This is a genomic window from Pantoea brenneri, from assembly GCF_038594305.1.
Classification (GTDB): Bacteria; Pseudomonadota; Gammaproteobacteria; order Enterobacterales; family Enterobacteriaceae; genus Pantoea; species Pantoea brenneri.
Genome location: NZ_JBCGBG010000001.1, coordinates 1,384,102 through 1,441,772, shown reverse-complemented (window position 1 = coordinate 1,441,772; position 57,671 = coordinate 1,384,102). Strand labels below are relative to the sequence as shown.

The following is a 57,671-nucleotide window of genomic DNA, read 5'->3' as shown; positions in this document are numbered from 1 at the left end:
GGGTTTCATCGCCAGCGCGCGGTCAATCGCATGCAGCAGCGGCAGGGAATAGCCTGCCGGCTGACGCTCGGCCAGCGGCTGGTAATTATCTTCAATGCAGCGCACCACGCTGACCGGCGGCGGGTTGCCGGTGATCAGGCTATGCAGCACGGCACCCAGGGCGTAGATATCGGTCCACGGACCCTGTTCGACCTCACCCTCTTCGCTGTACTGCTCAATCGGCGCAAAGCCCGGCTTGAGCATGATTTCGGTTTCATCGGAGAGATTGCCGATCTCCTTACGCGCAGAGCCGAAATCCAGCAGCACCGGCAGCTGGTTTTCCTGAATCTGAATATTATCCAGCGAGATATCGCGATGCAGATAACCGGCCTGATGAATGGTACTGATGGCTCCCAGCAGCGGCGGCAGCAGACGACGGATCCAGGCTTCGGAAATCGACTCCGGGCTGGTGATCTGCCACTCTTTCAGCGTCATGCCGCTGTAGTAGAGCGTACCCATATAGGCGGTGCCGTTCTGCTCCCAGAAGCGCAGCACGTGCAGCAGGCCCGGATGGTTAAAGCGGGCCAGCAGCCGCGCTTCCTGAATAAAACTATTCAGGCCGGCGTTAAACAGTTTCTGGAAGCGTTCGCCACGCAGTTCCAGCGTCAAGTCCGCCGCGCGTACCGCCAGCGAAACCGGCATGTACTCTTTGATGGCGATAGTGCGTTCCAGCTGGTGATCCCATGCGCGATAGACAATGCCGAAACCGCCACCGCCAATCACTTCCTTGATCTCAAACTCGTTGAAGCGGTATCCGTCCGGCAGGGCATTCGGAACCGTTTTCTGATTATCATTTGCCGACATAGTGAACTCTCTGAACACGGCCTGCTCGCCAGGCTGCGCGGTAATTAATTGATGTTACGCCAGGCACCAATGGCAGGATCAACCAGATCCGCGTGCAGGGTGTCGATGAGTAACACATTCACTTTTTGCTGTGGCATGAAATGCGGCGCCCATTGGCCGCGCAAAGTATCAACTCGCGATTTCACAGCGTCAGCATCCTGCTGCGCAGCATTCTTATCCATCTTAATCAACAGGGTTCCATTAAAACGCCAGACGTGTTGCTGGCTATCGAACGGCAGAACCAGCCAGCTATCGGCGGTATCAGCGCGGGTCACAATCATGCGCTGATTGTTCGCCGCAATGACTTCCAGTTTGCTGTCCGGGATGGTCAGGTTAGCGATCGGATAGCCCTGATAAAAGGTCACCGCCACCGGCGTCGGATGATCCGGTGTCGCCAGCGTCAGTTCACTTTTGCCTTCGGCCCAGCCGTCGGGTGAGCACTGCTGCTTGCTGACGTCCGGGATAAACATCGTCCGGGCATTCTCATCCCAGGCGGTACGAAAATGGCAGCCGCTCGGCAGATCAAAGTGCTGCAGCGGTGTGCTGTTGGCCGGGCGCGACAGATCCAGCGGCGCGGCGTTACTTTCGCTGGCGCTGGCCGTGGCGTCCGCCATCACAATCGGCCGCCAGTTCTGTAGCTTGCTGGCGCTGCCGCTGGCTAGTACGCCGCCGTCTTTGTCGGTCATCTGCCACGGCATGACATCCAGCAAACCACACTGGTTGGCGAGCAGGGTACCGACGCGCGGTAAAAAGGTGGTCAGCACCGCCGAATCCTTACTTTTTCCAGAGACAATGCGCAGCGGCAACGTCTCTTTGCACCAGTCGTCGGGCGCTTTGCTCACCACGTTATCGATGTAGACCTCCAGCGCCAGGCTGGGGGAATAGACCACACGATAATTTTCGGCCTGGGCGTAAAAGGCTATCAGTAAGGTGGCGATGCCGGGCAACCACAGTTTCATAAGGATCCTTGGAATCAAAAACGAGGCGGAAGAAAGCGCGCCGAATCAGCCAGTGAATAGAGCAATGTCGCTTCTTCCGGCTCACCAATCCAGACCGCCAGTGCGCTGAGATTATCTTTTTTCACGTTGCGGCTCACTGCCTGTTCCATCAGTGCCAGCCACTCTTCGCAGGCGTTCACCATGCGCAGCGCCTGCTCCATTTCACCGGTGGTCAGGTTGAGCCAGAATCCATCGGTACAGACCAGAAACGCGTCGCCATCTTCCAGCGCAATCTGGTGCGAAAAACTGACTGCACGCGGCGGTTCAGCGCCGAGCGCATTATAGAGTAAATTACTGTTAATGCCGGTATTTTCATAGCCCGCTTCTTTCAACTGCTGGGCCAGGCTGTGGTCGCGGGTGACCTCATGCAGCACCCCGCGCCGGAAGTGATAAACCCGGCTATCACCTGCGTGGGCCCACCATGCACGCTGTTTTTGACGGTCAATAAACAGCGCCGCAAGGGTGGTACTCATCCGTGCAAATTTCGGATTCTTTCCCTGTGCCTCATGCAGCGCAAAACGGCACTGTTCGATCGCCTGACGGGTAAAGTCGGGCGTAAAGTGTTCACAGTTCTCCAGCTGGCTCAGCAGACTGTCACGCACCAGCTGCGCCGCCATCTCGCCACCTGGCAGACCGGCGACGCCGTCACAGACCACGAAACAGGCCCGGCGATCGTCCAGCGCGGCACCGGTGCGGTCCTGATTATCATCGCGCAGGCCTTGCTGGCAGCGGCTGGCAAAAACGATTTTCATGCTTCATCTACCCGCGTCTGGGAATCTTTGTACTGATTAACCTCCATGTCATAGGCATGCAGGAACGCTTCGCCAAACAGGGTATGGAAATCATCTTCAATTTCGCCGGCGGTGCGCTGATAGTTGCGGGTAAAGTAATCCCACAGCGCCGCCTTTTTGGTGCTGGAGAACGGCAGCTTCGGCAGCACGCCGTCGGCGCGTGCCTGCTCTTCCAGTCGCGCCGGATTAAACGACTGCAGCATCGCTGCAATGATGGCGCGGATACCGGCAATCATCCCCAGCTGATGCGCCTGCAGATCAACCAGCGCATCGCGTACCGCCTGCTCAGGTGGCATAAAGCCGGGCATCTGGCTCTGATACATCTGCATCAGCACGGTTTTACCGGACGGCAGGATCTTAAAAGGGTTGTTGGCCTCATTCAGGATCATCGTCATGTCCGCTTTCACGCCGCGCTTGAGGATGGAGCGCGACGACAATAGCGCCACCGTACCCTGCGAAAACAGGCTAAGCATCCGACCGGTGATGCGCATCTGCTCTTCATCAATCGGCGTTGCGTGGCCGTTGCTCAGCCCCATCCCGTCCAGCAGCGCGGCGATCAGCTTGTCCTGATCCTGCGGCTGGGACGACAGGGCGCGGCGCGGCTCGTCCGCCTGAGGCTCAATCGCCAGCCGCGCATCATTATGGCGTTCGTGGCGCACCGGAGACGCATCGTTTACCAGCAGGCGGTCTTCAACCTCGTGCTCGTGGTGTTCATGAATGCCTAACGGATTGGCAGGCTGATCGCTGTTGCCGGCAAACAGCGCGAGGGGATCGTTCTGGTCGCTCTGACAGGCGGGATCGCGCACTTCCAGCGCATAATCGCCGATACGCAACGCGTCACCATGCTTTAGCAACACCTGCATGCCGCGACCGAGCGCGATGCCGTTATGCTCAACCGGCGTCACGCTGCCCTGATTGGTCAGGCGGCATTCGCCGTCATGCGACAGATGAACCAGCGCCTGCAGGCGCGAAATCGCGCGCGACTCATCTGGCAGCACCAGATCGTTATCCTGACTACGGCCAATGGTGCCGCCAGGCGGTTGAAACGCAACGGTTTTAACCGGAACATCCGTAGTGCATTGCACAATGGTAAATTGCATGAGTTATCCCAGATTGAACGGCAAACGCAACCGGCCTTACTCAAACATCGGTGGGTAAAGGCCATTACGTCCCGGCTGTGCACCTGCCGCCGGGTTAAACAGTAACGAAAACAGTTGTGCCGTGAGGTTGCCGCTGTGCTTGTGGGTGGCATGGGCAAAACCATCACTGCGGTTACTCCACCAGTAGCTCATATGCTGCTGGGGATCGAAGCGTTCAGCCACTTCACGCCAGCTCAGCGTGCAGGGCAAATCCTGATAACCGATCACCTCCATGATTTCGGAAGGCTGTCGGGCCGGCACCAGCAGCGGCGGCAGCGTCTGAATCTGCTGCTCCAGTTGCGCGCCGTTGAGCGGCGTCTGTACTGCCCGCAGCAGCGTCGCACCGAGATCCTGAAACCAGTCGCCTGAAATGGTCAACTGAGCCGGATGCCACTGGCTGAGCGGAAAACTGTGCAGCGCCAGCAGCGGCCAGGCACGGCCGACGCGGTCACAGGAGGGCAGTAAACAGCCCATCTGCACCTGCTGTCGGGTTGGGGTAATCGGCAGGACAAAATTCCATACCGGTGCGCGTAAAAAGTTCGCGGTTACCGCATCATCCTGCTGATGCCAGTGCATCAAACCCTGCTGGAACCAGTGATTCCAGGGGGTGATCTGTTGCTCGCTCAGCCGGTGATGCAGAAAGTCGCCGGTTGACGGCAGCTTGCCATACCAGCCGGGGGCAGTATAAGCAGCCATGTACACCTCACCATTACTCGCTATGCAGGGTCAATCGTTGTGCAGAGCGGGAGGGCGTCACCGCCAGCATAGGGCCGGACTGCCCTGCAATTTTCAGATTTTCCGCAAGCTTACGCATCATCAGCGCATTATCACGTGCATAGGGCGATGACTGAATTTGCTGATCCAGCAGCTGGCTCAGGTGCCAGTCGAGCTGCTGAAGATCGCGGGTGCTGACCGAGTCGGGCAGCGAGCGCTGCAGGTTTTGCAGCAGCCAGGCACGCAGAAATTCGCCATCGTAATTACGCGGTTGATACAGCATCTGATAGGCGCGCAGGGCATTGCGGCTGTACGCGTTATCATCGCCCGGGTCATTGCGCAGAATATTGGTGATCTGCTGGGCGACGCGCGGCAGCAGTAAAGACTTAAGCGCATTTTGATAAAGCGCCCAGGCCGCATCGCTGACCTGCGTCCCGCGATATAAGCCCACCCGCATAGTAAGCGGCGGATTATCGAGAGAAAAACGATCGGACAGCGGCAATTTCACCAGGCTATTGAGAAAGGGTAGCAGATCAAAAATATTATCAGCAGGCTGATGAATCACCTGCTGACTCTGCTCACGAATAGCCGGTACCCGCGCTTCAACCTGATGCAGATAGTGCTGATTCTGGTAATAACTGAGGCCCCACAGGCTTGACATAATCAGCAGGCCGCCAGCCAGCACGCCGTAACCGATCCAGTGAAACAGCTGATTGCGGTATTCCCAGCGCCGGTTGCTGCCGGCCAGGCCGCTCTCTTTAAAGATCAGATCGTTGAGCAGGTCGCGAATAAAAAAGCTCTGACCTTTGTTACCCGGAATCGGGCTGTTGCGGTTAACGCTGTCCCACGCGGCGATCGAATGATCACCGGCCTGGCGCAGCTGCAGTTTACGGCTCAGCTCGCCCATCACCCGGTCAAAAGGCAGACCTTCCTGGGTGCCGCTGGTGAAGAACAGGCCGCGCGGACTCCAGGCAACCGCATCCTGATGGTCAGAGAAGACGATATCGAGGTATTCATTCAGCAGCGGACGCAGCGAGGCAAACTCCTGCGGGAACAGGAAACATTCGGCGCGCTCATTAAGATCGCGCTCCTGAGTCATCTGGTCAGCCAGCTTCTGCTGTAACTCCAGCTCCAGCCGCTGAAACTGCTGGCCGAAATGGCGATGCCAGTCGCCTTTATGTGGCTTACCGAGGTCCCAGTTAAAGGTAAAGCCCCAGATAGCATCACGCTTCGCTTTGTCGACCGAGCCGAAATAGCTCATAAAACCTTTCAGCAAGTCGGTTTTGGTCACCATGACATAGACCGGAAAATGGATGCCGGTCTGCTGGTGCAGTTCCGCCATACGCTCACGCAGCGCGCTGGCCTGCGCAAACCGCGCCTCGGCGGAGTCACTCAGCAGATCGGCGATGCTAATGGTCATGATCACGCCGTTAATCGGCTGGCGGGTGCGGTAGCGTTTAAGCAGGTTGATGAAGCTGTGCCATTCAGCGGCGTCGCGCGCGCGCTGGCTCTCCTGCAGCGCGTAGCGGCCGGCGGTATCAATCAGCACCGCGCTGTCGGTGAACCACCAGTCGCAGTTGCGGGTGCCGCCCACGCCGCGAATCGCATTTTTGCCCAGCGTATCGGTCAGGGGAAAATTCAGTCCGGCATTCAACAGCGCCGTGGTTTTACCGGCTCCCGGCGCGCCCATCACCAGATACCACGGCAGCTGATAAAGGTAATTGGAATTAAAGCGCGACAGCAGACCACCGGAATGGCGGCGACCAAACTGGGTGCGCCTGAGCTGCATCGCCGCATCGCTGAAGCGCTGGTTGAGCAGTTCTTCGGTCACCTGACGTTCGGCGGGATCGTCGCTGCCTGCGGCCTGTAGCTGATTCAGTAACCGGCTATTAAACCAGGCACGATAGAGCGACGGCATCAGCTGGAACAGGACCCATAAAAAATAGAAGGCGCTGACGGTGAGCTGGCGCGGCAGGATCGGCTCCAGCGGTCGCGATTCGCCCCACGTCCAGAGCGGACCGAGCATCCACACCAGACAGCTCAGCGCCGTAACGCCGATAAAACTCCATAACAATCGATGTGTCAGAAGCAGTCGAACGGAAGCGCGCATTATTATTGTGCTCCTTGATGATTACTGAGCGTTTCGGGCGCGGCAAACAGGGTGATTTCAACGCGGCGGTTGCGGGTACGGTTTTCGCTACTGTCGTTCGGCAGCAGCGGGTCGCTGTCACCGCGGCCTTCAGAACGTACGGTATGGCCGTCGGCCAGCTGGACCTGCAACAACTGCGTCACCGCGCGGGCGCGGGCGAACGAGAATTCGTAGCTGGAGGCGAACCGGCTGTTATCAACCGGGTGATCGTCGGTAAACACCGACACCAGAATCGTGCCTTTGACATTTTTCATGGCGGTCGAGACGCGAGCCAGCAGGGCGCGCCCCACCGGGTTGATGACCGTGCCCTGTTCGGCGAACAGCTTATCCGCCGGGATAATAACTTTGCTGCCGAAGGCACCGTCACTGACTTCAAGCTGGCCTGCGGCAATCACATCATTCAGCCGCTGTCGCAGGTCGAGCAGCGCCTGAGGAGAAGAGGGACGACGACCGGCGGTTATCTGCGGCAGCGGCGTCTGATAGATAGCGCGCAGCAGCGGTTCGGCCGCATTGCCCAGCCGCCAGTTCAGGCCGCTGTAAATCAGGCAGCCGATCAGCGCCACCAGCATCGCGCAGGCCCACAGCGGGACCATCGGCCGCGCCAGGGTGCTGACCAGCGGATGCACTTCCACCAGCGGCGGTTGTGGCGTCTGACGCTGAGCACGCGTCTCTTCAATCAGCTTTTTCAGTCGCTTACGGATACCGTCGCACTGGGCGCGGCCCTGTTCACTACCGCGATAACGGCCTTCATAGCCGAGCAGCAGACAGTAATGCACCACCTCCAGTAACCAGAGGTGCTGTTGCGGGCTCTGTGAAATACGTGACAGCAGCTGAAAGAATTTTTCACCGCCCCAGCTTTCATTGTGAAAGGTCACCAGCATACCGTTGCCAGACCAGACGCCGCGCGTGCCCCAGGGCGTTTGCGCCGCCGCTTCATCCAGCGCGCTACAGACGCAGTAACGCGCGCCGATAATCATCTCAAACGGCAGGCCGGCCTGTTTACAACGCTGTTCGAACTGGCGGATCTCATCAATAAGCGACTGGCGTAAGCCCGCGGGGTCGTCATGGGTGGCTGACTGACGAATTTGCACCACCGCGTTCAGCAGTGGCGCTGCAGCCTGAAGTAATAGATTCTCATTGCCTGAGGGGGTGACCTCACGCGCAGGGGATTCCACAGTCATTAATTCGTGATCTTCCAGCCAATGGCAAATCCCTGAACCCGCAGCCCAGGACGGTGCTGCGGGCAATATGCGCCGGATTTCATGTTTAGTCTAAGATCCAGGTCGCGGTATCGTTAGTGCGGCACGCTTTACTGGCACCGCCAACGGCGACACAGACCTGTTTCGTCTTGCGAGGACGGGGGCGATCGCTCTGGACAGTGGCGTCATAGCGGCTGCTTTCCACACCCGCTTTTAGCGGAACGTAACCAATCATCGGGCCGTCAGCCTGATCGGCAATCGCCAGCCAGTGATTTTCCACATTGCCTAATACTTCAAACGGTTTACCCGTTTCGAGATAGCGAACCACTTTGCCGCCGTAATCGGGCGTCGTCATCACTGACGCGCCATACAACGCTCGCCAGGTCTGATTGACCGGTTCGAATTCGGTCGGCGCCGCAACGGCATGCCGATGAACCAGCTTGACGCCGTTGATTTCGCTGGTCACCAGCGTGTCATCAGTGACGGGCGGCGGCGGGGCCTTACAGCCTGCCAGGGTAAGGACCGCCAGCAGTGTTAACGCAAGACTCTTTTTCACCATGTTCCTCGTGATCTCATCAAAGTATCTGCATATTACCTGGCCCAACGCAGGAGGGCGCCGACAAGGGCGCCGCAGCAGGCCAAAGTTCTGACATTCAAAAAAAGGTCAGATTACATCAGGATAGTACTGCGTTCAGTCTACCTAAGACTTTTGAGAATTCAAACCATTGCACCGGCTGCCGATGCGTGATAGCAGGCGCTTTTCTGGCAAGCCAGGGCGCGGGAAAAGCGCCATGCTTTACGATAGTTAAAGCTAACTGCATTATCGCGACGGCAAACTGGTTGAGAACGTTGTCGCGCATTCTGCCACGCAAAGGATTCAATGGGAAACTATTAAGTTTTTCTAATCACTCATTGTCAGAAATTTTTATCCATTTGCCTTAAGAAACTCATCAAAATCGGAATTTCCGGGCGCGCCGGCCACGCTTTTTACTGTCAAAACGGCACGGCTTTTGCTTAATAATGGTTTTACGCCGATGAGAGGTGAACCATGAGGGACGCCCTGAGCTGGTTGCAGGCATCACGGGAAAGCGATATTGCCAGCCTGCAACGGCTACTGCAGACCGGACAACTGCTAACGGCGGTCAGTGAGCTGGTCCACCAACTGCAGCGGGAGCGCGGTGCCAGCAATATCTGGATCTGTTCCCACGGCCGGCTGTTCAGCGCTGAGCGGGTCGCCCGTCAGCAGGAGGTCAGCGCCTGCCTGCAGCAGGTTTATCAGGCGCTACCGCCAGCGGTAGCGCAACCGGGCTACAGCCGCTTCTGTCACCTGATCGCCGCCGCATTACAGGCGCTGAGTGAACTGCCCGCACTGCGACAGCAGATCGCGGAGGGGACGCTTAATCAGCCAGCGGCGATGGCGGCGTTTAACCAGGTGATACGCACCTTACTCAACCTGGTATTTGAAGCCGCTGACACCGCCAGCCATCCCGATATCTCCCGCGCCCTGATTGCGCTGTTCAGCTTTATGCAGGGCAAAGAGCTGGCCGGACAGGAGCGCGCCATTGGTTCCGCTGGCTTTGCGGCCGGGCAGTTCAGCACCGATCAGCGCAGCCAGATGGTCGCGCTGATTGCGGCCCAGGAGCAGAGTTTCACCACCTTTCACCAGTTTGCCGATGACCAAGCGCGTGCCCGATGGCAGCCGCTGGCGCAGGCCAGCCGGGATATCGAGCGGTTGCGGCGCATCGCCTGCACCGGCGGCAGCGGCGAAGCGTCCGGCGCGCTGCACTGGTTTTCACTGCTTTCCGCACGGCTCGATCAGATGAAACAGGTCGAAGACGGTCTCTCCGCCACGCTGATGCTGCGTTGCCGGACCGCGATTGAACTGGCCGAACAGCAGGCGGCACTGCCGTTGACCCCGGTGCAGGGAGAGAGCAGTTTTGCGCTCTATGTTTCGGGTGCCGACTGGCTGCCCGGCGCGGCCACGCTGGACAGCGACGGCCTGGCGCCGCAGCTTGGGCGCTCAGTACTGTCGCTGATTGGTGAACAGTCGCAGCGCTTGCAGCAACAAGCCGATGAACTGGCCGCCATGCGCGCTTCACTGGATGAGCGCCGGATCATTGAACAGGCCAAGCACTGGCTGATGCAGCAGCACGGTTTCAGCGAGCAGGCGGCCTGGCAGGCACTGCGTAAAAGCGCCATGAACCAGAACAAACGGGTACTGGAGATCGCGCAGGCGGTGCTGGCCGTCGCCGCGACCCTTAACACTTAACCCGAAAGCGTTAGCTGCACAACGCTTGTGCGCAGCCTGCGTCAGAGAAGTGCAAAAACGGTTACTTTTTCACCCGGAGCAGGGCGAAAACCCGGCGTTAAAGCGGTCAGTAATTCTGGCACGCTGCTTGCTTGCTAGTACAGACAGTGCGCATTGTTCCCGCCAACGGCGGTGGGGCCAGTGCTTTGGATAAAGGCGTCCATCCGCATGCTTCGGCATGTCGGAGGACGCCTTTTTTTATTCCTGTTCAGGGGCAATATGATGAGCAAAACGCCATTTTCCCTTTCACGACGTCAGTTACTGCTGTCCGGTGCCGCGCTGGGCGGGGCCTGGGTTATTCCGGGATTACGCAATGCCGTATGGGCGGCGGGCTCGGATGCGCCTGAGAAAAACACCGTGCGGGTCGGCTTTATTCCGCTCACCGACTGCGCACCCGTGGTGATGGCGTCGGTTAAAGGATTTGATAAAAAATATGGCCTGACGCTACAGGTCAGTAAAGAGGCGAGCTGGGCGGCGGTACGCGACAAACTGACCTCTGGCGAGCTGGATGCCGCGCACGTGTTGTACGGCATGATCTACGCCCTGCAACTCGGGGTGGCCGGTCCGCAGCACGACATGGCTAATCTGATGACGCTCAACCATAACGGCCAGGCGATCACTCTGTCGAACCAGCTAAAAGCCAGCGGCGTGACAGATGCGGCCAGCCTGAAAAAGGCGGTCGACAGCCAGGCCAAAGGCCACTTCACCTTCGCCCACACTTTTCCCACCAGCACCCACGCCATGTGGCTCTATTACTGGCTGGCCAATGCCGGCATCAACCCATTTGAGGAGGTACGCACTGTGGTTGTGCCACCGCCGCAGATGGTGATGAACATGAAGATAGGCAACATGAGCGGCTTCTGCGTCGGCGAGCCGTGGAACCAGCGCGCCATCAGCGACAACATCGGCTTTACCGCCGCCACCAGCCAGCAGATCTGGCCTGAGCATCCGGAAAAAATCCTCGGCACCCGCGCGCAGTGGGTCAACGAGAATCCTAATACCGCACGCGCACTCACGGCTGCGGTACTGGAAGCCGCCCGCTGGATTGATGCCTCTGACGATAACCGTCGCGAAACGGCCCAGGTGTTAGCCGGGCGCGCCTGGATCAATACCAAAGTTGAGACGCTACAAGGGCGGATGCTGGGTCAGTACCAGAACGGGCTGGGTCAGTCGTGGCAGGACGCGCATCCGATGCGCTTCTTCGGTGACGGCAAGGTCAGTTTCCCGTGGCTCTCTGACGGCATGTGGTTCCTGACCCAGATGAAACGCTGGGGTCTGCTGACCGACGATCCTGATTATCTGGCGGTAGCACGCCAGATTAACCGCATCGACATCTATAAACAGGCCGCCAGTGCGGTCGGCCAGATCGCGCTGCCCGCCACGGAGATGCGCAGCAGTACCCTCATCGACGGCAAAGTCTGGGACGGCAGCGATCCTGCCGCCTATGCCGCCAGTTTCGCCATCAAACATTAAGAGAGGATGCCATGAAAACTGACGCGCGCGCCCTGGCGCAGCCGGTACAGACCGACAGCAGTGCTACCGTTATCCCGTTGCAGATTACCCCGAAAGCCGCCGCCAGGCCGGCTCGCCTGCGTCCGCTGATCCAGCGGGCTATCCCGGCAGCCGGCGGGATGCTGTTGCTGTTGCTGGTGTGGCAACTTGCCGCGCTGTCGGAGCCGTCTTTTCCGACGCCGTACGCCACCTGGCAGGCGGCGCAGGTGCTGTTTGCCGATCCGTTCTATAGCAACGGTCCCAACGATCAGGGCATCGGCTGGAACGTGCTGGCGTCGCTGCAACGGGTCGCTGTCGGCTTCGGCCTGGCGGCCCTGGTCGGCATTCCGGCCGGTTTTCTGCTCGGCCGCTTTCTGTTTATGGCACGGATGTTCAATCCAATTATCGCCTTGCTGCGCCCGGTTAGTCCGCTGGCCTGGCTGCCGATTGGTCTGCTGCTGTTTCAGCGTGCCGAGCCTGCTGCCAGCTGGACCATTTTCATCTGCTCAATCTGGCCAATGATCATCAACACCGCTGAAGGGGTACAACGCATTCCACAGGATTACCTCAATGTGGCGCGGGTGCTGCAGCTCTCCGAGTGGACGGTAATGCGCCGCATCCTGCTGCCGGCGGTGCTGCCCGCCGTGCTGACCGGGGTTCGCCTGTCGATTGGCATTGCGTGGCTGGTGATTGTCGCTGCCGAAATGCTGACCGGCGGACTGGGTATCGGCTTCTGGATCTGGAACGAGTGGAACAACCTCAATGTGGAAAACATTCTGATCGCCATCCTGATTATCGGCGTTGTCGGCCTGTTGCTGGAGCAGGGCTTGATGCTGCTGGTCCGTCGTTTTAGCTGGGATAAATAAGGAGTTCACCATGTCACACATTATTCGCGTTCAGCAGGTCAGCCAGCGCTTCAATACCGCCAGCGGTGAATTTCTGGCGCTGGATAACGTCAGCTTTGATATTCACCAGGGCGAAACCCTGAGTCTGATCGGCCATTCCGGCTGCGGCAAATCAACCCTGCTGAACCTGATTGCCGGATTAAGCCGGCCCAGCAGCGGCGTATTGCTGTGCGATAACCGCGAGATCGCCGGGCCGGGGCCAGAGCGGGCGGTGGTGTTCCAGAACCATTCGCTGCTGCCCTGGCTGACGGCGTTTCAGAACGTTGAACTGGCGGTGCAGCAGGTGTTTAAAGGCCGGCTCAGTAAAGCGGAAATGCGTGACTGGATTGAGCACAACCTGAATCGCGTGCAGATGAGCCATGCGATGCACAAGCGGCCGGGTGAGATTTCCGGCGGCATGAAGCAGCGCGTCGGCATCGCACGGGCGCTGGCGATGAAGCCGCGGGTGCTGCTGCTGGATGAGCCGTTTGGCGCGCTGGACGCTCTGACCCGCGCGCATCTGCAGGACAGTGTGATGCGCATTCAGCAGGAGCTGAACACCACCATCGTGCTGATCACCCATGACGTCGATGAGGCGGTGTTGTTGTCAGATCGGGTACTGATGATGACCAACGGCCCGGCGGCGCGGGTCGGTGAGATTCTGCCGGTCGATCTGCCGCGTCCGCGTTCACGCGTCGCGCTGGCCGACGATCCACGCTATCACCAGCTACGTCAGCAGGTGCTGCACTTTCTGTATGAAAAACAGACCACGGCGGCGTGAGGATCGCATCATGACGCAACGGCTGCTGGTGATAGGGAATGGAATGGCGGCGATGCAGCTGGTCGAAAGCCTGCTGCAACGCGCGCCGCAGCGCTACGCCATCACGGTGATCGGTCGCGAACCGTACGGCAACTATAACCGCGTGCTGTTATCACCGGTGCTGGCTGGCGAGATGCGCTTCAGCGAGACCCTGCTTCATGCCACCTCATGGTATCAGCAGCACGGCGTGACGCTGCTGGCCGGTGAAACGGTGCAGCAGGTCGATCTGGCGGCCCGCACGGTGCTGACCGACCAGCGTCAGCTGGGCTGGGACCGGCTGGTTTTCGCCACCGGATCGCAGCCGCGTCTGCCGGCCATTGCGGGCATCGATCGGCCGCACGTCAGCGGTTTTCGCAGCATCAATGATGTTGAACGGCTGCTGGCGGGCCACGGCCCGGTGGCGGTGCTGGGGGGCGGTTTCCTCGGCATTGAGGCGGCGGCGGCACTGCGGGCGCAGGGCCGTGAGGTGACGCTGATTCACCACAAAGGCTGGTTACTCGATCGCCAGCTGGATGCCAGAGCGGGTGAACTGCTGCTGACGGCGCTGCGCGGGCGTGGCATCCACTGTTTGCTGAACAGTGGCCTGCAGGCGATCACCACAACCGGCGTCACACTGGCGGATGGCGCTGATTACGCCGCCGCGCAGGTGGTGATCGCCATCGGCGTGGAGCCAGCCGTGGCCGTGGCGCGGGCGGCGGGGCTGCCGTGTCAGCGCGGTATTCTGGTCGATCGCCAGCTACGCAGCGCGGTGCCCGATGTCTATGCCGTCGGCGAGTGCTGTGAAATCGAGGGGGAGACCTTTGGCCTGGTGGCGCCCTGTCTGGCGCAGGCGCAGGTGCTGGCAGCGCAGCTGGCCGGTTCGCCACAGGCCGATTACCGTACCCAGCCTGGCGGCACGCGGCTGAAAGTCAGCGGCATTTCACTGTTCAGCGCCGGGGATATCAGTGAAGCGCCATCGGTCAGCAGTTTTGATCCGCTCTCCGGCGACTATCGTCGTCTCTTTCTGCGACAGGGACGCCTCAACGGCGTGCTGCTGTTTGGTGACAGCCAGCAGGGGGCCGCACTGCTCGGCCGCCTGCAGCGTGCTGAACCCGTCACGCTCGCCACCCTGTTCGATCCCGATCAACCTGAAACGCAGCCGCAGGCTGCAGAGAGTCTTCTGATGAGCAAACCGCTATTAGCCGTGATCGGTCACGGCATGGTCAGCCACTATTTTCTTGAGCAACTGGTCGCCCGTGAACTGCATCAGCACTATCACATTGTGGTGTATGGCGAAGAGTCTCAGCCAGCCTATGACCGGGTGCATCTGTCGGACTATTTCAACGGCAAACAGGCGGCCGATCTCTCGCTGGTGGGCGCGGATTTCTTTGCGCAGCACGGCATTGAGCTGCGCACGGGCTGCCAGGTGGTGTCGGTTGATCGGGCGCAGCGTAGCCTGACTGACAGTGCGGGTAACCAGCTGGCGTGGGATCGGCTGGTGCTGGCGACCGGATCACGCGCCTTTGTGCCGCCGATTCCCGGCCACGATGCGGCACGCTGTTTCGTCTACCGCACGCTCGACGATCTCGATGCGATTGCCGCCTGCGCCCGTCACAGTCAGCGCGGCGTGGTGATTGGCGGTGGGTTGCTGGGTCTGGAGGCGGCCAATGCGCTGCGGCAACTCGGGCTGGAAACCCATGTGGTGGAGTTTGCGCCGCGCCTGATGGCGGTGCAGCTCGATGAGGGCGGCGCGTCAATGCTGCGTCAGAAGATCGAGTCGCTTGGTGTGACGGTACACACCTCAAAACAGACTCAGCAGATTGAGACTCAGGCCGACGGCAGCGTGCTGCTGCACTTTGCCGATGGCAGCAGCCTGCACAGCGATCTGGTGCTGTTCTCCGCCGGCATCCGGCCACGTGATGAGCTGGCGCGTGAGGCCGGGCTGACGCTCGGTCCGCGCGGCGGTATCGAGATTAACGATCGCTGTCAGACCAGCGATGAAGCGATCTACGCCGTCGGCGAATGCGCGCTGTGGAACGGTCAGATTTTTGGGCTGGTGGCGCCCGGCTATCAGATGGCGCGGGTACTGGCGGGCCATCTGGCGGCGGAACCCACTGCGTTCAGCGGTGCGGATATGAGCACAAAGCTCAAACTGCTGGGGGTCGAGGTCGCGTCGTTTGGTGATGCGCAGGGTCGCACCATCGGCAGCGAGAGTTATCACTGGACGGACGGTCCAAAAGGCATTTACAAGAAAATCGTGGTCTCCGGCGACGGCAGCCGATTGCTGGGCGGCGTGCTGGTGGGGGACAGCAGCGATTACGCCACACTGCTGCAGATGATGCTGAATGCGCTGCCGCTGCCGGCCGCGCCCGAGAGTCTGATTCTGCCGCTGCTGGCGGGCGCACCGGCCAGGGCAGCGGGCGTGGCCGCGCTACCTGACAGTGCCCAACTCTGCTCCTGTCATAACGTCAGCAAAGGCGAACTCTGCGCAGCGGTGAAAAGCGGTTGCAGTGAGATGAGCAGCATTAAAAGCTGTACCAAAGCGGCCACCGGCTGCGGCGGCTGTGCGGCACTGGTGAAACAGGTGATGGAATACCAGTTGTCGAACCTCGGCGTGGTGGTGAAGAAGGATATCTGCGAGCACTTCGCCTGGTCGCGGCAGGAGCTTTATCACCTGATCCGGGTGGAGGGGATCAAAACCTTTGACGATCTGCTGGCGGCGCACGGCAAAGGCCACGGCTGTGAAGTGTGTAAACCGCTGGTGGCCTCGCTGCTGGCTTCCTGCTGGAACGACTATCTGCTGCAACCGGCACATCTGCCGCTGCAGGATACCAACGATCGCTACTTTGCCAATATCCAGAAAGATGGCACCTATTCAGTGGTGCCGCGCGTTCCGGCGGGTGAGATCACTCCGCAAGGTCTGATTGCCATTGGCGAAGTGGCGGCGCGCTACGATCTCTATACCAAAATTACCGGCGGACAGCGCATCGATCTGTTCGGTGCGCGGCTCGATCAACTGCCAGCTATCTGGCAGACATTACTGGACGCTGGCTTCGAAACCGGCCACGCCTACGGCAAATCGCTGCGCACCGTGAAGTCCTGTGTCGGATCAACCTGGTGCCGCTATGGCGTGCAGGACTCTACCGCGTTCGCTATCGCGCTGGAGCATCGCTACAAGGGCCTGCGCGCCCCGCACAAGATCAAGATGGCGGTTTCCGGCTGTACCCGTGAATGTGCTGAAGCGCAGAGCAAAGATATCGGGGTGATCGCCACTGACAAGGGCTGGAATCTCTATGTCTGCGGCAATGGCGGTATGAAGCCGCGTCACGCCGATCTGTTCGCCAGCGACCTCGACGACGCTACGCTGCTGCGGTATGTCGATCGTCTGTTGATGTTTTATATCCGTACCGCCGACCGGCTGCAGCGCACCAGCGTCTGGCTGGATAACCTGGAGGGCGGCCTCGACTATCTGCGTCAGGTGGTGATTGACGATAGCCTCGGGCTGGCGGCAACGCTGGAGCAGGAGATGCAGCAGGTGGTCGAGGCGTACCAGTGCGAATGGCAGACCACGCTGGCGGATGCGTCACGCCTGGCGCTGTTCACTCCGACGGTCAACAGCGATCAGCCGGATGAGAGCCTGCACTACAGCCGGGTGCGCGGCCAGCGCCAGCCGGACACGGCCACGTCCCGCCCGTTGCTGCACCTGCCGGCCGAGCGATGGAGCGCAGTCTGCGCACTCGACGCGGTGCCACAGCAGGCCGGCATCGGGGCGCGACTCGGCAGTGAGCGTATCGCGCTGTTCCGCTTTGGTGAGACGCTTTATGCGCTGGAGGATCGCGAGCCAGGCAGCGAAGCCAGCGTGTTGTCGCGCGGTATTCTCGGTGATGTCGGCGGCGAGCCGGTGGTGATTTCGCCGCTTTACAAGCAGCGGGTGCGGCTGCGGGACGGTCAGAGTCTGGATAACCCGCAGCACCAGTTACGCTGCTGGCCGGTGAAGCTGGAAGCGGGGCAGATCTGGCTGGCGAACCGTCCGGCGAATCAACTGGCGCAGGCATCATGAATACCACCTGTCCCTATTGCGGCGTCGGCTGTGGCGTCTGCGTGACGCCGCAGGACAATCATCGGGCGCAGGTGGCAGGCGATCCGCTGCATCCGGCCAACGCCGGGCGGTTGTGCGTTAAGGGAACAGCGTTAGGCGAGACGCTGACGCCAGAGGGACGGTTGCTGAAGGCGCAGGTTAATGGCCAGCCGGTGACGCTTGACGCGGCGCTGGATGCGGCGGCGGCAGGATTACGCGCGGTGATTGAGCGTGACGGCCCGCAGGCAGTGGCGTTTTACGGTTCCGGCCAGTTACTGACCGAGGATTACTACGTCGCCAATAAGCTGATGAAGGGTTATATCGGCACCGCCAATATCGATACCAACTCGCGGCTCTGTATGGCCTCAGCGGTGATCGGCTATAAGCGTGCGTTCGGTGCGGATGCGGTGCCCTGTTGTTATGAGGATCTGGATCAGACCGATCTGGTGGTGCTGGTCGGTTCCAACGCGGCCTGGGCACATCCGGTGATCTGGCAGCGGCTGGCGCAGGCGAAGCAGCAGCGTCCTGAAATGCGGATGGTGGTCATCGATCCGCGGCGTACCGCCAGTTGCGACCTGGCCGATCTGCATCTGCCGCTGCGTCCTGGCAGCGATACACTGCTGTTTTCCGGCCTGCTGCGCTGGCTGGCAAAGCAGGGCGGCATCGATCAGACGATGCTGCCGCACCTGAGCGGCGTGGCGGAAACGCTGGCGGCGGCAGAGCCGTGGCAGGTTGCGCACGTCGCCGCACAGTGCGATCTGACGCCGCAGCAGGTGACCGACTTTTACCGGTTGTTCAGCCAGACCGGGCGGGTAGTGACGCTGTGGTGCATGGGGATTAATCAGTCGCTCACCGGCAGTGATAACAATCAGGCGATCCTCAATGTGCATCTGTTAAGCGGCAGGATCGGGCGGCCGGGCTGCGGTCCGTTTTCGCTGACCGGACAGCCAAATGCGATGGGAGGACGTGAAGTGGGCGGGCTGGCTAATCAGCTGGCGGCGCATATGGGGTTTGATCCGGTTGACTGCGATCGGGTGCAGCGTTTCTGGCGCAGCCCGACTATCGCCCGTCAGCCCGGCCTGACGGTGGTGGATCTGTTTCAGGCTATCGCCACCGGCGAAGTTAAAGCGGTCTGGATTATGGGCACTAATCCGGCTGTCTCTATGCCGGAGGGCAATCGGGTGGCGCAGGCGCTGGCGGCCTGTCCGCTGGTGATTGTGTCGGACGTGATGGCGCAAACCGATACCAGCGCGTTTGCTGACATTCTGCTGCCGGCCCAGGGCTGGGGCGAGAAAAATGGCACGGTGACCAATTCAGAGCGGCGGATTTCGCGTCAGCGTGCCTTTGCCGCCGCGCCCGGTGATGCCCGTCCCGACTGGTGGCTGCTGGCCCAGGTGGCCCGACGTTTAGGCTTTGAAGGATTTAACTGGCAGCATCCGGCAGCGATTTTCCGTGAACATGCGGCGCTATCGGGCTTTGAGAACGGCGGTCAGCGGGCGTTTGATATCAGCGCGCTGGCGCAGTTAAGTGATGCTGACTGGGATGCGCTGCGTCCGGTTCAGTGGCCGGTCAACGCTGAACATCCTGCTGGCTGTGCCCGATTGTTTAGCGATCGCCGGTTTTATCATCCAGATGGCAAAGCCCGGCTATGGGTACCGGCGACGCCCGTGGTGACGCCACGCGAGGTGGCTTATCCGTTGCTGATGAATACCGGTCGGGTGCGCGATCAGTGGCATACCATGACCCGCACCGGGCTGGTGCCACGGCTGATGCAGCACTGTGACGAGCCGTTTGTGGCGCTTCATCCGGCCGATGCGGCCCGCTATGGGCTGACGGCGGGGGCGCTGGCCCGTGTGCAGTCGCTGTCTGGCTGGATCAGCGCGCGGGTGACGCTGGATAGCGGGCTGCGACGCGGAGAGCTGTTTGTGCCGATGCACTGGAACCGGCAGTTCAGTCAGCAGAGCCATGTCGATATGTTGATCGCCGCGCGAGGCTGTCCGTTTTCGCGCCAGCCGGCGCTGAAGCAGACGCCGGTGCGGATTATGCCGTTGCCGGTGAGCTGGCAGGGCTGGTTATGGCAGCCGACGCTGGCATCACCCGTGGGGTTGCGTTACTGGGCGCGGTCACCGTATGCCGGGGTGCAGCGTTATGTGGTTGCTGGCGAGGGCGCGCCACAAGCGTGGCTGGCGGCGCATTACGATCTTAGCGGGTGCCAGTTGCAGGTCGCTGACGGCAGCGGCAGTGATTACCGGGTGCTGGCATGGCGAGACGGCGTGCTGCAGCTGGCATTGTATGCCGGGGCTGGCTTGCCAGCAGTCGACCACGATTTCGTCGCTGCCGCGTTTCAGGCTGCGCCGTCGGATGCGTTTCGGCGGCATCGGCTGCTGGCAGGCCAGGCCGCCCAGGGTCAGGCGGCGGGGCGGATTATCTGCAGTTGCATGGCGGTCGGTGAGTCGGCCATTTTGCAGGCGGTGGCGCAGGGGTGTGATACGACTCAGGCGCTGGGCGAGAAGCTTAAATGCGGCACGCAGTGTGGTTCCTGTATTCCGGAACTGAAGCAGCTGTTGCGTTCCCAATCGATTACGGAGACGTCATGACGCTGTTAATTGAATCGCTGGATAAATTGCTGTCGCCGCAGGGCAGTGTTCCGCAGCAGGGCGCGGTGTGGTTAGTGGGTGCCGGGCCGGGCGACGTTGATCTGCTGACGGTGAAAGCGTTGCGGTTACTGCAGCGTGCCGAGGTAGTGGTGTATGACCGGCTGGTGAGTGAAGCGGTGATGGCGGAAGTGCCGGAGAGCGCGTTGTGCATTGATGTGGGTAAGCGACCTGGGCAGCACGGTCTTAAGCAGGCGCAGATCAATCAGTTGCTGGTGGATCTGGCGCGCAGTGGCCGCCAGGTGATCCGTTTGAAAGGCGGCGACCCGTTTATTTTTGGTCGCGGCGGCGAGGAGATGGTGAGTCTGCAGCTGGCCGGGATTCGATGTGAGGTGGTGCCGGGGATTACCGCCGCGGTGGGCTGCGCGGCGGCCAGTGGCATTCCGTTGACCCACCGTGATTGCGCGCAGTCGTTACGGCTGATCACCGGGCACGGGCGCAGCGGGGAGCCGCAGCTGGATGCGGCTGCGCTGGCGGCGGACAATCAGACGCTGGTGTTTTATATGGGGTTGAGCTGGAGTGCCTCGATCAGCAGGCAGTTGCAGGATCACGGGCGTGATGCGTCGACGCCGGTAGCGATCATTGAGAACGGTACCCGGTCGGATCAGCGGGTGTTGATTACCTCGCTGGGCGGACTGGCGCAGACGGTGGATCAGGAGAAGCCGGTTTCGCCGTCGTTGTTGCTGGTCGGTGAGGTGGTGCGTTATTACCGGCCGGATTTACAGGCCGATGCGAGGGCGCGCGTTGCGGTGTGTTGAGATGGCGAGTGCGGTGGTGCGCCCGGTGCGAAGGTCAGCAAGGGCCTGCCGGGTTGATTGGGGGGCGCGGGTGAGGCGGTTAGCAAGGACCTGCGCGACCGCAAGGGGGACCCGCGTCCCTGCGGACCGGGCTCGCCATCCCTGGCTCGCACACCTTGCTCTTCGGGCAGGCGCTTGCTGCCCGGCTGGCTGGGGTGCGTGTTTTGGGGAAAGGCGGAGAGGAGTTAGTGGTGCGGCGGATGGTCAGGTGCGTCGTTCAGCAAGGGCCTGCCCGACCGCAAGGGAAACCCGCGTCCCTGCGGACCGGGCTCGCCATCCCGAGCTCGCCATCCCTGGCTCGCACACTTTGCTCTTCGGGCAGGCGCTTACTGGCCGGCTGGCTGGTGTGCGTGTTTTGGGTGAAAGGCGTTCAGGCAGGCACTTGCTGCCCGTTTCAGCATGGTTAGCACAGCATAACCCCACCAGATCTCTTTCTGATGATCCCTGCCGCCGGGCAGAACCGCGCCGGTAATGCCGATTACATTGCCCGCTTCAGCGGCAGCGGGGCGACCAGCACTTTAACGCCGAGCGCCTCGAACGCCTTAACCTGTGCTGGGGTGATGCCGCTGTCGGTAATCAGATAGTGGATATTGCTCCAGTCGCACGGCAGCGCAAACATCGACACCTTATCAATCTTGCTGGAGTCGGCCACCACATACACCGTGTTGGCTGAGCGAATCATTGCCAGCTTGACCTTGATGTCGGTTTCGCTCGGGAAGCTCAGGCCGAGGCGAGGTGAGATGCAGGCGGTCGCCAGAAACAGTTTCTCGGCGAGTACGTTTTCGAAAAAGCTGGCTGCCTTTTCACCGGAGGTCGATAGCGTCGGGAATTTGAAGGTGCCGCCGGTCAGCAGAATATTGATGCCGGGTTCGCCACCCAGTTTCAGTGCGATATTCACCGCCGTGGTGACCACCGATAAGCGGCGAATATGGGTAATGGCATCAGTGATGGCGGTGGTGGTGGTGCCGGAATCGAAAATCACCGTGTCACCATTTTCGATGTGCTGTGCCGCCAGTCGGCCAATGGCCTCTTTCTCTTCCAGATGGGTTTGCCGCTCAAGCAGCATCGCGCCGGTATTCTGTTTGCCGGTCATCAGGGTCGCGCCCCCGTGGTAGCGCTGGACAAAACCCTGTTTTTGCAGCATTCGCAGATCGCTGCGCAACGTTGCTTCAGTCAGGCCAAAGGTCTCCGTCAGCGCTTTGACCGTGACCGTGCCATCCTCGCGGATCATCTCCAGAATCTTTTCGCGGCGTTGCTGCATATCAGCTAACTGCTCACTTTTGCTTTTCAATCGAAATGCTCCCTTTTCCAATCGCAGGGTTTTCAGGCGAAGAAGGATCTGTCGCAGAGTTTAACGCGCCATTTTTATGAATGCGAGATGGTCGCAAGGGATGTTCATTTTCGAACGAAAGTTAAAGAGTTGCAGGTTATTGAATCACACCCGCTTTCACGATTTGCTGGTTTCACTTTTATTTGCGCATTGCAAGCCAGATCACGTCTTTTCAATAAGATAATCCCCGAAGAGCAGCAGATGGTCGAAATTTGATCTGCCCCACATATCATTTCTTTTCGATAGCTTATATTTTTGTTCGAAAATGATTGAGTCAACGGCGACAGCAAAAAACTGAGGGGATAAGTGGGATGAGTGGTGAATATGACGTAAACCTGCGATACGGCGTGGATACCGCGCTGAATCTGGCTGACAAAGTCGCGGTGGTGACCGGCGGCCTGGGCGGCATTGCGATGGCGACGAATAGCATGTTGCTGGAAAAGGGTGCGCGTCTGGCGCTGCTTTATCCGCCGTTCGAAGCGGACAGGGTTGCCAGCCTGCAGGCAGAGTTTGCCGCCGATCGGGTGCAGTTTGTCTGTTGTGATGTCACCGATCCCGCCGCCGTTACCCAGGCGTTTGATCAGGTAATTTCCCACTACGGCCACATCGATATTCTGGTGAACTGCGCCGGATATGTGATGTTACAGCCGGTGATTGATACCGATTTTGCCGAGTGGCAGAAGCAAATTGCCGTCAATCTTACCGGTCCTTTCCTCTGCTCGCAGGCGGCAGCACGCCTGATGATCACTGCCGGTAACGGCGGAAAAATTATCAATATCGCTTCGCAGGCAGCCTCGATTGCGATCGATAACCACGTCGCTTACACCTCGGCCAAAGCCGGACTGCTCGGCATGACCAAAGTGATGGCCAAAGAGTTTGCACCACACCGCATCAACGTAAATACCCTTTCGCCCACCGTGGTGCTGACGCCGATGGGCGAAAAAGCCTGGCGCGGTGAGAAGGGTGAGCAGATGAAAAAACTGATTCCGTTAGGCCGCTTTGCTTATACCGATGAGATTGCCGCGGCGGTGCTGTTTTTTGCCAGCAACGGCAGCGACATGATTACCGGCGCGGATTTAATGATCGATGGCGGATTTACCATCTGGTAAGGCTGCTCTGACACCCGGGAAATCACCAACCAGTGATAACGATAAGAGAGAACATCATGAAAAACCGTACCCTGCTGTGCACTGCTGTGGCTGCCTGTCTGGTTTCGCAGGCGGCATTCGCCGTCGAGAAAGGCACCATTATGATTCTGGTTAACTCACTTGATAATCCTTATTACGCCTCTGAAGCCAAAGGCGCCAACCTCAAAGCGCAGGCGCTGGGCTACAAAACCTCGGTGCTGTCGCACGGCGAAGATGTGAAGAAGCAAAGCGAACTGATCGACGCAGCTATCGGCAAAAAAGTGCAGGGTATCGTGCTGGATAACGCTGACTCAACGGCCAGCGTGGCGCCGATCAAAAAGGCCAAAGATGCTGGCATTCCGGTGGTGCTGATTAACCGCGAAATCCCGGTAGACGATGTGGCGCTGGCGCAGATTACCCACAACAACTTCCAGGCGGGGTCTGACGTGGCCAACGTGTTTGTCGAGAAGATGGGCGAGAAGGGCAAGTATGCCGAGCTGACCTGTAACCTGGCCGACAATAACTGCGTTACGCGGTCCAAATCATTCCATCAGGTGCTGGATCAGTACAGCGATATGCAGAGCGTCGCACGTCAGGATGCTAAAGGGACGCTGATCGACGGCAAGCGGATCATGGACAGTATTCTGCAGGCGCACCCGGATGTGAAAGGGGTGATTTGCGGTAATGGCCCGGTCGCGCTGGGAGCGATTGCGGCGCTGAAAGCGGCCGGACGCAACGATGTGATTGTGGTGGGTATTGATGGCAGCAATGACGAGCGGGATGCGGTGAAGGCCGGCACCCTGAAAGCCACGGTGATGCTGCAGGCGCAGGCGATTGCGGCGCAGGGCGTGACCGATCTCGACAATTACATTCAGAAAGGCGCGAAGCCAGAGAAACAGCGCGTGATGTTCCGCGGCATCCTGATTACGCCGGACAATGCCAAAGGCGTGCAGGATTTCAACTTTAAGTCGTAATTAACCGCCGCCGCGCCTGCCAGAGCGGGCGCCAGGGAGAATGAGATGTCCGGAAGAGTCTGGCTGACGCTGGTGGTCCTGCTGCTAAGCGGCTGCCGAATAGTGTCACAGCAACAGCTGGCCGAGCTGAAAAATCCCCCCAATCCGCAGATGGCAAACGTCGATCAGGTCTGGCAGCAGAAACTGGTGCCGCAGCTGACGGCGGAGGCGAAACCGCTGGCGACCTTAATTAAGTCGCTGCAGTCGGCTAAGGACTTTGACAGCGCCTGTCAATCTTACGGCTATCGCAGCCAGGCGGAGAATCCGTGCGTGTTTAGCGTGGCGGTGCGTGGCGAAATCACTGCGCTGAATAGCACCTCACGCAGCGGTAAGATGAAAATCCGCGATGAGTCAGGTGACACTGTCACTATTCAGACCGGGCCAATCATTCGCGGTACCGCACTGCGCGATGCTTACAAGGGCGCAAGCTATCAGGACTTTAACGATCAGGTGCTGTTTGGCGATTACGGCAAGGCGATTAATCAGCAGGCGTCCAGCCTGATGCAGAAATTCAAGCCTGCCGTGGGTGATAAGGTGACGGTCATCGGCGTGTTCAGCAGTTGGGATATCCCGCAGTCGCTGCCGGATATCACCCCGGCGGCGATAAGCCGGCAATAAGGAGCGGCAGATGCAAGATTTTCAACCGCAGCAGAGTAGCGATGTGATCATCGAAACCCGCAATGTGTCGCGTCTCTATCCCGGCGTAACGGCGCTCGATCAGGTTAATTACCGGGTCTATCGCAATAAGGTCAACGTGCTGATTGGCGAAAACGGTGCCGGTAAATCGACCATGATGAAGATGCTGGCGGGGGTGGAAACCCCTTCGTCGGGCGAGATTCTGCTGGATGGAAAAGTGGTGTCACTGAGTTCCACGCATCAGGCAGAAAAGCAGGGCATCAGCATTATCTTTCAGGAGCTGAACCTGTTTCCCAACATGAACGTGATGGACAACATCTTTATCGCCAACGAGTTTTTTCAGCGCGGAGTGATCAACGAGAAATATCAGTATGCGCTGGCGAAGACGCTGCTTGAGCGGCTGGAGCTGGATGTTGATCCCTATGCTCCGCTCGGCGAGCTGGGTATCGGCCATCAGCAACTGGTGGAGATTGCCCGCGCGCTTTCTAAAGATACCCGGGTATTGATCATGGATGAGCCGACCAGCGCGCTGAGTCAGTCTGAAGTGAAAGTGCTGTTTAACGTTATCGCTCAGCTTAAGCGGCGGGGCGTCACCATCATCTATATCTCGCACCGGCTTGAAGAGCTGATGGAGATTGGCGATCACATCACCATTTTCCGCGATGGACGGTTCATCAGCGAACGCGAAGTGCGTGAGGCGAGCGTGCCGTGGATCATCGCTCAGATGGTGGGAGATAAGAAGAAGCAGTTTGATTATCAGGCCGCCCCGCAGGGCGAAACGGTATTACAGGTTGAGGGACTCACCGCCCTGCACCAGAACGGCGGTTACACCCTGAACGACGTCAGCTTTACGCTGCGTAAAGGGGAAGTCATCGGCATTTATGGCCTGCTGGGCGCCGGGCGCACCGAGCTGTTTAAGGGGCTGATTGGCCTGATGCCGTGCCAGTCGGGCCGGGTACAACTGGCGGGGAAAGATCTGGCGAAACGCAGTTTCCAGCAGCGGTTAAAAAGCGGCATTGCGCTGGTGCCCGAAGACCGCAAGGGGGAAGGCGTGATAGAGCTGATGTCGATTACCGCCAACATGACCCTCTCCGATCTCAGCCTGCGCGGTTTTCGCCGCGCGCTGCGGTTGCTCCGTCCGGCCCAGGAGAATCAGCGGGTCAATGAGATGATTGGGCATTTGTCGATCAAGGTCAGCGACGCCGAACTGCCTATCACCTCGTTGAGCGGTGGCAATCAGCAAAAAGTGGTGCTGGGTAAAGCGCTGATGACCGGTCCGCAGGTGGTGTTACTGGATGAACCGACGCGCGGTATCGACGTCGGCGCCAAAACTGACGTTTACCACCTGATTGGCAATCTGGCGCAACAGGGGCTGGCGGTGATGTTCTCCTCATCGGAACTGGATGAGGTGATGGCACTGGCGGACCGTATTTTAGTGATGGCCGATGGCCGGATTACCGCCGATTTACCGCGTGCTGTGGCAACGCGAGAGCAACTGATCGCGGCATCCACCCCGCAAGATTAAGCTGGCCGGAGAACTCCATGAACCAAAAATATCTGCTTTATATGTACCTGCTGAAGGCGCGCACCTTTATTGCGCTGCTGATCGTGGTCAGTTTTTTCAGCGTGATGGTTCCCAACTTCCTGACCCCATCCAATCTGCTGATCATGACCCAGCACGTGGCGATTACCGGACTGCTGGCGATCGGCATGACGCTGGTGATCCTCACCGGTGGCATCGATCTGTCGGTGGGTGCGGTCGCCGGCATCTGCTGCATGGTGGCGGGCGCGCTGCTGACTAATGGCGTGCCGCTGTGGGGTGGCAATACCCTGTTCCTCAACGTGCCCGAAGTGATTCTGGTGGTGGCCATCTTTGGCGTGCTGGTGGGATTAATTAACGGCACGGTAATTACCCGGCTGGGCGTGGCACCGTTTATCTGTACCCTCGGCATGATGTATGTGGCGCGCGGTGCGGCGTTGCTGTTCAACGATGGCAGCACCTACGCCAACCTGGTCGGCCTGCCGGCACTCGGTAACACCGGCTTTGCGCTGCTCGGTTCCGGCTCGGTGCTGGGCGTCTATATTCCGATCTGGCTGATGGTCGGCTTTCTGCTGCTCGGGCTCTATCTGACGCGTAAAACCCCGCTCGGTCGTTACATCTACGCGATTGGCGGTAATGAGTCAGCCGCACGGCTGGCGGGCGTGCCGATCATCAAAGTGAAAGTGTTTGTCTACGCCTTCTCCGGCCTGTGTGCTGGCCTGGTCGGGCTGGTGGTCGCTTCTCAGCTGCAAACGGCGCACCCGATGACCGGCAATATGTTTGAGATGGACGCGATTGGTGCCACGGTGCTGGGTGGTACGGCGCTGGCAGGCGGGCGCGGACGGGTTTCCGGTTCGATTATTGGCGCCTTCGTGATTGTCTTCCTGGCGGACGGCATGGTGATGATGGGCGTCAGCGATTTCTGGCAGATGGTGATTAAAGGGTTGGTAATTGTCACCGCAGTGGTGATTGACCAGTTCCAGCAACGTCTGCAAAGCAAAGTGGTGCTGTTACGTCGTCATGAAAAGAAGCTGCAGGCGGCACCGCTCTCTGACATCCGTCACAGTTAACAGGAGTGTTTATGACCCGCGATTTTAGTGGAAAAACAGTGGTGATCACCGGAGCCTGCCGTGGCATTGGTGCCGGTATTGCGGCCCGCTTTGCCCGCGACGGGGCGAGGCTGGTGATGGTGTCGAATGCCGATCGTGTCTTTGCCACCGCCGAACAGCTCCAGCAGCAGTTCGGCAGTGAAATCCTGGCGCTGCAGGTGGACGTCACCGATGAGGCCGCAGTGCAGCAGCTCTACCAGCAGGCCGCCGATCGCTTTGGTCAGATCGATGTGTCGATCCAGAATGCCGGGGTGATCACCATCGATCGCTTCGACAGCATGCCAAAAAGCGATTTCGACAAGGTGCTGGCGGTGAATACCACCGGCGTCTGGCTCTGCTGCCGTGAAGCGGCGAAGTATATGGTAAAGCAGCGCAGCGGCAGTCTGATTAACACCTCATCGGGTCAGGGACGGCAGGGTTTCATCTATACGCCGCACTACGCCGCCAGCAAAATGGGCGTGATTGGGATTACCCAGAGTCTGGCGCTGGAGCTGGCGCCGTGGCACATCACGGTCAACGCTTTTTGTCCCGGCATCATTGAGAGCGAAATGTGGGATTACAACGACCGAGTCTGGGGCGAAATCCTCAGTAACGATCAGAAAACCTACGGCAAAGGGGAATTGATGGCGGAGTGGGTGAATAACATTCCGTTGAAACGTGCCGGTCAGCCTGAAGACGTCGCCGGGCTGGTGGCCTTTCTGGCATCTGAGGATGCGCGCTACATCACCGGCCAGACTATCAATGTCGATGGCGGGTTAATTTTCTCCTGATACAGGGGTGTGATTCCCGGGCCTGCTGCGGCAGGCTTTTTTGTGTCAGAATTTTCTGTCATATGCACAATTTGTCACGTCTGTCCTGAATCGCTGTCACAATATGTTAAGGTAAAGGCGAGATATTTTTCATTCGCTCACGCTTAACCTTAATCCGAATGCCTGGTGACATGATACGAAAAACAGTGATTCTCTCTTTGATCGCGCCCGTGCTGCTGGTTACGCAGCCCGTCCGCGCGTTACAGACCGAAACACGGGTGTCAGAGACGCCATTCGACGACCCGGCGCGCTACCGTCAGTCGCTGGAGGCGCTTCCGACGCTGGGCAGCAGCGCGGAACAGGATGAAGAGTGGAGCCGGAAGCTGGCATCGGTTGCCAAAAGCATCGGTGAAGCCAGCAACAATGACAGCAACGCTTCCTTTGGTCAGCAGGCCGGGGTCTGGGCCTTTAATCATCTGCGTGACGAGGTCGCCAATCGGGTCGAGAGCGAAGGGCAGTCGCTGCTTTCGCCTTACGGTACGGCACAGCTCGATCTGATGGTGGACATGAACGGTAACTTTACCGGCACCGGCGGCGATCTGTTCAGTGCGCTGGCTGATGAGAACAGTATGCTCACCTTCAGCCAGCTCGGGTTGCACGATACCGGTGACGGCATGGTCGGCAATGCCGGCCTGGGCCAGCGCTGGGATGCCGGTAACTGGCTGCTCGGCTACAACGGTTTTGTCGATCGGGTATTCAGCAGCGGCCTGCAGCGCGCTTCGCTCGGTACCGAAGCCTGGAGTGATAATCTGCGGCTCTCAGCCAACTACTACATGCCGCTGTCAGGCTGGAAAAATCTTGGTGATTCCCAGCAACAGCGCATGGCGCGCGGCTATGACATCACCAGTCAAACCTACCTGCCTTTCTATCGTCAGCTCGGCGTCTCGGTGAGCTACCAGCAATATCTGGGCGAAAACGTCGATCTGTTTAACAGCGGCAACCGCTACCATAATCCTTCGGCGATGTCGTTTGGCCTGTCGTACACCCCGGTGCCGCTGGTGACGCTGTCGGCGACCCATAAAACCAGCAGCGCCGGAGAGACGCAGGATCAGCTCGGGCTGAAGCTCAATTATCGCTTCGGCGTTGCTCTGCGTCGCCAGCTGGATGCCAGTAATGTCGATGAAGCGCGCTCGCTGCGCGGCAGCCGTTACGATATTGTCACCCGCAGCGATACGCCGGTGCTGTCGTTCCGCCAGCGCAAAACCCTGTCAGTCTTCCTGGCGACGCCGCCGTGGCAATTAAATGCCGGTGAGAGTCTGCCGCTGAAGCTTCAGGTCCGCGCCAGCAATCCGATCAAAGCGGTGAGCTGGCAGGGCGATACCCAGGCGCTGAGCCTGACGCCGCCGGCCAATAACGCCGATCCGCAGGGCTGGAGCGTGATTTTACCGCAGTGGGATGACTCACCGGGTGCCAGCAATGAATACCGGCTGTCGGTCACGCTGGAAGACAACAAGCAACAACGGGTAACATCAAACTGGATTACCCTGAAAATTCAGCCGCCGATGGCGATGGACGATCCTTCCGCGGATAATCGCTACGATCTTATGGCACCGATCGGCGCTTCCGGCGTCACGCTGTAGCGCGCAGCCCAATAAAAACGGCCCGACAATCACTGTCGGGCCGTTGCGTAACACAGCGGGATAATCAGAACTGGTAGATCAGGCCCAGCGCGGTAATGTCGTCGGTGGCCAGGCCGAGTGGATTGTTATCTTTCAGCAGGTTAATACGGTACTCACCGTAAACCGACATGTTCTTGTTGAAGTACCAGGTCGCGCCTACCGCGGTGTACTTAATGATGTCGGCGTCACCGATGTTCTCAATCTCTTTGCCTTTCGATGAAACATAGCCCAGCGACGGACGGAACCCATTCAGGAACTGATACTGCGCCACGGCTTCGAAGTTTTGCGCTTTGTTGGCAAAACCACCGCTGATCGGGGTGGCATTCAGGGTCTCACCGTACATCGCCGCCAGGTAGACCTGACTGGCGTCATATTTGACCGAGGTCGCCCAGTGCTGAGCTTTCTCGCCTTCACCGCGTGCGGCGGCATTCTGTCTGTTGGTGCGATCGAGGCTGGCGAAGGCAGCGGCGAAGCTCAGACCAAAATCGAAATCATAGGAGGCGGAGAGGGCAAAGCCGTCGCCGTTAGAGCGCCGTACGCCATCAATGTCGCTGCTGCGCTCATTCTTACCCTGATACTGCGCGGCAAGGTTTAATCCCTCCACCAGACCAAAGAAATCACTGTTGCGCCAGGTCAGCACGCCCGTCGAGCGACCGGAAAGAAAGGCATCGGTGTAACCGGAATCGCCGCCGAAGAACGGCAGCATATCGGTGTAACCGAGTACGTCATACACCAGGCCATAGTTACGGCCATAATCCAGAGAACCTGCCTTGCCAAATTTCAGCCCAGCATAGCCCAGACGGGTACGGTTGCCGGTCTGAGCATCGCTGCCTTCAGAATTGCGCAGGCTGTACTGATACTGCCAGAAACCGTAGCCGGTCAGTTGGTCAGTAATTTTGGTCTCGCCTTTAAAGCCGAAACGGGCATAGGACGAGGTGTCGCCATTGTTGTTGTTGTCGTCCGAAAACAGGTGAGACACGTTAATTTTGCCGACCAGGTCGAGCTTATTTCCGTCCTTGTTATAAATCTCTGCGGCCTGAGCAGAAGACAAGCCGATCAGTAACGGCACAGTAGCCGCCAGAAGCGTGCGCTTTATCATTTAATTATTACCCTGTATTCATTCATTATTATTCCCCTTTTTGGGGTGAAATGAAAATGACATAAAACGATAAAATCACAAAGTGTAATAAAAGTAACAAAATATTAATGATTACATTGGTATTCGAAAAAATGATGGCGATAGAATAATTTCAGCAGCGCTAATACTTTTTTCTTCTGACGGATTAAAATGTATTTTCAACATTAATTTCATTGAAAACAATAGATTGAATATTTTTTATTGTTTTCTGCAGGCTGTTTTTTATACGGCTTATCAGTGGGCGTTTTCCATTATTAAAATAAGGAGTCTTATAAAAGGAATAAGCTGATAAAGGTTTTTGTCTGACCATTAGCCTGCTTAGTAATAGTTGCTTACATGCTGCGGGGTTATATTTTTTTCTGGTTAATATCGTAATTAATAAAGATGTCAATCTGATTAAATAATGTACATGGCGCTTAAAAAATAATCCTTAACTATCGCCGTTACGGTCAGCTTAGTGGTGATAAATGAAGATTAATTGTTAAAACAGACACCGCTGGCGGCAATCCACCCGGTGTGCAGCAGCCGCTTTTTGTGCACCGTGAAAAGGCGTAATGCGCTAAAACAGGGCAACGTCTGAACTTTTTTGGACAGATAATTTATCAGCGATCACAAAAGCGATATTTCCTGCCATAAATGCATAATTCTGCTGATTAAAACCCGGCGCTGGCGCTTCGATCAGACAATTATTCACTATATATGCAAAATAAGTGAATAGCCTCTCTACCTAAGTTATTGATAATCCGTTTGATGGCCGATTTTATGCATTAATCTCCTTGGCTGGCACGCTATCTGCACTCTACAGTAGGGCTGCTTCACAACATCCTTTAACAATTTTAAAACAAAAGCTTTACCCAGTCGGGGAAGCAGGAGAGCGGGTTATGTCACTGCAGGTTTCGCGTCACGATTTTGATCAATGGATGATGCCGGTTTATGCGCCCGCCGCATTTGTGCCGGTTCGCGCTGAAGGATCAACCGTCTGGGATCAAAACGGCAAGGATTACATTGATTTCGCCGGTGGCATTGCCGTCAATGCATTAGGGCATGCTCATCCGGCCTTACAGCAGGCGTTACAGGATCAGGCTGCGCGTTTATGGCATACCGGCAACGGTTATACCAACGAGCCTATTCTGCGTCTGGCTAAGCAGCTGATCGATGCCACCTTCGCTGACCGGGTGTTCTTCTGTAACTCCGGTGCCGAGGCGAATGAAGCCGCACTGAAACTGGCGCGTAAAGTCGCGCACGATCGCTTTGGTCCGGCCAAAAGCGGCATTGTCGCCTTTAATAACGCCTTCCACGGCCGCACCCTGTTTACCGTTTCCGCCGGAGGACAACCGGCCTATTCCAAAGATTTTGCCCCTTTGCCGCCTGACATTCAGCATGCGCCTTTCAACGATCTGGCCGCAGCAGCAGCGCTGATTAACGACAATACCTGTGCAGTGATTGTTGAACCGATTCAGGGTGAAGGGGGCGTGGTGCCTGCTGAACCGGCGTTCCTGCGCGGACTGCGTGAGCTGTGCGATAAGCATCATGCGGTACTGATTTTTGACGAAGTACAAAGCGGGGTCGGCCGCACCGGTTCGCTTTATGCCTATATGCACTATGGCGTGACGCCTGACGTGCTGACCAGCGCCAAAGCGCTCGGCGGCGGCTTCCCGATCGGGGCAATGCTGACGCGTGAAGATCTGGCCTTAGTGATGGGTGTCGGGACACACGGCACCACCTACGGCGGTAACCCGCTGGCCGGAGCCGTCGCCGGTAAAGTGATGGAGCTGATCAATCAACCGGCCCTGATGGCTGGCGTGACCGAGCGCCACCAGTGGATCGTCGCCGCGCTAGACGAGATTAACCAGCGGCTGCACCTGTTTAAACAGGTTCGCGGTCTGGGCCTGCTGATTGGTGCCGTGCTGAACGACGATTTTGCCGGCAAAGCGAAGCAGATCAATCTCGCCGCGGCAGAAATGGGAGTGATGGTGCTGATCGCCGGTGCCAACGTGGTGCGTTTCGCCCCAGCGCTCAATATCAGTGAGCAGGAAGTGAAGCTGGGCATGGCACGCTTCGCCGAGGTATGTGAGCGTCTGGTACGAGGGTCCGCATCATGATGGTAATCCGTCCGGTTGAACGCGATGATCTGAGCCAGCTGCTGGCGCTGGCAGGCAAAACCGGCGGCGGGCTGACCTCGCTGCCGGTTGATAGCGCCACGTTGCAGGCGCGTATCGATCGATCGCTGCAAACCTGGCAGGATACGCTGCCGCGCGCCGAGCAGGGCTATGTGTTTGTGCTGGCCGACAGTGAAGACAACCGCGCAGTCGGGATTTGCGCTATTGAAGTGGCGGTGGGCCTGCAGGACCCCTGGTATAACTTCCGGGTCGGTACTCAGGTGCACGCGTCAAAAGAGTTGAATGTTTATGCCGCGCTGCCCACGCTGTCGTTGAGTAATGACCATACCGGCAGCAGTGAGCTGTGTACGCTGTTCCTTGATCCGGACTACCGCGACGGTAAAAACGGCTATCTGCTGTCTAAGTCGCGCTTTCTGTTTATGGCTAACTTCCGCGAGCGCTTTATGGATCGCGTGGTGGCAGAGATGCGCGGCGTCAGCGATGAGCATGGCCATTCGCCGTTCTGGGACAGCGTTGGCAGCCGTTTTTTCTCGATGGAATTCAGCAAAGCGGACTTCCTGAGCGGTACCGGTCAGAAATCGTTTATCGCCGAGCTGATGCCAAAACACCCGCTCTATATCCACTATCTGTCGCCAGAAGCGCAGGCGGTCATCGGCCAGGTGCATCCTAAAACCGCGCCGGCCCGTGCCGTGCTGGAGGCGGAAGGTTTTCGCTACCTCAACTATGTCGACATCTTTGATGGCGGTCCGACGCTGGAGTGCGACATTGATCGGATCCGTGCGGTACGCAAAAGCCGGCTGCGCTGCGCTGAATCGGGCGAAAACCGCCACGATGCGCCGCTGTGCCTGGTTGCCAACAACAATTATCGCCAGTTCCGCGTGGCGCTGATCCCGGCCGAGGCTGACAGCGACTGTGTGCACCTGACAGATGAACAGATGCGGGCGTTACATTGCCAGTCGGGCGATAGCCTGCGCGTGGTGCCGCTCTGCAGCGAGGAGAAAAAAGCATGACCCACCTGATTAATGGAAACTGGCTGAGCGGCGAGGCTGAATCTCTGGTCAAATCTGACCCGGTAAGCGGTGAAACCCTGTGGCAGGGCCAGGCCGCCTCGCCGGCACAGGTCAGTGCCGCCTGTGAAGCGGCGCGCGCCGCGTTTCCCGGCTGGGCAAAGCGGCCGTTTGCCGAGCGTCAGGCGACGGTAGAAAAATTTGCCGCGCAGCTGGAGGCCCACAAAGCTGAGCTGGCGGAAACCATTGCCCGTGAAACCGGAAAACCGCGCTGGGAAGCGCTGACTGAAGTCGGCGCGATGATTAATAAAATCGCTATCTCGATTAAGGCCTATCACAGCCGGACGGGTGAACAGTCGGAAGGTGAGAGCAGCCTGCGTCACCGTCCTCACGGCGTGCTGGCGGTGTTTGGTCCCTACAATTTCCCCGGACATCTGCCGAACGGTCATATCGTTCCGGCGCTGCTGGCCGGTAACTGCGTGGTGTTCAAACCCAGCGAGCTGACGCCGCTGACGGCTGAGAAAACCGTGCAGCTCTGGCTGGCGGCTGGCCTGCCCACCGGTGTGCTGGCGCTGCTGCAAGGCGGTCGGGAAACCGGTCAGGCGCTGGCTGCGGATAGCCAGATCGATGGCCTGCTGTTTACCGGCAGCGCGCATACCGGTTATCAGCTGCACCGTCAGTTTGCCGGCCAGCCAGAGAAGATGCTGGCGCTGGAGATGGGCGGTAACAATGCGCTGATAGTTGAAGATCCGGCTGATATTGACGCCGCGGTTCACATTGCGCTGCAGTCGGCGTTTATCACTGCCGGTCAGCGCTGCACCTGTGCGCGTCGGCTGCTGGTGAAACGCGGCGCGGCAGGCGATGCTTTTTTACAGCGGCTGGTGGAAGTGGCCGGTCGTTTGCAGCCGGGCCGCTGGAACGCAGAGCCGCAACCGTTTATGGGCAGCGTGATTTCGACCGCAGCGGCAGAAAAAATTTATGGCGAATGGCAGCAGCGGGTCGCGGCGGGCGGCAAAGTGCTGCTGGCGATGCGCTGGCCGGATCGCCACAGCGCACTGCTGACGCCGGGCATTATTGAACTGACCGGCGTCGAAGGCGTAGCGGATGAAGAGGTGTTTGGTCCATTGCTCGGGGTGATTCGCTATGACCATTACGATGATGCGATTGCGCTGGCCAACCAGACGCGCTACGGCCTGTCGTGCGGCTTGATTTCACCGTCGCGTCAGCAGTTTGATCAGCTGTTGCTTGAGGCACGCGCCGGCATCGTAAACTGGAATAAACCGTTGACCGGGGCGGCCAGTACCGCGCCGTTTGGCGGTATTGGAGCATCGGGCAACCACCGGGCCAGCGCCTGGTATGCCGCCGACTACTGTGCCTGGCCGATGGCCTCGCTGGAGACGCCGGATCTGACGCTGCCTGCCACGCTATCGCCGGGGCTTGATTTCGCCTGCGGGGAGACGGCCAAATGAAGGCAACAGAAGCGAACTTTGATGGGCTGGTGGGTTTAACTCACCATTATGCCGGTCTGTCGTTTGGTAATGAGGCCTCGACGCGTAATCAGCTGCAGCCGTCGAATCCCCGTCTGGCGGCGAAGCAGGGCCTGCTGAAGATGAAGGCGCTGGCGGATATGGGCTATCTGCAGGGTGTCATTCCTCCCCATGAGCGACCAAATATTGCGGCACTGCGTCAGTTAGGCTTCAGCGGCAGCGATGAGCAGGTGCTGTCCCGCGCCGGTAAAACCGCACCGGGTTTGCTCTCGGCCGCCAGTTCCGCTTCGGCGATGTGGGTAGCAAATGCTGCCACGGTTTCGCCGTCGGCTGACAGTGGTGATGGCCGGGTCCATCTGACCGTCGCTAACCTCAACAACAAGTTTCATCGGGCGATGGAAGCGCCGGAGACCGCGTTACTGCTGCGCGCCATTTTCCGCGATAGCCACCATTTTACGGTGCATGATGCTTTGCCGCAGGTCGCGATGTTTGGCGATGAAGGCGCGGCCAACCATAACCGGTTTGGCGGAGATTATGGTGAGCGCGGCGTGCAGCTTTTTGTTTATGGTCGCGACAGCAGCCACGAAGGGATGGCGCCGCAGCGTTATCCGGCCCGTCAGACACGCGAAGCCAGTGAAGCGGTGGCGCGATTGCATCAGCTCTCACCCGATCATCTGCTGTTTGCCCAGCAAAACCCGGCGGTTATCGATCAGGGCGTGTTTCATAATGATGTGATTGCCGTCAGCAATCAGCAGATGCTGTTCTGTCATCAGCACGCCTTTGTCGATCAGCCTGCGTTACTGGCCGAGCTACAGGCGCGGGTAGCGGGATTTGTGGCGCTGGAAGTACCGGAAAATCGGGTATCAGTGAAGGATGCGGTTAACACCTATCTGTTCAACAGCCAGCTGCTGAGCCAGCCCGACGGTAGCATGCTGCTGGTGCTGCCAGAAGAGTCACGTCAGCACACGGGCGTCTGGGATTATCTGTGCGAACAGGTGGAAAGCGGCGGTCCGCTGAAGGCATTGAAGGTGTTTGATCTGCGTGAAAGCATGTATAACGGAGGCGGTCCGGCCTGCCTGCGCTTGCGGGTGGTGCTGACGCCACAGGAGCAGCAGGCGGTCAATCCGGCGGTGATGATGAACGATCGGCTATTCGCCACCCTTAACCAGTGGGTTGATCGTCACTATCGCGATCGCCTGACTCAGGCCGATCTGGTCGATCCTCAGCTGCTGCGCGAAGGACGTGACGCGCTGGATGAATTGACGAAGCTGCTAGACTTAGGAAATGTGTACGCATTTCAGCAGTGAAGGGCGCGGCAGCAGAGGCTGCCGCTCGCTTCAGGCCAAAAGGAGGAACGATGCAGGACTTTTTACAGCAAACGCTGTCCGGCGAGGCGCCGCGTAAGCGTAGTGGTGAAACGGCGCATCTTCGCTGGCAATGGTTATATCACGGCATTCTGTTAATGGAACCGACAGTGCCGGTCAAACAGGCGCTGGTGCTGTCCGCGGGCATACATGGCAATGAAACCGCGCCGGTCGAAATACTCAATCAGGTGATCACGCCGCTGTTACGCGGTGAGAAGCCGCTACAGCAGCGGATGCTGGTGATCCTCGGGAATCCCTCTGCGCTGCGTAGCGGCAAGCGTTACATCCGCTATGACATTAACCGGCTATTTGGCGGACGCTGGCAGCAGATTGATGACGGCGATGAAGCCCGTCGCGTGCTGCGGCTCGAACAGACGCTGGAAACCTTCTGGCAGGTCGGTGAGTGTGATGAGACGCGCTGGCACCTCGATATGCACACCGCGATTCGCGGCTCTTATCACCCTCAATTCGGCGTGATGCCGCACAATGAACGTCCGTGGCCACCAGAGTTTCTTCACTGGCTGGCGGCGGCCGGACTGGAGGCACTGGTGTTCCACCGTTCGCCCGGCGGCACCTTTACCCATTTCAGCTGTGAACATTTTGGCGCGGCCAGTTGCACGCTGGAGTTAGGGAAAGCGTTGCCGTTCGGCGCTAACGATCTCAGCCAGTTTAGCGCTACGCAACAGGCGCTGGCGGCGCTGCTGTACGGCGATACGCTGCCGCAGCCGCTGGCACCCCCGCGTCACTATCGGGTGGCGCAGCAGATTACCCGGCTGAGTGAAAACTTTCAGCTACACATGTCACCGGAAACGCTGAACTTCACCGCGTTTCCACAGGGCACGCTGCTGGCGGAGGACGGCGAGACCCGTTATTACGTCCAGCAGGCGCGTGAGTATGTGCTGTTCCCTAACCCCAATGTGGCTGCCGGGCTGCGTGCCGGATTGATGCTGATTGAAGAGGGCGAACAGACCCAGGCGCTGCCGATCTGACGTGGTTCCTCACCATCCAGCAATAAGCGGGAGTTTTGCTTCCGCTTTTTTGACTTAACCCTTACACTCTCCGCACACCTCTCCATGATTTCTGCCAGATTCGCTTTAAATTCATAAACTTTTGCAATTCCTCACGCCTTTCTTCGCATTCTCTTCATGATTGCCGAATTTTTGTCTTTTATGCTTTCACGGCTTTACTCAGCCTCTGAGTAGTTGACGTTCAGCGTCGTATGCTTGTTTCCGAAGACGCGACAGAGTGCTGTCGTCATAATCCCGAATCAATAAGGACACTATTATGCGCAAACTGACTTCCCTGTTACTGGCTTCTTCACTGGCATTTGGCGCGGCCAGCGCTGTTCACGCCGCCGCTGATAACCTGACTCCACCGCCAGCCGGCAGTGAAAAAGCAATGCATAAGCCGCCAATGCGTCACGGCATGGAGATGATGTTTAAAGGGCTGAACCTGACCGACACGCAAAAAACCCAGATGCGCGACATCATGAAAGAGAGCCACAAAGATATGAAGCGTCCGTCGCTGGAAGAGCGCCGTGCGATGCACAGCATCGTTGCCGCTGACAGCTTCGACCAGAGCAAAGCCGAGGCTCAGGCGGAAAAAATGACCGCCAATGCGAAAGAGCATGCGCTGAAGATGCTGGAAACCCAGAACAAACTGTACAACGTGCTGACGCCAGAGCAGAAGAAGCAATATAACGCCAACTTCGAAAAGCGTCTGACGGAGAAACGTCCGCACGATGACAAAATGGCACCGCCAGCCGCACCCGCTGAATAATTTTCGTTAAGCGAACGGTCTGAGACCGCCGGCCTTGTCCACTGACAGTGAGTGGACAGCGTCGGCGGTTTTTTTTGATCAGAGCGGCTGAATAGGGTAATCGCCGGACAGAATAGGGCGGCAGAGGATCTTGTAGCCATCATGATCGAAGCCGCCTTTAGTACGCTGCAACTTCTTCGCCTCCTCCATACTGCTGACCGATCCCAGATAAAACCAGTGATCGATGACGTGGATTTGGGTCATATGTTTACCTTCTTCAACCAGCCCGACCGCACCCTGCCACGGCCAGCAAAACACCCGCACATTTTCCAGTGCTTCCAGTAACCGATCCTGATGATCGCTGACCGGCTCTTTGCCGCAGCAGGCACCGGCACAGCGGCGCAGCGCGGAACGGAAGCAGCCGCGCTGAGCACTGAGCGCTTCCAGTCCCAGCAGGCCGTGGCAGAGTTGATACTCATCGGCCAGCTGTTTCAGCCGTTCCAGCGCGGCAAAGCGGCTGCGATAGAGGCCAAACAGGTTGGGTGACTGGCTGAAGTCGAGATCTTTGGCGTAAACCACCTGCGGTTTACCGTCGGTGATCTGCAACGAGCAGAGCTGACGATTCTTACGCAGGCGCTTGTTAAACAGCGGCTGTTGCGTTTTGATCATCTGCGCTTCCAGCAGCAGCGCGCCGAGATCGCCTGCGGTCGGGATCCAGCTGACGCGCCGCGACTGGCGCAGCATTTTTGCCTCATCCGCCGTGCGGAAATGGGACATCACTCGCGAGCGCAGATTGACGCTTTTGCCAATGTAGAGCGGCAGCGAATCACTTTCGCCGTGGAAGGTGTAAACGCCGGGCTGATTGGGCAGGCCTTCCAGCCACTCACGCAGGTGTTCGGGATATTGATAAATTGCAGCCGCGTCGAACTCGAGGCGGTGCGTTGCAGCACGTCTGACCAAGATGGACTCCATTTACTGGTTGTCCATACAGCATAACAGGCAGGTGAAATGATCGCCAGCCGTCTGCTCAGAGACGCCGCGTCGCCAGCCAGCAGATAAGGGAACCGAGGGTGATCATCGCGACTCCTTGCCAGAATGCCAGCGGCGGCGTCAGGCCCAGCCATAACGAAGCCAGCAGTGCGGACAAAACCGGCGTGAAGTAGGAGGCGGTCGCCAGCAGCGTCAGATTGCCGTGCTGAATGCCGTGGTTCCACGCTGAATAGGCAATGGCGGTCGACGCCCCGATAAATAACACTTGCAGCAGCGGCGCCAGGCTAAACGTCATCGGTGCCGCTGGCGCGCTCAGTAAGTATTTAAGCCACAGTGCCATCGCGGTCAGGATAAAAAACAGCGTGACCCCATTCGCCCCTCTGGCGTAGCGACGGGTGACATTATTGTAGAGTGCCCAGGTGACGGCGGCGATAAAAGCCAGCGAATAGGCGGTGGGGTTACGCAACAGGTTCTGCCACATCAGGCCGGGTGAACCGCCGCCGTTGGCTTTCATCACCCAGAAAATGCCCAGCAGAGAGAGCGCCAGTCCCGGCCACAGCCACAGGCGAAAACGCTGCTGGTTAAATGGGATCGCCAGCACCACGGTGAGACAGGGCCAGAGATAGTTAATCATCCCCAGCTCCAGCGACTGGCTGCGATCGCTGGCCAGCCCAATTGCCAGCGCCAGACAGATTTCATAGCCGACAAACAGCGCGCCCCCGATAGCTAAATAGGCGGCGGGGATCGCACCCGGTTTTGGCAGACCGCGGGTAACACACAGCAGCAGGGCGGTGGTGGTATAGATCAGTGCAGCGCCGCCGGTGGGGCCAAAGGCTTCGCTGACGCTGCGCAGCAGGCCAACGGTGGTACTCCAGAGCAGAATGGCAGTCAGACCGATCAGGGTGGCGCGTGGGACAGGAGCAGGCATGTCACTCTCAACCGGGTAAGGCGCTAAAGCCTCCCTTGCCGCAGCAAGGGAGGAGCGGGATTACTTCCAGAAATCGTCGAAAACGGTAATCGGTGGGCGACGTTTGTGCTCGGTTTTCAGATACCAGCCTTCAATGATTTTTGCGTTATCAGGATCGATGGTTTTGCCTTCCAGATAGTCATCAATCATCTCGTAGGTCACGCCCAGCGCCACTTCATCCTGCAGGCCGGGACGATCGTCTTCGAGGTCGGCCGTCGGTTTCTTCAGGTAGAGATGTTCCGGACAGCCAAGCTGTTTCAGCAGCTGTTTGCCCTGGCGTTTGTTGAGGCGGAACAGCGGATTAATGTCGGTGCCGCCATCGCCATACTTGGTGAAGAAGCCGGTGACCGCTTCAGCCGCATGGTCGGTACCGACCACCACGCCTTTGGTCATGCCTGCGATACTGTACTGCGCTTTCATTCGCTCACGCGCTTTTTCATTGCCGCGCACGAAGTCAGACAGCGTAATGCCGGCCGCCTGCAGCGCCCGCTCACTGGCGAGCACCGACTCTTTGATGTTCACCACCAGCGACCGATCGGGCTGAATGAACGCCAGCGCGTCCTGACAATCCTGCTCATCGGCTTGCACGCCATAAGGCAGGCGCACCGCGATAAAGGTGTAGTCGTTATCGCCGCTCTCCTGGCGCAGTTCGCTGATTGCCAGCTGCGCCAGTTTACCCGCCAGGGTAGAGTCCTGGCCGCCGCTGATCCCCAGCACCAGCGTCTTAAGACCGCTGTGCCGCTTCAGGTAGGACTTAAGAAAATCGACGCTAACGCGCACTTCGTGATCGGCGTCGATAGTGGGCTTAACGCCCAGTGCTTCAATGATTTCCTGCTGCAGTGACATGAACTTCTCCTCAGGTCAGTGGCCCGTCGGCTCGATGCGAACGTTTTATTAAAGCTAACGTGCCTCAGCGAAAACAACAAGCCAAAGCGGCAGCCGATTGCAGTTAACCGTTGCGAAATCAGACAGTTTTCACCTGCGGCAGCGGTTTTTTTGCCAGCAGCAGGAACATCAGGATCGCCAGCATAAAGCAGCCAAAAATGGTGGCGGTCATGCTCAGCACTGAGGTGCCGCCAATACCGGTAATCGGCACGGTGAGGGCGCCCAGGGTGAACATGGTGACGCCAATCACTGCTGAGGCGCTGCCGGCGCGATGGCCCTGGCTCTGCATCGCCAGTGATGAAGCGGTGGTCGCAATGACCCCGTTACTGGCAATGGTAAAGAACAGCGCCACCAGCAGCAGTGGTAAAGGTGCCTGCGTCAGTGCGGCCAGTAGCAGCAGGCTGGAGGCAACAAAGGCCAGTGTCAGCCCGCCTTTCAGTACCCGATATTCTCCCCACAGCGGGCAGAGACGGGCGCTGGTCTGGGACGCGATCACCAGTCCGACACCGTTAGCCGCAAAGCAGAAGCTAAATGCCTGCGGTGACAGACCGTACAGCTGTTGCAACACGAACGGCGATGCGCCGATATAGGCGAACATGCCGGACATCATAAAGCCCTGGGTCAGGCAGAAGCCCATAAAAGGACGATGGGTAATTACCTGGCCCAGCGCGGCGTAGGCGGAGAAAATCGAGCCTTTACTGCGGCGCGCATCGGGCAGGGTTTCATGCAGCTTCCAGCGCGCCAGTAAAATCAGCAGTACCGCAATGCAGGCGAGCACCACAAAAATGCCACGCCAGTTAAGCACCGTCATCAGCACGCCGCCGAGTACCGGAGCGGCAATCGGTGCCAGACCGTTTACCAGCATCAGCAGGGCGAAGAAGCGGGTCAGCTCGTGACCGCTATACATGTCACGAGCGATGGCGCGTGATAACACCGCGCCGCCCGCGCCGGCCAAACCTTCAAACAGGCGAGCCAGCAGCAGCTGATGAATATCCTGCGCCAGCGCACAGCCGATCGAAGCGATAAACAGCAGTACCAGTGACAAAGCCAGCGGTCGCAGACGACCAAATTTGTCGCTCATCGGACCGAAAACTAACTGGCCGGCACCCAGACCGAGTAGTCCGGCGGTCAGGCTAAGCTGCGCCGTGGCGGTTTCGGTGTGCAGGTCCCGGGCCAGCTGAGGCAGCGCGGGCAGGTAAAGGTCGATACAGAGCGGGCCGAGTGCGGCCAGCAGGCCCAGCGTGATGGCATAAACCAGCCGGTTGGAGTGTGCAGGTGTCATTTATCCTCAGTATCTGAAGCGATGGGTGAATGAAAGGCGGACAACGCATTAGCGGGCGGTTACTGATGCCGGCGTCATCCCGTGAGCCGCCGGTGAGGGCAACCCGCGCCCCGGCGACGCTTTTATGCTGGCTAAGGGGACCTGTTTTTTGCCGCAGATTATACGTGCCCGTTGACAGCAAAACAGCCTTCTTTACGAAATCCTGACGGTTGTCAGCGCATTAAAAGTTCGCCATAAACTTGATAAACCTGAATTTATGTTCCAGGCTTGTCTGCACATGGACAATAAATGAGGAACAACAAGATGAATAAAGTGATGGGATGTATCGCTGCGGCGCTGACGCTGGCTGCCCTGTCTGGTTGTACGACTTACGATCGCGCTGAAAGCTATGTGACTAAGCCGGTGGTAAAGGATGTTAAAAAAGGCATGACCCGTGACCAGGTTCGTCAGATCGCTGGCACACCGTCTACTGAAATCACCATGGTTCACGCGCGTGGCACCTGCCAGACGTATGTACTGGGCCAGCGTGACGGCAAAGCGCAGACCTATTTCGTGAGCTATAACGATACCGGTCGCGTAATGAACTACGGCTTCCAGAGCTGTGCGGAATACGATACCGATCCGCAGGTTCAGCAGTAAGTCATTCGCTGCAAAGCCCCGATTGAATAATAAACGGCCCGTCATCTGACGGGCCGTTTTTCGTTTCGGCCGTTATAAGCCTGCCGGACGCGGAACCTCGACGTAATCGCCATCTATCTGCCGCTGGTAGTAATGCCCCTGCTGCACATAAAAGCGTTTACCGTTGAAGTCCAGCACCCGCATGTCATCGCTGACCCGGCGCTCTTCAGGCGGTTCGACCACCACATACTCTTCGCCATGGCGCTGATAATAGTTGCCGTTAAGCAGGTAATAGGTCAGTCCGCCGATCAACACCGCTGTTGCGGCTTCAGGTAAAAAACGCACCGGACCGGGCCCGCCCCAGTGTGGGCCAGGACCACCATGTGGACCCCATCCGCCAGGATGAGCGAAAGCGATAGCCGGGGTTAACAGGGTTAACGCCAGCAGGGAGGCGATAACTTTTTTCATCGGGCATTCTCCTTATAAGACTGCCTGCAGAATTGGCCTTTTAGCGACTAAAGACAAGCGCTAAAGCGGCGAATTTTCGCCTGTTTACCATGCTTAACGTTTTCTTAACGGCGTCGCCATCAAGCGGGGAAATTATGGAGAGAAAGCGGGAGAAGAGCAGAAAACCTGGCGCGGGCGCGCCAGGTTTGATACCGGATTAACGGTGTGCCAGTTCGGCGTGTTCGTCGCTGTCCAGCACGCGCTTATCGGTCAGACCTAACCAGCGGCTGGTGAGGGAACCAGCCGTCATGGAGCCATTGACGTTCAGTGCGGTACGGCCCATGTCGATCAGCGGTTCGATGGAGATCAGCAGCGCCACCAGAGTGACCGGCAGGCCCATGGCGGGCAGCACAATCAGCGCGGCGAAAGTCGCACCGCCACCAACACCGGCTACGCCAGCCGAGCTCAGCGTGACAATCCCGACCAGCGTGGCGATCCACAGTGGGTCAAACGGATTGATGCCAACGGTTGGCGCAACCATCACTGCCAGCATGGTCGGATAGAGACCGGCACAGCCGTTCTGGCCGATTGTGGCACCGAACGAGGCTGAGAAGCTGGCAATCGACTCTGGCACGCCGAGGCGACGGGTTTGCGTCTCAACGCTCAGCGGAATACTGGCGGCGCTGGAGCGGCTGGTAAAGGCAAAGGTAATCACCGGCCACACTTTGCGGAAGAAACGCATCGGGTTAATCCCGTTGACCGACAGCAGCAGCGCATGGACGCCAAACATAATTGCCAGACCGAGGTAAGAGGCAACCACGAAGCTTCCCAGTTTGATGATGTCCTGCAGATTCGAACCGGCTACCACTTTGGTCATCAGGGCCAGCACACCGTACGGCGTCAGCTTCATCACTAAACGAACCAGCTTCATCACCCACGACTGCAGCGTGTCGATCGCCACCAGCACGCGCTGACCTTTTACTTCATCATCTTTCAGCAGCTGCAGCGCGGCCACACCAAGGAAGGCAGCAAAGATGACCACGCTGATGATCGAGGTCGGATTGGCACCGGTCAGATCGGCAAACGGGTTTTTCGGAATAAAGGACAGCACCAGCTGCGGCACACTCAGGTCAGAGACTTTGCCGACGTAGTTGCTCTGAATGGCGCTCAGACGCGCGGTTTCCTGCACACCCTGCACCAGACCTTCAGCGCTCAGACCAAACAGGCCGGTGACGAACACCCCAACCAGCGCCGAGATAGCGGTGGTAAACAGCAGCACGCCGATGGTCAGTACGCTGATTTTACCCAGCGAAGAGGCGTTATGCAGGCGGGCAACCGCACTCAGAATCGAAACAAACACCAGCGGCATTACCACCATCTGCAGCAGCTGCACGTAGCCATTGCCAACGATGTTAAACCAGCTGATGGAGGTTTTAACCACCGCGCTGTTTTCACCGTAAATCAGCTGCAGCACCAGGCCGAACAGTACGCCGATCACCAGACCGGTCAGCACTTTCTTCGACAGGCTCCAGTTGTTGCGGCTGAAACGGGAGAGCAACACCAGCAGCACCACAAAGGCGACGAGGTTAAGCGTAAGAGGAAGGTCCATACTGAAACTCCAGAGTAATGCGGTTTTCCGCGTCGGGAAAACCGCATAATGTTAATCACGAATTAAGACTGCAGGAATGGTATCAGCAGGAGAGGGTGCAGGCCTTATATCCAAATGGCATGCTTTATAACTTAATCGCTTAATTTGTTGATTTAATGCGCAGTCTGACTGGAAATCAACCGACCAACACCATTTTGTAGCGTATCAAATAGCTGAGCGGGCCAGCCGTTTGCACCAAACGAAGGCATACCCACCGGGAACCACAGCGCATAGCCAACCAGTCCAAGGCACAAAGCCCGCTCAAGCTGGTTACCTTTCTGACTTTTCAGAATAGGTAGACGAAAGCGCCAGCGGCAGGGCCATAACAGAGGTACGCCCGCCGGTGTCAGCATGTCAGCAACAATATGGCTGAGATAACCCAGCGTCAGTCCCTGCAATACATCAGGCGGAATCGGCGACTCAGCTGGCAGGTTAAGCTGAAACAGCCACAGCCCGGCAGCCACCGCCAGTAAACTGTGGGTAAAACCGCGATGGCCAAATGCCCGTGCAATCGGATGAGAGAGCCAGCGTAGTCGTTGTCCGAGCAGCGATTTGGGGTGATCGATGTCGGGCAACAGGCAGGTCAGCAGTGCCGACGGAACAAGATGCCACCAGTCTGCCTGCGCCAGCACCGGTGTAAGTTCAGCACGTTTAGCGAAAATGGCACTCGCAATGGCAAAAATGATATGGCCCTCGGCCGTCATGATGGAACCTGGCTGCAAAGAAAACTGTCGATGCATCCAGTATAGGGATTTATCCAGTGAATGAGAACATGTGACGCTGTAACGAAGCGTGAATTTAACTAAAAAAAGCGGACAATCCCGGTGGCGTGTCCGCCCGATAAATCAGCGCGCCAGCCAGCCGCCATCCACCGCCAGCGTAAAGCCGTTAACGTAGTCAGAGGCGGCTGAGGCCAGGAACACCACCGGCCCCATCATATCGTCGGGTACGCCCCAGCGTCCGGCCGGAATACGCCCGAGAATCTCTTCACTGCGCGCTTCATCACTGCGTAACTGTTGGGTGTTATTGGTGGCCATGTAACCGGGGGCAATCGCATTGACATTAATATTGTGCTTCGCCCATTCGTTCGCCATCAGGCGGGTCAGCCCCATTACCGCACTTTTTGACGCAGTATAAGAGGGCACGCGAATCCCACCCTGGAACGAAAGCATCGAAGCAATATTGATAATTTTGCCGCCGTTACCTTGGGCGATAAACTGCCGGGCTACCTGCTGTGACAGAAAAAACAGACTCTTGCTGTTGAGATTCATTACATCATCCCAGTCCTGCTCGCTGAAGTTCAGCGCATCTTCGCGGCGGATAATCCCGGCATTATTCACCAGAATGTCAATTTTACCCGCCGCGGCCAGCGCCTGCTCAACCACCGAGCCGACCACCTCCGTTTTCATCAGGTCAGCCTTTATCGACCAGAAACGGCGGCCCAGCGCTTCCACTTTGCTTTGGGTCTCGTCCGGTCCTTCGCGGTTGACGCCGACGATGTCGCATCCCGCCTGCGCCAGACCCAGCGCCATACCCTGTCCTAAACCGGTATTACAGCCGGTCACCAGCGCCACTTTCCCTTCCAGGCTAAACGCATTCAGTACCATGATATTTCTCCTCTGCTCAGCGTAGTTCGCTGATTTTGACGTGGTCCATGTCATCAAAGACCTGATTTTCGCCCACCATGCCCCAGATGAAGGTGTAGCGCTGCGTGCCGACGCCGGCGTGAATCGACCAGCTGGGTGAAATCACCGCCTGCTCGTTATGCACCAGCAGGTGACGGGTTTGCTGCGGCTCGCCCATCATGTGGAAAACCGCACTCTCCTCGCTCATGTCGAAATAGAAATAGACCTCCATGCGGCGTTCATGGGTGTGGCACGGCATGGTGTTCCACAGGCTGCCTTCCTCCAGTTTGGTTAAGCCCATGGTGAGCTGACAGGTCGGTAGCACGTCCGGCACGATGAACTTATTGATGGTGCGGCGATTGGAGGTGGCAGGATCGCCGAGTGTGGCGGTGGCGGCCTCCTGTAAGGTGATTTTTTTATCCGGGAAGGTCGCATGCGCAGGGGCGCTGTTGTAGTAGAACTTCGCCGGCTGGGCCGGATTCAGACTGCGGAACAGCAGATTTCGCGCACCCTTACCGATATAGAGTGCCTCTTCATGGCCGATTTCCCAGCTTTTGCCATCCACTTCCACCAGTCCGGGGCCACCGATATTGATCATGCCCAGTTCGCGGCGTTCAAGAAAGTAGCTGACGCCTAACTGCTTACCCATTTCGTCGCCAATCGTTACCGGGTTATTCACCGGCATTACGCCGCCGATGATAATGCGATCGATATGGCTGTAGGTCAGGGTGTAGTTATCGGCAGTAAAAATCGTTTCAATCAGAAACTCGCGGCGCAGCGCGTCAGTGTCCAGCTGTCTGGCGTGATCACTGTGAATGCTTTGACGAACGTCCATCTCAGGCCTCTCTGCAGATCAGGTTAAGCATGCCCCGGAACAGGGACTGTCTGGGCATCTTAGGCAGAGCGGGATATGAATTCAATAAAAATGAAACGTTGTTTTAATTATTTGCGGAGTAGATCAACAGTACGCCGAAGCGGGTTAAACAGCCCGCCTGCTGGCGGGCTTGCACTTAACCGTGTAAATCGGCCAGCGTCAGTTGGGTCAGGTCATCCAGCCGGACATCTGCCAGCGCCCAGCGCGGATCGTCCCGGTGCACCGCCGCCGGAACCACAATCGAACGCATCCGCGCCGCTTTGGTGGCGATCATACCGTTGAAGGAATCTTCCAGCGTGACGCAGTTAAGCGGGTCGATCGCCAGGCTGGCGGCCGCGTTGAGATAGACCTGCGGATGGGGTTTGCTGTAAGGCAGCGCTTCCGCCGAGGCGAGCACGTCGAAATAGTGCCGCAGGTTGAAGATCTCCAGTACTCGTTCCAGCATCGCCAGCGGTGAGGCGGAGGCGAGGCCAATTTTCAGGTTTTGCTGCCGGCACAGCTGCAGTGCGGCCTCAACCCCTGGCAACAGCGGACGGGTCTCTTCAATCAGCGTCATCGCCCGGGCAATGATGCGCTGCGTGACCTCCTGCTGACTGGGACCGTTCCACGGCAGCGTTTCGTACCACATACGTACTGTCTGATCGATGCGTAAGCCGAGCGTGTCAGGCAACTCGTTGCGGCGCGACAGGTCGACATCCAGCGTCGAAAAAATATCCAGTTCAGCCTGATCCCACAGCGGCTCGGAATCGATTAATAAGCCATCCATGTCAAACAATGCGGCGAGAACGGGGCGGTGATAGGGCATCTGAGGTCTCCTTATAAAGTCTGACTTACCTTAGCATTGATCGGCCGGCTGCGGGTCGCAGAGCAGCCAGCCACGCTTTATTTGGGAAATTTCGTCATTGGCAGGTAGACTTACAGCAAATTGGATTTTGGGTTCAGGAGATATCATGACCTATCAACAGGCTGGCCGCATCGCCATCCTTAAGCGTGTGGCTGGCTGGGTGATTTTTTTACTGGCGCTACTCTCGACGATTATTTCTGTGCTGAGCTTTATGTTTAAGCACAGCGAAAAGCAGCCAGGCATTGACGCAGTTATGCTCGATTTTGTCCATGTGATCGTCGACATGATCCGCTTTAATACCCCGTTCCTTAACGTGTTCTGGCATAACTCGCCGGTACCGGAATTTAACGGTCAGATGAACCTCGGGTTCTGGCTGATCTATATTCTGATCTTTGTCGGGCTGGCGCTGGAATCATCAGGCGCGCGGATGGGACGTCAGGTGCGTCATGTCAAAGAAGGCATTGAGGATCAGTTAATTCTGGAGCAGGTGAAGGGCAGTGAAGGGCGCACCCGCCAGCAGCTGGAAGAGAAGGTGCGCGTCCCGCGCCACACCATCTTTCTGCAGATTTTTCCGCTTTACGTCCTGCCGATCGTGATTGCCATCGCTGGCTATTTCGCGCTGTCGCTGCTGGGCTTTATCTGATGCAGTCAGGCCGGTTTGGCCTGACTGGCTGACAGTGCATCCTCATCCAGCAACTGACCAATGGCGAACTGTGCGTCGCCGAGCCAGTGACCGCCGAACACGTTCGCCCGGTTTAACAGATAATAAAGCTGATAAACCGGCTGACGCTGCGAAAAGCCATCCGGCAGCGGCCAGACAGCGTGGTAGCCCTCGAAGATTTGCCGCGGCAGGTCAGGAAACCAGCTCAGCATCGCTAAATCACATTCACGATCGCCCCAGTAACAGGCGGGATCGAAGATCCACGGCCCGGTGGCGCTGCCGGCGCAGTTAGCGGGCCAGAGATCGCCATGCAGTAAAGAGGGCTGAGGATGATGCGATGCCAGCACCCGCTGCACGCAGGCAATAATCAGTTCAGTATCGCCATACTGAATGCCTTTTTCCGCTGCCAGCTGTAGCTGCCAGCCGATGCGCTGCTCAGCAAAGAAAACCGACCAGCGTCGCAGCCAGCTGTTGGGTTGGGGAGTGGTGGTGATGTTGTTATCAAAGTCGAGCCCGAACTGAGTCTGCTCGCTCCACTGATGCAGATGCGCCAGCTGCTGGCCCAGCTGAAAGGCGCTCTGGGGATCGAGCGGCTGCGGCTGAATATATTCCAGCAGCAGGAAGCTCTCTTCGCGATGATGACCGACACCATAGACCTTCGGCACCCTGACGGTCTGGGTGCGGGCCAGCAGTGCCAGCTGATCGGCTTCCCAGGTAAATAGCGACAGCATCTCGCGGCTGTTGCATTTTACGAACACGTCGTGGTCACCGTAGCGGATACGCCAGGTGGGATGGACTTCGCCACCGGGCAGGGCGTGACGTTGGGTAATTTCGGCGTTGCCTAACTGCTCGCTTAACAGACGACTAATGGCTGACCACATCGGGCTATCCTCGTTATTCGCTGCGTAAGTTCGATTGTAGCGCGTAAATATTCACCAAAACCAGCGCGGAAGCACCCTTTACTCAGCCGGGGAGGCGGCAGGGCGATGATCGGCGGCGTCGCGCAGGAATTGCTCAAAGGTGGTGACGGTCACTTCTGGCTTTTGTCCCAGTGCGCTTTCGCCAGCGGCAGCGACCTGCTGTCGCAGATCGTCTTCTTCCAGCGTGGTAACAATACCAAAGCTATTGGTCCCCAGCTCATGCGGGTGCCCCTCATCATCCGTCAGGGTGGTGGTAAACCCGGCAGCAGTCATTGCGCCGGTTAGCTCAAGAATGTCACTTAAGCCAGATTCCTGATACTGCAACGTGACGATATAACGGGTTAAGGAATTGCTGCTCATCATGCACCTCTGGGTAGAGAAACTGAACTGAGCGTAGACCATGGTGAAAAAATGAGCGAGTTATTAAGGGGATGGTGAAAGCATACGCTGACGACGGAACGTAAAAACCTATCAACGGCAACGGTTAACGTTCTGAAAAATCTTGTTGCGCAGCGGCTGTATTTTGCTGTGGGGACCACTATAATGCGCCGCGTTAATCAGAAGAGTCCCAATTAACATGCGGTTTCAGAGCAATACCACGCATTTCGAGCGAGTTAATATTTTTTTACAAAACTTACCGTAAATTGCATTGATTGCCCGGCAAAACGCTTCAGACTCTCCGTTTTTTAAACTGTCGCACGGATCACATTTAATGAAAGCCTTAAATAAGCTGTCTGCTGTTCTTTTGCTCTCCGCCGGAGCGTTTTGCCACCAGGCACTGGCCGATAATGCCGTATTTACTTCAATGGATGACCCTTCCACGGCGAAAAAACCGTTCGAAGGTTCTGCATCTGCAGGTTACCTGGCGCAAACCGGTAATACCACCAGTTCATCCATGACCGCTCAGACCAACATGACCTGGTATCAGTCATCGATGGCATACAGCTTATGGGGCAACGCAGCGAATACTTCATCAAATGATGAGCGCTCGTCTGAGACCTATAACATCGGTGGCCGTTCACGTTATAACCTCAACTCCTATGACTACCTGTTTGGTCAGGCAAGCTGGTTAAGCGATCGCTTCAACGGCTACGATTCACGTGATGTGCTGACTGCCGGTTACGGTCGCCAGATTCTGAACGGCCCGGTGCATTCGCTGCGTGCGGAATTTGGTCCGGGTGTACGTTATGATGACTTCCACGATGGCGGTCATGAAACTAAAGCGCTGGGCTACGGCGCCATCAGCTACCAGTGGCAGCTGACTGATACCACCAAATTCGTGCAGGGTGTCTCCGTGCTGAGCAGCTTCGGTGAAGACACCACCCTCAACTCTGAAACCGGCCTGCAGGTTGCCATCAATAGCCACTTCGCGCTGAAGCTGGCTTACAACGTGACCTGGAACAACAATCCACCAGAGTCTGCGCCGGATCGCACTGATACCAAAACCTCTATCATGCTCTCTTACGCCATGTAAGGCGGTTTCCCGCAGCAGCATGCCAGGCGGTCTGACGATGAGTCAGGCCGCTTTTTTTTGATCTCTCCGAGGCTTAGCGAAAACGGCATGGGTTTTTCTCGCCCAGGAAAACTGCTATCATCGCTTTCGCACTGAAATCCTGGCGACATTCCGACACTGTGGGTCTGACATAACGCCAGGTCATTAAATTTACATGATGTTGCATGTAAGCTTTCGTGTGGCTTACCACTGCAATTAAGGATATGAAATGCCTGTAATTACGCTTCCTGATGGCAGCCAGCGTGTATTTGATCGCCCTGTCAGCGTGATGGATATCGCGCTGGACATCGGCCCGGGATTAGCAAAAGCCTGCATCGCGGGTCGCGTTAATGGTGAACTGGTTGATGCTGTCGATCCCATCACTGAAGATGCTTCCGTTGCGATCATTACCGCAAAAGACGAAGCGGGTCTGGAAATCATCCGTCACTCCTGCGCGCACCTGTTAGGGCATGCGATTAAGCAGCTGTGGCCGGATACCAAAATGGCTATCGGTCCGGTGATTGATAACGGCTTCTATTATGATGTCGATATTGATCGTACTCTGACCCAGGAAGATATCGACCTGCTGGAAAAACGCATGCATCAGTTGGCTGAAACCAACTATGACGTGGTGAAGAAAAAAGTCAGCTGGCAGGAAGCGCGCGACGTGTTCGCGGCGCGGGGTGAAGTCTACAAGACCACCATTCTTGATGAAAACATCAGCCACGATGACCATCCTGGCCTTTATCATCACGAAGAATATGTCGACATGTGCCGCGGTCCGCACGTGCCGAACATGCGTTTCTGTCATCATTTCAAGCTGCAGAAAATCTCCGGTGCCTACTGGCGCGGCGACAGCAATAACAAAATGCTACAGCGTATTTATGGCACCGCGTGGGCAGACAAGAAGCAACTGGCCGCCTATCTGCAGCGTCTGGAAGAGGCGGCGAAGCGTGACCATCGTAAGATTGGTAAGCAGCTTGACCTCTACCACATGCAGGAAGAAGCGCCGGGCATGGTATTCTGGCATAATGACGGCTGGACCATCTTCCGCGAGCTGGAAGTGTTTGTCCGCAGCAAGCTAAAAGAGTACCAGTACCAGGAAGTCAAAGGTCCATTCATGATGGATCGCGTGTTGTGGGAAAAAACCGGGCACTGGGAAAACTACAAAGAAGCGATGTTCACCACCTCGTCTGAGAACCGTGAATATTGCATCAAGCCGATGAACTGTCCTGGGCATGTTCAGATCTTTAATCAGGGTCTGAAATCCTACCGTGACCTGCCGCTGCGCATGGCGGAGTTTGGTAGCTGTCACCGTAATGAGCCATCAGGAGCCCTGCACGGTCTGATGCGCGTTCGTGGCTTTACCCAGGACGATGCACACGTCTTCTGTACTGAAGAGCAGGTGCGTGACGAAGTGAATAGCTGTATCCGCATGGTTTATGACATGTACAGCACCTTCGGCTTTGAAAAGATTGTGGTGAAATTGTCCACCCGTCCTGAAAAGCGTATCGGCACTGATGAAATGTGGGACCGTGCTGAGGAAGATCTGGCCGCCGCGCTGAACGAGAACAACATTGAGTTTGAGTTCCAGCCAGGCGAAGGTGCGTTCTACGGTCCTAAAATTGAGTTTACTTTGTACGATTGTCTTGATCGCGCCTGGCAGTGCGGAACAGTTCAGCTAGACTTTTCCCTGCCAAAACGCCTTGAAGCAACCTACGTGGGCGAAAACAACGATCGTCAGACGCCAGTGATGATTCACCGTGCGATTCTGGGGTCGATGGAGCGTTTCATCGGTATACTGACCGAAGAATTCGCTGGTTTCTTCCCAAGCTGGCTGGCACCGCTGCAAGTCGTGGTAATGAATATTACCGATGGACAAGCAGAATATGTTGAGTCTTTGACGCGTAAGCTGCAGAATGCTGGCATTCGTGTGAAGGCAGACTTGAGAAATGAGAAGATAGGCTTTAAAATCCGCGAGCATACATTACGTCGCGTCCCTTATATGTTGGTCTGCGGTGATAAAGAGGTGGAAGCTGGCAAAGTGGCCGTTCGCACCCGCCGTGGTAAAGACCTTGGGTCGATGGATGTCGATGTGTTTGTTGAGAAACTTCAACAAGAGATTCGCAGCCGAAATCTTCACCAATTGGAGGAATAAAGTATTAAAGGCGGAAAACGAGTACTACCGACGCGTCCGAACAAAATCAACAGTGAAATCCGTGCAACTGAAGTGCGCTTAACAGGCATGGATGGCGAGCCGATTGGCATTGTCACATTACGCGAAGCTTTGGAAAAAGCCGAGGAAGCGGGTGTTGATTTAGTAGAAATCAGCCCGAACGCCGAACCGCCGGTCTGCCGCATCATGGATTACGGCAAGTTCCTCTATGAAAAAAGCAAATCTTCTAAGGAACAGAAGAAGAAGCAAAAAGTTATTCAGGTTAAGGAAATCAAATTCCGTCCTGGAACCGATGATGGCGACTATCAGGTCAAACTACGCAACCTGATTCGCTTTCTGGAAGAAGGCGATAAAGCCAAAATCACGCTGCGTTTTCGCGGTCGTGAGATGGCGCACCAGCAGATCGGTATGGAAGTGCTTAACCGCGTCCGTAAAGACCTGTGTGAAGATCTGGATTTGGCCATTGTCGAATCCTTCCCTTCGAAGATCGAAGGCCGCCAGATGATCATGGTGCTCGCTCCTAAGAAGAAACAGTAGGCTTTCAAGTAACATTGGCCGCGCAGCGTTCGCGCTGTGCGGTTAACTGTTCGCCTGTCTGGGTCATGTTATCAACAATGCGAAGTGGATATTTTTTAAAATGCCAAAGATTAAAACTGTACGTGGCGCGGCTAAGCGCTTCAAGAAGACCGCTTCTGGCGGCTTCAAGCGTAAACACGCAAACCTGCGTCATATTCTGACCAAAAAATCTACTAAGCGTAAACGTCACCTGCGCCCTAAAGGCATGGTGTCCAAAGGCGATCTGGGTCTGGTTATTGCCTGCCTGCCGTACGCATAAGTCCATTTTTTTAAACAGAATATAGAACAGGAGAGCTCACATGGCTCGCGTTAAACGTGGTGTAGTTGCTCGCGCACGTCACAAAAAAATCTTAAAACAAGCTAAAGGCTATTACGGTGCACGTTCACGTGTTTACCGCGTTGCCTTCCAGGCTGTTATCAAAGCTGGTCAGTATGCTTACCGTGACCGTCGTCAACGTAAGCGTCAGTTCCGTCAGTTGTGGATCGCGCGTATCAACGCAGCGGCTCGTCAGAACGGCATGTCTTACAGCCGTTTCATCAATGGTCTGAAAAAAGCAGCCATTGAGATTGACCGTAAGATTCTGGCTGACATCGCAGTATTCGATAAAGTGGCATTCTCTGCACTGGTCGAAAAAGCGAAATCAGCACTGGCGTAAGCCGGATGAAAAAGGGAGCTTGCTCCCTTTTTTATTGCCTGTAACTCGCGCAAAAGATTGACATTTTCTTCGCCACGCATTTCAATAGTACCCTCATGATTCATGACAAGGTAACCGCAAGCATGACTGCTGCTATTTTCCGTTTCTTTTTTTACTTTAGCGCCTGACATTCGGGGGCTTTTGCGCATAAGAAGAGAAACGAAAAATCGCGCTGAAAGCCTCCCTCGTGGAGGCTTTTTTGTTTCTGGCGCTAGCATATTGGACCGGCAGGTCCCAACGAGAACTGACCAGCCTGACTGGAAAAAGAGGAAACTATGTCCCAACTCGCAGAACTGGTGGCCAACGCCACGGCGGCCATCGACGGGGCGACAGATATCGCCGCCCTTGACGCGGTGCGCGTCGAATATCTGGGTAAGAAAGGCCATCTGACCCTGCAGATGACCACCTTACGCGAGCTGCCAGCCGAAGAGCGTCCGGCAGCGGGCGCGGTGATCAACGAAGCTAAACAGCAGGTCACCGAGCGTCTGAACGCACGCAAAGACGCGCTGGAGTCGGCGGTACTGAATGCGCGTCTGGCCGCCGAAACGATTGACGTTTCACTGCCTGGCCGCCGCATTGAGAATGGTGGTCTGCATCCGGTAACCCGCACCATCGACCGTATCGAAACCTTTTTCGGCGAATTGGGTTTCGCGGTGGTGACGGGCCCGGAGATCGAAGACGATTACCATAACTTTGATGCGCTGAATATTCCTGGCCATCACCCGGCACGCGCCGATCATGACACCTTCTGGTTCGACGCGACGCGTCTGCTGCGTACCCAGACGTCTGGCGTGCAGATTCGTACCATGAAAAACCAGCAGCCACCGATTCGCATCATCGCGCCAGGCCGCGTCTACCGTAACGATTACGATCAGACTCACACGCCGATGTTCCATCAGATGGAAGGGCTGATTGTCGATAAAAACATCAGCTTTACCAATCTCAAAGGCACGCTGCACGATTTCCTGAACAACTTCTTTGAAGAAGATTTGCAGATTCGTTTCCGTCCCTCCTATTTCCCGTTCACCGAGCCTTCGGCGGAAGTCGATGTGATGGGCAAAAACGGTAAATGGCTGGAAGTGCTGGGCTGCGGCATGGTGCATCCAAACGTGCTGCGCAATGTCGGCATCGATCCGGAAGTTTACTCCGGCTTCGCCTTTGGTATGGGAATGGAGCGTCTGACCATGCTGCGCTATGGCGTGACCGATCTGCGTGCATTCTTCGAAAACGATTTACGTTTCCTCAAACAATTTAAGTAAGGGCAGGTTATCCAATGAAATTCAGTGAACTCTGGTTACGCGAATGGGTAAATCCAGCCCTGGACAGCGCGGCGCTGTCTGAGCAAATTACCATGGCCGGCCTGGAAGTGGATGGCGTGGACCCGGTCGCGGGCGCGTTCCACGGCGTGGTAGTCGGTGAAGTTGTGGAGTGCGGTCAGCACCCGAACGCCGACAAACTGCGCGTCACCAAAATCAACACCGGCGGCGATCGCCTGCTGGATATCGTCTGTGGCGCGCCAAACTGCCGTCAGGGCCTGAAAGTCGCCGTGGCGACCGTGGGTGCCGTACTGCCAGGTGATTTCAAAATCAAAGCCGCAAAACTGCGTGGCGAACCGTCCGAGGGCATGCTCTGCTCGTTCTCCGAACTGGGTATTTCCGACGATCACAACGGCATTATCGAACTGCCTGCGGATGCGCCGATTGGGACTGACATCCGCGACTACCTGCAGTTGGATGACAACACCATCGAAATCAGCGTCACGCCGAACCGCGCCGACTGTCTGGGCATTATCGGTATTGCGCGTGATGTGGCCGTCCTGAATGGCCTGCCGCTCAACATGCCGGAGATCCAGCCGGTAGCGGCGACGCTGAACGAGACCTTCCCGATTCGGGTGGATGCAACCGAAGGCTGTCCGCGCTATCTGGGCCGCGTCGTGAAAGGCGTGAACGTCACGGCGGCGACTCCGCTGTGGATGAAAGAGAAGCTGCGTCGCTGTGGCATTCGTTCTATCGACCCTATCGTTGATATCAC

Annotated in this window: 52 protein-coding genes and 1 other annotated feature (2 of these 53 only partly in view); of the genes, 30 read left to right on the top strand and 22 right to left on the bottom strand. The window is 57.5% G+C overall.

The genetic code is table 11. The features are described 5' to 3' along the window. From AABB92_RS06710 to AABB92_RS06675, 8 genes are all read right to left on the bottom strand, one after another. A protein-coding gene (locus AABB92_RS06710) for a serine/threonine protein kinase (protein WP_046288374.1) crosses the window boundary here: on the bottom strand, positions 1-843 show its 5' portion. Its footprint begins 585 nt before the window's first position; 843 of the gene's 1,428 nt are visible here — the first part of the coding sequence; the start codon lies at positions 841-843; its stop codon lies beyond the left edge, outside the window. Between the two features lie 44 nt (positions 844-887). Continuing rightward, complete coding sequence (locus AABB92_RS06705; protein ID WP_031377510.1) at positions 888-1,841, bottom strand: hypothetical protein; 954 nt, start codon at positions 1,839-1,841, stop codon at positions 888-890. 14 nt (positions 1,842-1,855) lie between these two features. Next, positions 1,856-2,632: a PP2C family protein-serine/threonine phosphatase gene (locus AABB92_RS06700; protein WP_031377509.1), complete on the bottom strand. Its 777-nt coding sequence runs from the start codon at positions 2,630-2,632 to the stop codon at positions 1,856-1,858. Beyond that, positions 2,629-3,771: a type VI secretion system-associated FHA domain protein TagH gene (gene tagH / locus AABB92_RS06695; protein ID WP_031377508.1), complete on the bottom strand. Its 1,143-nt coding sequence runs from the start codon at positions 3,769-3,771 to the stop codon at positions 2,629-2,631. Before tagH ends, AABB92_RS06700 begins: the two co-directional genes overlap by 4 nt. Positions 3,772-3,807: 36 nt before the next feature. Then, positions 3,808-4,506 carry a type VI secretion system-associated protein TagF gene (gene tagF / locus AABB92_RS06690; protein WP_031377507.1) on the bottom strand — a complete coding sequence of 233 codons (699 nt, stop codon included), beginning with the start codon at positions 4,504-4,506 and terminating at the stop codon, positions 3,808-3,810. A gap of 13 nt (positions 4,507-4,519) precedes the next feature. Further along, the gene (gene tssM / locus AABB92_RS06685) at positions 4,520-6,634 is read right to left on the bottom strand and encodes a type VI secretion system membrane subunit TssM (protein ID WP_031377506.1); all 2,115 of its coding nucleotides are present in this window, start codon (positions 6,632-6,634) and stop codon (positions 4,520-4,522) included. A gap of 2 nt (positions 6,635-6,636) precedes the next feature. Continuing rightward, a complete protein-coding gene (gene icmH, locus AABB92_RS06680) occupies positions 6,637-7,854 on the bottom strand; it encodes a type IVB secretion system protein IcmH/DotU (protein WP_031377505.1) in 1,218 nt (405 codons plus the stop codon). Positions 7,855-7,939: 85 nt separating this feature from the next. Next, on the bottom strand, positions 7,940-8,431 hold the full coding sequence (locus AABB92_RS06675) for a hypothetical protein (RefSeq protein ID WP_031377504.1): 492 nt from the start codon (positions 8,429-8,431) through the stop codon (positions 7,940-7,942). 489 nt (positions 8,432-8,920) lie between these two features. On the opposite strand from AABB92_RS06675, the gene AABB92_RS06670 reads away from it, so the two are divergent. The 7 genes from AABB92_RS06670 (at position 8,921) to cobA (ending at position 20,844) form a co-directional block, all read left to right on the top strand. Beyond that, positions 8,921-10,141 carry a nitrate regulatory protein gene (locus tag AABB92_RS06670; RefSeq protein WP_031377503.1) on the top strand — a complete coding sequence of 407 codons (1,221 nt, stop codon included), beginning with the start codon at positions 8,921-8,923 and terminating at the stop codon, positions 10,139-10,141. A gap of 261 nt (positions 10,142-10,402) precedes the next feature. Then, positions 10,403-11,653 carry a CmpA/NrtA family ABC transporter substrate-binding protein gene (locus AABB92_RS06665; RefSeq protein ID WP_031377502.1) on the top strand — a complete coding sequence of 417 codons (1,251 nt, stop codon included), beginning with the start codon at positions 10,403-10,405 and terminating at the stop codon, positions 11,651-11,653. 11 nt (positions 11,654-11,664) lie between these two features. Beyond that, entirely contained in the window at positions 11,665-12,537 is an 873-nt protein-coding gene (gene ntrB, locus AABB92_RS06660) for a nitrate ABC transporter permease (RefSeq protein WP_031377501.1), read from the top strand. 10 nt (positions 12,538-12,547) lie between these two features. Further along, complete coding sequence (locus tag AABB92_RS06655) at positions 12,548-13,336, top strand: ABC transporter ATP-binding protein (protein ID WP_031377500.1); 789 nt, start codon at positions 12,548-12,550, stop codon at positions 13,334-13,336. 10 nt (positions 13,337-13,346) lie between these two features. Further along, positions 13,347-17,414: a nitrite reductase large subunit NirB gene (gene nirB / locus AABB92_RS06650; RefSeq protein WP_082097580.1), complete on the top strand. Its 4,068-nt coding sequence runs from the start codon at positions 13,347-13,349 to the stop codon at positions 17,412-17,414. Further along, positions 17,411-20,029 (top strand): nitrate reductase, encoded by a 2,619-nt coding sequence (locus AABB92_RS06645; protein WP_046288373.1) that lies wholly within the window; start codon positions 17,411-17,413, stop codon positions 20,027-20,029. The genes nirB and AABB92_RS06645 overlap by 4 nt, the downstream gene beginning before the upstream one ends. Beyond that, positions 20,026-20,844: a uroporphyrinogen-III C-methyltransferase gene (gene cobA / locus AABB92_RS06640; RefSeq protein WP_046288372.1), complete on the top strand. Its 819-nt coding sequence runs from the start codon at positions 20,026-20,028 to the stop codon at positions 20,842-20,844. The genes AABB92_RS06645 and cobA overlap by 4 nt, the downstream gene beginning before the upstream one ends. A gap of 517 nt (positions 20,845-21,361) precedes the next feature. Here the strand turns inward: cobA and AABB92_RS06635 are convergent. Further along, positions 21,362-22,174, bottom strand: coding sequence for a DeoR/GlpR family DNA-binding transcription regulator (locus AABB92_RS06635; RefSeq protein WP_031375669.1), 813 nt, complete (start codon positions 22,172-22,174; stop codon positions 21,362-21,364). Positions 22,175-22,524: 350 nt separating this feature from the next. Here AABB92_RS06635 and AABB92_RS06630 point away from each other — a divergent pair, with 350 nt between their 5' ends. The 7 genes from AABB92_RS06630 (at position 22,525) to AABB92_RS06600 (ending at position 30,027) form a co-directional block, all read left to right on the top strand. Then, a complete protein-coding gene (locus tag AABB92_RS06630; RefSeq protein ID WP_046288371.1) occupies positions 22,525-23,322 on the top strand; it encodes a GolD/DthD family dehydrogenase in 798 nt (265 codons plus the stop codon). A gap of 56 nt (positions 23,323-23,378) precedes the next feature. After that, the gene (locus tag AABB92_RS06625; protein ID WP_031375670.1) at positions 23,379-24,314 is read left to right on the top strand and encodes a D-ribose ABC transporter substrate-binding protein; all 936 of its coding nucleotides are present in this window, start codon (positions 23,379-23,381) and stop codon (positions 24,312-24,314) included. A gap of 45 nt (positions 24,315-24,359) precedes the next feature. Further along, entirely contained in the window at positions 24,360-24,971 is a 612-nt protein-coding gene (locus tag AABB92_RS06620; protein WP_046288370.1) for a DUF2291 family protein, read from the top strand. A 10-nt stretch (positions 24,972-24,981) separates the two neighbouring features. Beyond that, positions 24,982-26,514 (top strand): sugar ABC transporter ATP-binding protein, encoded by a 1,533-nt coding sequence (locus tag AABB92_RS06615; protein ID WP_031375671.1) that lies wholly within the window; start codon positions 24,982-24,984, stop codon positions 26,512-26,514. A 17-nt stretch (positions 26,515-26,531) separates the two neighbouring features. After that, entirely contained in the window at positions 26,532-27,599 is a 1,068-nt protein-coding gene (locus AABB92_RS06610) for an ABC transporter permease (protein WP_031375672.1), read from the top strand. 11 nt (positions 27,600-27,610) lie between these two features. Beyond that, positions 27,611-28,408, top strand: a complete 798-nt coding sequence (locus AABB92_RS06605; RefSeq protein ID WP_031375673.1) for a glucose 1-dehydrogenase — start codon at positions 27,611-27,613, stop codon at positions 28,406-28,408. Positions 28,409-28,578: 170 nt separating this feature from the next. Then, the gene (locus AABB92_RS06600) at positions 28,579-30,027 is read left to right on the top strand and encodes a YchO/YchP family invasin (protein ID WP_031375674.1); all 1,449 of its coding nucleotides are present in this window, start codon (positions 28,579-28,581) and stop codon (positions 30,025-30,027) included. A gap of 64 nt (positions 30,028-30,091) precedes the next feature. Here the strand turns inward: AABB92_RS06600 and AABB92_RS06595 are convergent, their stop codons facing one another. Next, positions 30,092-31,165: a porin gene (locus AABB92_RS06595; RefSeq protein ID WP_031375675.1), complete on the bottom strand. Its 1,074-nt coding sequence runs from the start codon at positions 31,163-31,165 to the stop codon at positions 30,092-30,094. 920 nt (positions 31,166-32,085) lie between these two features. Here AABB92_RS06595 and AABB92_RS06590 point away from each other — a divergent pair. The 6 genes from AABB92_RS06590 to spy all read left to right on the top strand — a co-directional run bounded on the left by AABB92_RS06590 (position 32,086) and on the right by spy (position 38,961). Next, entirely contained in the window at positions 32,086-33,306 is a 1,221-nt protein-coding gene (locus tag AABB92_RS06590; protein WP_046288369.1) for an aspartate aminotransferase family protein, read from the top strand. Next, entirely contained in the window at positions 33,303-34,334 is a 1,032-nt protein-coding gene (astA, locus tag AABB92_RS06585) for an arginine N-succinyltransferase (RefSeq protein WP_031375676.1), read from the top strand. Before AABB92_RS06590 ends, astA begins: the two co-directional genes overlap by 4 nt. After that, entirely contained in the window at positions 34,331-35,800 is a 1,470-nt protein-coding gene (gene astD / locus AABB92_RS06580) for a succinylglutamate-semialdehyde dehydrogenase (RefSeq protein ID WP_046288368.1), read from the top strand. Before astA ends, astD begins: the two co-directional genes overlap by 4 nt. Next, positions 35,797-37,125: an N-succinylarginine dihydrolase gene (gene astB, locus AABB92_RS06575; RefSeq protein WP_031375677.1), complete on the top strand. Its 1,329-nt coding sequence runs from the start codon at positions 35,797-35,799 to the stop codon at positions 37,123-37,125. The genes astD and astB overlap by 4 nt, the downstream gene beginning before the upstream one ends. Positions 37,126-37,175: 50 nt before the next feature. Further along, positions 37,176-38,171 carry a succinylglutamate desuccinylase gene (gene astE / locus AABB92_RS06570; protein ID WP_031375678.1) on the top strand — a complete coding sequence of 332 codons (996 nt, stop codon included), beginning with the start codon at positions 37,176-37,178 and terminating at the stop codon, positions 38,169-38,171. 295 nt (positions 38,172-38,466) lie between these two features. Beyond that, positions 38,467-38,961 carry an ATP-independent periplasmic protein-refolding chaperone Spy gene (gene spy / locus AABB92_RS06565; RefSeq protein ID WP_031375679.1) on the top strand — a complete coding sequence of 165 codons (495 nt, stop codon included), beginning with the start codon at positions 38,467-38,469 and terminating at the stop codon, positions 38,959-38,961. Between the two features lie 78 nt (positions 38,962-39,039). On the opposite strand, the gene cho is transcribed toward spy, so the two are convergent. The 4 genes from cho to AABB92_RS06545 all read right to left on the bottom strand — a co-directional run bounded on the left by cho (position 39,040) and on the right by AABB92_RS06545 (position 43,064). After that, positions 39,040-39,900, bottom strand: a complete 861-nt coding sequence (cho, locus tag AABB92_RS06560; RefSeq protein ID WP_031375680.1) for an excinuclease Cho — start codon at positions 39,898-39,900, stop codon at positions 39,040-39,042. A 67-nt stretch (positions 39,901-39,967) separates the two neighbouring features. Further along, positions 39,968-40,858 (bottom strand): aromatic amino acid DMT transporter YddG, encoded by an 891-nt coding sequence (gene yddG, locus AABB92_RS06555; protein ID WP_046288367.1) that lies wholly within the window; start codon positions 40,856-40,858, stop codon positions 39,968-39,970. 60 nt (positions 40,859-40,918) lie between these two features. After that, the gene (gene nadE / locus AABB92_RS06550; RefSeq protein ID WP_031375681.1) at positions 40,919-41,743 is read right to left on the bottom strand and encodes an ammonia-dependent NAD(+) synthetase; all 825 of its coding nucleotides are present in this window, start codon (positions 41,741-41,743) and stop codon (positions 40,919-40,921) included. Positions 41,744-41,861: 118 nt separating this feature from the next. Continuing rightward, entirely contained in the window at positions 41,862-43,064 is a 1,203-nt protein-coding gene (locus AABB92_RS06545; protein WP_031375682.1) for a multidrug effflux MFS transporter, read from the bottom strand. 303 nt (positions 43,065-43,367) lie between these two features. On the opposite strand from AABB92_RS06545, the gene osmE reads away from it, so the two are divergent. Further along, complete coding sequence (gene osmE / locus AABB92_RS06540; protein ID WP_010245718.1) at positions 43,368-43,703, top strand: osmotically-inducible lipoprotein OsmE; 336 nt, start codon at positions 43,368-43,370, stop codon at positions 43,701-43,703. A gap of 72 nt (positions 43,704-43,775) precedes the next feature. On the opposite strand, the gene AABB92_RS06535 is transcribed toward osmE, so the two are convergent. From AABB92_RS06535 to hxpB, 6 genes are all read right to left on the bottom strand, one after another. After that, on the bottom strand, positions 43,776-44,150 hold the full coding sequence (locus tag AABB92_RS06535) for a DUF6515 family protein (protein WP_031375683.1): 375 nt from the start codon (positions 44,148-44,150) through the stop codon (positions 43,776-43,778). Between the two features lie 196 nt (positions 44,151-44,346). Next, the gene (locus AABB92_RS06530) at positions 44,347-45,738 is read right to left on the bottom strand and encodes an L-cystine transporter (protein WP_031375684.1); all 1,392 of its coding nucleotides are present in this window, start codon (positions 45,736-45,738) and stop codon (positions 44,347-44,349) included. Positions 45,739-45,890: 152 nt separating this feature from the next. Continuing rightward, the gene (locus tag AABB92_RS06525) at positions 45,891-46,481 is read right to left on the bottom strand and encodes a metal-dependent hydrolase (RefSeq protein ID WP_046288366.1); all 591 of its coding nucleotides are present in this window, start codon (positions 46,479-46,481) and stop codon (positions 45,891-45,893) included. A 141-nt stretch (positions 46,482-46,622) separates the two neighbouring features. Next, positions 46,623-47,384 (bottom strand): 2-dehydro-3-deoxy-D-gluconate 5-dehydrogenase KduD, encoded by a 762-nt coding sequence (gene kduD / locus AABB92_RS06520; RefSeq protein ID WP_031375685.1) that lies wholly within the window; start codon positions 47,382-47,384, stop codon positions 46,623-46,625. Positions 47,385-47,400: 16 nt separating this feature from the next. Then, positions 47,401-48,237, bottom strand: a complete 837-nt coding sequence (gene kduI / locus AABB92_RS06515; protein ID WP_046288365.1) for a 5-dehydro-4-deoxy-D-glucuronate isomerase — start codon at positions 48,235-48,237, stop codon at positions 47,401-47,403. 175 nt (positions 48,238-48,412) lie between these two features. Continuing rightward, positions 48,413-49,081 (bottom strand): hexitol phosphatase HxpB, encoded by a 669-nt coding sequence (hxpB, locus tag AABB92_RS06510; RefSeq protein WP_031375686.1) that lies wholly within the window; start codon positions 49,079-49,081, stop codon positions 48,413-48,415. A 145-nt stretch (positions 49,082-49,226) separates the two neighbouring features. On the opposite strand from hxpB, the gene AABB92_RS06505 reads away from it, so the two are divergent. Beyond that, complete coding sequence (locus AABB92_RS06505; RefSeq protein WP_031375687.1) at positions 49,227-49,763, top strand: YniB family protein; 537 nt, start codon at positions 49,227-49,229, stop codon at positions 49,761-49,763. 5 nt (positions 49,764-49,768) lie between these two features. Here AABB92_RS06505 and AABB92_RS06500 read toward each other — a convergent pair whose 3' ends face one another. Then, positions 49,769-50,662, bottom strand: a complete 894-nt coding sequence (locus AABB92_RS06500; protein WP_046288364.1) for a fructosamine kinase family protein — start codon at positions 50,660-50,662, stop codon at positions 49,769-49,771. Positions 50,663-50,740: 78 nt separating this feature from the next. After that, positions 50,741-51,061 carry a type V toxin-antitoxin system endoribonuclease antitoxin GhoS gene (gene ghoS / locus AABB92_RS06495; RefSeq protein WP_031375688.1) on the bottom strand — a complete coding sequence of 107 codons (321 nt, stop codon included), beginning with the start codon at positions 51,059-51,061 and terminating at the stop codon, positions 50,741-50,743. A 352-nt stretch (positions 51,062-51,413) separates the two neighbouring features. On the opposite strand from ghoS, the gene AABB92_RS06490 reads away from it, so the two are divergent. The 8 genes from AABB92_RS06490 to pheT form a co-directional block, all read left to right on the top strand. Continuing rightward, on the top strand, positions 51,414-52,175 hold the full coding sequence (locus AABB92_RS06490) for a DUF481 domain-containing protein (RefSeq protein WP_031375689.1): 762 nt from the start codon (positions 51,414-51,416) through the stop codon (positions 52,173-52,175). A 247-nt stretch (positions 52,176-52,422) separates the two neighbouring features. After that, a complete protein-coding gene (thrS, locus tag AABB92_RS06485) occupies positions 52,423-54,351 on the top strand; it encodes a threonine--tRNA ligase (RefSeq protein ID WP_031375690.1) in 1,929 nt (642 codons plus the stop codon). Between the two features lie 3 nt (positions 54,352-54,354). Further along, positions 54,355-54,906 (top strand): translation initiation factor IF-3, encoded by a 552-nt coding sequence (gene infC, locus AABB92_RS06480; RefSeq protein WP_031375691.1) that lies wholly within the window; start codon positions 54,355-54,357, stop codon positions 54,904-54,906. A 100-nt stretch (positions 54,907-55,006) separates the two neighbouring features. Further along, positions 55,007-55,204 carry a 50S ribosomal protein L35 gene (rpmI, locus tag AABB92_RS06475; protein WP_004157374.1) on the top strand — a complete coding sequence of 66 codons (198 nt, stop codon included), beginning with the start codon at positions 55,007-55,009 and terminating at the stop codon, positions 55,202-55,204. A 40-nt stretch (positions 55,205-55,244) separates the two neighbouring features. Then, positions 55,245-55,601, top strand: coding sequence for a 50S ribosomal protein L20 (rplT, locus tag AABB92_RS06470; RefSeq protein ID WP_003853267.1), 357 nt, complete (start codon positions 55,245-55,247; stop codon positions 55,599-55,601). Positions 55,602-55,718: 117 nt separating this feature from the next. Continuing rightward, positions 55,719-55,844, top strand: a sequence feature (Phe leader region). Beyond that, complete coding sequence (gene pheM / locus AABB92_RS06465; protein WP_159859786.1) at positions 55,724-55,768, top strand: pheST operon leader peptide PheM; 45 nt, start codon at positions 55,724-55,726, stop codon at positions 55,766-55,768. Its footprint overlaps the feature before it by 45 nt. Before the next feature lie 71 nt (positions 55,845-55,915). After that, positions 55,916-56,899 (top strand): phenylalanine--tRNA ligase subunit alpha, encoded by a 984-nt coding sequence (gene pheS / locus AABB92_RS06460; protein ID WP_031375692.1) that lies wholly within the window; start codon positions 55,916-55,918, stop codon positions 56,897-56,899. Positions 56,900-56,913: 14 nt separating this feature from the next. Next, a protein-coding gene (pheT, locus tag AABB92_RS06455) for a phenylalanine--tRNA ligase subunit beta (protein ID WP_031375693.1) crosses the window boundary here: on the top strand, positions 56,914-57,671 show its 5' end (the start). 1,630 nt of this gene lie beyond the right edge of the window; the window shows 758 of its 2,388 coding nt (coding positions 1-758); its start codon is at positions 56,914-56,916; the stop codon falls past the right edge of the window.

Coding starts and splice junctions, on each gene's coding strand:
- AABB92_RS06705 (WP_031377510.1), bottom strand. CDS start 1,841: ATGAAACTGTGGTTGCCCGGCATCGCCACCTTACTGATAGCCTTTTAC.
- AABB92_RS06700 (WP_031377509.1), bottom strand. CDS start 2,632: ATGAAAATCGTTTTTGCCAGCCGCTGCCAGCAAGGCCTGCGCGATGAT.
- tagH (WP_031377508.1), bottom strand. CDS start 3,771: ATGCAATTTACCATTGTGCAATGCACTACGGATGTTCCGGTTAAAACC.
- tagF (WP_031377507.1), bottom strand. CDS start 4,506: ATGGCTGCTTATACTGCCCCCGGCTGGTATGGCAAGCTGCCGTCAACC.
- tssM (WP_031377506.1), bottom strand. CDS start 6,634: ATGCGCGCTTCCGTTCGACTGCTTCTGACACATCGATTGTTATGGAGT.
- icmH (WP_031377505.1), bottom strand. CDS start 7,854: ATGACTGTGGAATCCCCTGCGCGTGAGGTCACCCCCTCAGGCAATGAG.
- AABB92_RS06675 (WP_031377504.1), bottom strand. CDS start 8,431: ATGGTGAAAAAGAGTCTTGCGTTAACACTGCTGGCGGTCCTTACCCTG.
- AABB92_RS06670 (WP_031377503.1), top strand. CDS start 8,921: ATGAGGGACGCCCTGAGCTGGTTGCAGGCATCACGGGAAAGCGATATT.
- AABB92_RS06665 (WP_031377502.1), top strand. CDS start 10,403: ATGAGCAAAACGCCATTTTCCCTTTCACGACGTCAGTTACTGCTGTCC.
- ntrB (WP_031377501.1), top strand. CDS start 11,665: ATGAAAACTGACGCGCGCGCCCTGGCGCAGCCGGTACAGACCGACAGC.
- AABB92_RS06655 (WP_031377500.1), top strand. CDS start 12,548: ATGTCACACATTATTCGCGTTCAGCAGGTCAGCCAGCGCTTCAATACC.
- nirB (WP_082097580.1), top strand. CDS start 13,347: ATGACGCAACGGCTGCTGGTGATAGGGAATGGAATGGCGGCGATGCAG.
- AABB92_RS06645 (WP_046288373.1), top strand. CDS start 17,411: ATGAATACCACCTGTCCCTATTGCGGCGTCGGCTGTGGCGTCTGCGTG.
- cobA (WP_046288372.1), top strand. CDS start 20,026: ATGACGCTGTTAATTGAATCGCTGGATAAATTGCTGTCGCCGCAGGGC.
- AABB92_RS06630 (WP_046288371.1), top strand. CDS start 22,525: ATGAGTGGTGAATATGACGTAAACCTGCGATACGGCGTGGATACCGCG.
- AABB92_RS06625 (WP_031375670.1), top strand. CDS start 23,379: ATGAAAAACCGTACCCTGCTGTGCACTGCTGTGGCTGCCTGTCTGGTT.
- AABB92_RS06620 (WP_046288370.1), top strand. CDS start 24,360: ATGTCCGGAAGAGTCTGGCTGACGCTGGTGGTCCTGCTGCTAAGCGGC.
- AABB92_RS06615 (WP_031375671.1), top strand. CDS start 24,982: ATGCAAGATTTTCAACCGCAGCAGAGTAGCGATGTGATCATCGAAACC.
- AABB92_RS06610 (WP_031375672.1), top strand. CDS start 26,532: ATGAACCAAAAATATCTGCTTTATATGTACCTGCTGAAGGCGCGCACC.
- AABB92_RS06605 (WP_031375673.1), top strand. CDS start 27,611: ATGACCCGCGATTTTAGTGGAAAAACAGTGGTGATCACCGGAGCCTGC.
- AABB92_RS06600 (WP_031375674.1), top strand. CDS start 28,579: ATGATACGAAAAACAGTGATTCTCTCTTTGATCGCGCCCGTGCTGCTG.
- AABB92_RS06595 (WP_031375675.1), bottom strand. CDS start 31,165: ATGATAAAGCGCACGCTTCTGGCGGCTACTGTGCCGTTACTGATCGGC.
- AABB92_RS06590 (WP_046288369.1), top strand. CDS start 32,086: ATGTCACTGCAGGTTTCGCGTCACGATTTTGATCAATGGATGATGCCG.
- astA (WP_031375676.1), top strand. CDS start 33,303: ATGATGGTAATCCGTCCGGTTGAACGCGATGATCTGAGCCAGCTGCTG.
- astD (WP_046288368.1), top strand. CDS start 34,331: ATGACCCACCTGATTAATGGAAACTGGCTGAGCGGCGAGGCTGAATCT.
- astB (WP_031375677.1), top strand. CDS start 35,797: ATGAAGGCAACAGAAGCGAACTTTGATGGGCTGGTGGGTTTAACTCAC.
- astE (WP_031375678.1), top strand. CDS start 37,176: ATGCAGGACTTTTTACAGCAAACGCTGTCCGGCGAGGCGCCGCGTAAG.
- spy (WP_031375679.1), top strand. CDS start 38,467: ATGCGCAAACTGACTTCCCTGTTACTGGCTTCTTCACTGGCATTTGGC.
- yddG (WP_046288367.1), bottom strand. CDS start 40,858: ATGCCTGCTCCTGTCCCACGCGCCACCCTGATCGGTCTGACTGCCATT.
- nadE (WP_031375681.1), bottom strand. CDS start 41,743: ATGTCACTGCAGCAGGAAATCATTGAAGCACTGGGCGTTAAGCCCACT.
- AABB92_RS06545 (WP_031375682.1), bottom strand. CDS start 43,064: ATGACACCTGCACACTCCAACCGGCTGGTTTATGCCATCACGCTGGGC.
- osmE (WP_010245718.1), top strand. CDS start 43,368: ATGAATAAAGTGATGGGATGTATCGCTGCGGCGCTGACGCTGGCTGCC.
- AABB92_RS06535 (WP_031375683.1), bottom strand. CDS start 44,150: ATGAAAAAAGTTATCGCCTCCCTGCTGGCGTTAACCCTGTTAACCCCG.
- AABB92_RS06530 (WP_031375684.1), bottom strand. CDS start 45,738: ATGGACCTTCCTCTTACGCTTAACCTCGTCGCCTTTGTGGTGCTGCTG.
- AABB92_RS06525 (WP_046288366.1), bottom strand. CDS start 46,481: ATGACGGCCGAGGGCCATATCATTTTTGCCATTGCGAGTGCCATTTTC.
- kduD (WP_031375685.1), bottom strand. CDS start 47,384: ATGGTACTGAATGCGTTTAGCCTGGAAGGGAAAGTGGCGCTGGTGACC.
- kduI (WP_046288365.1), bottom strand. CDS start 48,237: ATGGACGTTCGTCAAAGCATTCACAGTGATCACGCCAGACAGCTGGAC.
- hxpB (WP_031375686.1), bottom strand. CDS start 49,081: ATGCCCTATCACCGCCCCGTTCTCGCCGCATTGTTTGACATGGATGGC.
- AABB92_RS06505 (WP_031375687.1), top strand. CDS start 49,227: ATGACCTATCAACAGGCTGGCCGCATCGCCATCCTTAAGCGTGTGGCT.
- AABB92_RS06500 (WP_046288364.1), bottom strand. CDS start 50,662: ATGTGGTCAGCCATTAGTCGTCTGTTAAGCGAGCAGTTAGGCAACGCC.
- ghoS (WP_031375688.1), bottom strand. CDS start 51,061: ATGAGCAGCAATTCCTTAACCCGTTATATCGTCACGTTGCAGTATCAG.
- AABB92_RS06490 (WP_031375689.1), top strand. CDS start 51,414: ATGAAAGCCTTAAATAAGCTGTCTGCTGTTCTTTTGCTCTCCGCCGGA.
- thrS (WP_031375690.1), top strand. CDS start 52,423: ATGCCTGTAATTACGCTTCCTGATGGCAGCCAGCGTGTATTTGATCGC.
- rpmI (WP_004157374.1), top strand. CDS start 55,007: ATGCCAAAGATTAAAACTGTACGTGGCGCGGCTAAGCGCTTCAAGAAG.
- rplT (WP_003853267.1), top strand. CDS start 55,245: ATGGCTCGCGTTAAACGTGGTGTAGTTGCTCGCGCACGTCACAAAAAA.
- pheS (WP_031375692.1), top strand. CDS start 55,916: ATGTCCCAACTCGCAGAACTGGTGGCCAACGCCACGGCGGCCATCGAC.